Annotated in this window: 36 protein-coding genes (2 of these 36 only partly in view); 7 read left to right on the top strand and 29 right to left on the bottom strand. The window is 67.3% G+C overall.

The window, feature by feature from the left end; all coding sequences use genetic code 11:
• Positions 1 to 1296 carry the 3' portion of a right-handed parallel beta-helix repeat-containing protein gene (locus FHW84_RS17950; protein ID WP_208399856.1) on the top strand. 231 nt of this gene lie to the left of the window's left edge, so 1296 of the gene's 1527 nt are visible here — the last part of the coding sequence; its start codon lies beyond the left edge, outside the window; its stop codon occupies positions 1294 to 1296.
• Between the two features lie 110 nt (positions 1297 to 1406).
• Here the strand turns inward: FHW84_RS17950 and FHW84_RS17945 are convergent, their stop codons facing one another.
• The 13 genes from FHW84_RS17945 to FHW84_RS17885 form a co-directional block, all read right to left on the bottom strand.
• Entirely contained in the window at positions 1407 to 3014 is a 1608-nt protein-coding gene (locus FHW84_RS17945) for an MBL fold metallo-hydrolase (protein WP_167257353.1), read from the bottom strand.
• A gap of 82 nt (positions 3015 to 3096) precedes the next feature.
• On the bottom strand, positions 3097 to 4119 hold the full coding sequence (locus FHW84_RS17940) for an NAD(P)H-quinone oxidoreductase (RefSeq protein WP_208399855.1): 1023 nt from the start codon (positions 4117 to 4119) through the stop codon (positions 3097 to 3099).
• A complete protein-coding gene (locus FHW84_RS17935; RefSeq protein WP_167257352.1) occupies positions 4106 to 4639 on the bottom strand; it encodes a MaoC family dehydratase in 534 nt (177 codons plus the stop codon). Before FHW84_RS17935 ends, FHW84_RS17940 begins: the two co-directional genes overlap by 14 nt.
• A gap of 44 nt (positions 4640 to 4683) precedes the next feature.
• Positions 4684 to 5916: an aminotransferase class I/II-fold pyridoxal phosphate-dependent enzyme gene (locus FHW84_RS17930; protein ID WP_167257351.1), complete on the bottom strand. Its 1233-nt coding sequence runs from the start codon at positions 5914 to 5916 to the stop codon at positions 4684 to 4686.
• Positions 5917 to 5983: 67 nt separating this feature from the next.
• Positions 5984 to 7315, bottom strand: coding sequence for an arginine deiminase family protein (locus FHW84_RS17925; RefSeq protein ID WP_167257350.1), 1332 nt, complete (start codon positions 7313 to 7315; stop codon positions 5984 to 5986).
• Positions 7312 to 8199 carry a CoA ester lyase gene (locus tag FHW84_RS17920; RefSeq protein WP_167257349.1) on the bottom strand — a complete coding sequence of 296 codons (888 nt, stop codon included), beginning with the start codon at positions 8197 to 8199 and terminating at the stop codon, positions 7312 to 7314. The genes FHW84_RS17925 and FHW84_RS17920 overlap by 4 nt, the downstream gene beginning before the upstream one ends.
• A 104-nt stretch (positions 8200 to 8303) precedes the next feature.
• Positions 8304 to 13421: a non-ribosomal peptide synthetase gene (locus FHW84_RS17915; RefSeq protein WP_167257348.1), complete on the bottom strand. Its 5118-nt coding sequence runs from the start codon at positions 13419 to 13421 to the stop codon at positions 8304 to 8306.
• The gene (locus FHW84_RS17910; RefSeq protein ID WP_167257347.1) at positions 13418 to 16588 is read right to left on the bottom strand and encodes a non-ribosomal peptide synthetase; all 3171 of its coding nucleotides are present in this window, start codon (positions 16586 to 16588) and stop codon (positions 13418 to 13420) included. The genes FHW84_RS17915 and FHW84_RS17910 overlap by 4 nt, the downstream gene beginning before the upstream one ends.
• 5 nt (positions 16589 to 16593) lie before the next feature.
• Entirely contained in the window at positions 16594 to 19668 is a 3075-nt protein-coding gene (locus FHW84_RS17905; protein ID WP_167257346.1) for an amino acid adenylation domain-containing protein, read from the bottom strand.
• A gap of 92 nt (positions 19669 to 19760) precedes the next feature.
• On the bottom strand, positions 19761 to 19979 hold the full coding sequence (locus tag FHW84_RS17900) for an MbtH family protein (RefSeq protein WP_167257345.1): 219 nt from the start codon (positions 19977 to 19979) through the stop codon (positions 19761 to 19763).
• 552 nt (positions 19980 to 20531) lie between these two features.
• Positions 20532 to 21722, bottom strand: coding sequence for a GGDEF domain-containing protein (locus FHW84_RS17895; protein ID WP_243868188.1), 1191 nt, complete (start codon positions 21720 to 21722; stop codon positions 20532 to 20534).
• A 162-nt stretch (positions 21723 to 21884) separates the two neighbouring features.
• Positions 21885 to 24314: a DUF4982 domain-containing protein gene (locus FHW84_RS17890; protein ID WP_167257343.1), complete on the bottom strand. Its 2430-nt coding sequence runs from the start codon at positions 24312 to 24314 to the stop codon at positions 21885 to 21887.
• Positions 24315 to 24529: 215 nt separating this feature from the next.
• A complete protein-coding gene (locus tag FHW84_RS17885) occupies positions 24530 to 26761 on the bottom strand; it encodes a LamG-like jellyroll fold domain-containing protein (protein WP_208399854.1) in 2232 nt (743 codons plus the stop codon).
• Between the two features lie 339 nt (positions 26762 to 27100).
• Here FHW84_RS17885 and FHW84_RS17880 point away from each other — a divergent pair, with 339 nt between their 5' ends.
• Positions 27101 to 28630 (top strand): beta-xylosidase, encoded by a 1530-nt coding sequence (locus FHW84_RS17880; protein ID WP_167257342.1) that lies wholly within the window; start codon positions 27101 to 27103, stop codon positions 28628 to 28630.
• 85 nt (positions 28631 to 28715) lie between these two features.
• Here the strand turns inward: FHW84_RS17880 and FHW84_RS17875 are convergent, their stop codons facing one another.
• Positions 28716 to 31100 carry a carbohydrate-binding protein gene (locus FHW84_RS17875; RefSeq protein ID WP_167257341.1) on the bottom strand — a complete coding sequence of 795 codons (2385 nt, stop codon included), beginning with the start codon at positions 31098 to 31100 and terminating at the stop codon, positions 28716 to 28718.
• An 18-nt stretch (positions 31101 to 31118) separates the two neighbouring features.
• The gene (locus tag FHW84_RS17870; protein WP_167257340.1) at positions 31119 to 31349 is read right to left on the bottom strand and encodes a hypothetical protein; all 231 of its coding nucleotides are present in this window, start codon (positions 31347 to 31349) and stop codon (positions 31119 to 31121) included.
• A 262-nt stretch (positions 31350 to 31611) separates the two neighbouring features.
• Between FHW84_RS17870 and FHW84_RS17865 the strand changes: the two genes are divergently transcribed.
• The 3 genes from FHW84_RS17865 (at position 31612) to FHW84_RS17855 (ending at position 40734) form a co-directional block, all read left to right on the top strand.
• Entirely contained in the window at positions 31612 to 34827 is a 3216-nt protein-coding gene (locus FHW84_RS17865; RefSeq protein ID WP_167257339.1) for an autotransporter outer membrane beta-barrel domain-containing protein, read from the top strand.
• Between the two features lie 248 nt (positions 34828 to 35075).
• Entirely contained in the window at positions 35076 to 37334 is a 2259-nt protein-coding gene (locus FHW84_RS17860; protein ID WP_167257338.1) for a LamG-like jellyroll fold domain-containing protein, read from the top strand.
• Positions 37335 to 37410: 76 nt separating this feature from the next.
• Positions 37411 to 40734, top strand: a complete 3324-nt coding sequence (locus tag FHW84_RS17855) for an autotransporter domain-containing protein (RefSeq protein ID WP_167257337.1) — start codon at positions 37411 to 37413, stop codon at positions 40732 to 40734.
• 88 nt (positions 40735 to 40822) lie between these two features.
• Here the strand turns inward: FHW84_RS17855 and FHW84_RS17850 are convergent, their stop codons facing one another.
• From FHW84_RS17850 to FHW84_RS17805, 10 genes are all read right to left on the bottom strand, one after another.
• A complete protein-coding gene (locus tag FHW84_RS17850; RefSeq protein WP_167257336.1) occupies positions 40823 to 42043 on the bottom strand; it encodes a glycerophosphodiester phosphodiesterase family protein in 1221 nt (406 codons plus the stop codon).
• 324 nt (positions 42044 to 42367) lie between these two features.
• Complete coding sequence (locus FHW84_RS17845; protein WP_167257335.1) at positions 42368 to 42613, bottom strand: hypothetical protein; 246 nt, start codon at positions 42611 to 42613, stop codon at positions 42368 to 42370.
• Positions 42614 to 42626: 13 nt separating this feature from the next.
• Positions 42627 to 43793, bottom strand: coding sequence for an ROK family transcriptional regulator (locus FHW84_RS17840; RefSeq protein WP_167257334.1), 1167 nt, complete (start codon positions 43791 to 43793; stop codon positions 42627 to 42629).
• A gap of 4 nt (positions 43794 to 43797) precedes the next feature.
• Positions 43798 to 44619 carry an inositol monophosphatase family protein gene (locus tag FHW84_RS17835; protein ID WP_167257333.1) on the bottom strand — a complete coding sequence of 274 codons (822 nt, stop codon included), beginning with the start codon at positions 44617 to 44619 and terminating at the stop codon, positions 43798 to 43800.
• Entirely contained in the window at positions 44616 to 45698 is a 1083-nt protein-coding gene (locus FHW84_RS17830) for an ATP-binding cassette domain-containing protein (RefSeq protein WP_343203621.1), read from the bottom strand. The genes FHW84_RS17835 and FHW84_RS17830 overlap by 4 nt, the downstream gene beginning before the upstream one ends.
• Positions 45695 to 46585 carry an ABC transporter permease subunit gene (locus FHW84_RS17825; protein ID WP_167257331.1) on the bottom strand — a complete coding sequence of 297 codons (891 nt, stop codon included), beginning with the start codon at positions 46583 to 46585 and terminating at the stop codon, positions 45695 to 45697. The genes FHW84_RS17830 and FHW84_RS17825 overlap by 4 nt, the downstream gene beginning before the upstream one ends.
• Complete coding sequence (locus tag FHW84_RS17820) at positions 46582 to 47475, bottom strand: ABC transporter permease subunit (RefSeq protein ID WP_167257330.1); 894 nt, start codon at positions 47473 to 47475, stop codon at positions 46582 to 46584. Before FHW84_RS17820 ends, FHW84_RS17825 begins: the two co-directional genes overlap by 4 nt.
• On the bottom strand, positions 47472 to 48800 hold the full coding sequence (locus tag FHW84_RS17815) for an extracellular solute-binding protein (protein ID WP_167257329.1): 1329 nt from the start codon (positions 48798 to 48800) through the stop codon (positions 47472 to 47474). Before FHW84_RS17815 ends, FHW84_RS17820 begins: the two co-directional genes overlap by 4 nt.
• Positions 48797 to 49507 (bottom strand): DUF1868 domain-containing protein, encoded by a 711-nt coding sequence (locus tag FHW84_RS17810; protein ID WP_167257328.1) that lies wholly within the window; start codon positions 49505 to 49507, stop codon positions 48797 to 48799. The genes FHW84_RS17815 and FHW84_RS17810 overlap by 4 nt, the downstream gene beginning before the upstream one ends.
• Before the next feature lie 59 nt (positions 49508 to 49566).
• Positions 49567 to 52332, bottom strand: coding sequence for a TonB-dependent receptor (locus FHW84_RS17805; RefSeq protein WP_167257327.1), 2766 nt, complete (start codon positions 52330 to 52332; stop codon positions 49567 to 49569).
• Positions 52333 to 52631: 299 nt separating this feature from the next.
• On the opposite strand from FHW84_RS17805, the gene FHW84_RS17800 reads away from it, so the two are divergent.
• Together FHW84_RS17800 and FHW84_RS17795 are read left to right on the top strand one after the other, a co-directional pair.
• Positions 52632 to 53654 (top strand): levansucrase, encoded by a 1023-nt coding sequence (locus FHW84_RS17800; protein WP_167257326.1) that lies wholly within the window; start codon positions 52632 to 52634, stop codon positions 53652 to 53654.
• A 51-nt stretch (positions 53655 to 53705) separates the two neighbouring features.
• Complete coding sequence (locus tag FHW84_RS17795) at positions 53706 to 54926, top strand: SGNH/GDSL hydrolase family protein (protein ID WP_167257325.1); 1221 nt, start codon at positions 53706 to 53708, stop codon at positions 54924 to 54926.
• A 22-nt stretch (positions 54927 to 54948) separates the two neighbouring features.
• Here FHW84_RS17795 and FHW84_RS17790 read toward each other — a convergent pair whose 3' ends face one another.
• From FHW84_RS17790 to FHW84_RS17775, 4 genes are all read right to left on the bottom strand, one after another.
• On the bottom strand, positions 54949 to 55443 hold the full coding sequence (locus FHW84_RS17790; protein ID WP_167257324.1) for a RidA family protein: 495 nt from the start codon (positions 55441 to 55443) through the stop codon (positions 54949 to 54951).
• Between the two features lie 23 nt (positions 55444 to 55466).
• On the bottom strand, positions 55467 to 55913 hold the full coding sequence (locus FHW84_RS17785) for a cytochrome c (protein ID WP_208399853.1): 447 nt from the start codon (positions 55911 to 55913) through the stop codon (positions 55467 to 55469).
• Complete coding sequence (locus FHW84_RS17780; protein ID WP_167257364.1) at positions 55910 to 57487, bottom strand: flavin monoamine oxidase family protein; 1578 nt, start codon at positions 57485 to 57487, stop codon at positions 55910 to 55912. The genes FHW84_RS17785 and FHW84_RS17780 overlap by 4 nt, the downstream gene beginning before the upstream one ends.
• Before the next feature lie 129 nt (positions 57488 to 57616).
• Positions 57617 to 57671 carry the 3' portion of a TonB-dependent receptor gene (locus tag FHW84_RS17775; RefSeq protein ID WP_243868176.1) on the bottom strand. Its footprint extends 2378 nt past the window's final position, so 55 of the gene's 2433 nt are visible here — the last part of the coding sequence; its start codon lies off the right edge, out of view; the stop codon is at positions 57617 to 57619.

The following is a 57671-nucleotide window of genomic DNA, read 5'->3' as shown; positions in this document are numbered from 1 at the left end:
AATTTCCGCCAGGCCGGAAAGGTCTTCTGGTTTGCTCCTGGAGTCCACAAGCTCGGCACCGGCATTTACAGCCAGATCATTCCCGCCGACAACAGCGTTTTCATCGGTGCGCCGGGGGCGGTCCTGGATGGCCAGCACACCAATCTGTATGCCTTCACCGGCCAGGCCACCGGCGTCACCATCGAACATCTGACCATCCAGAACTTCGGGGCCGCGGACGCGAACAACAACGAAGGCGTCGTCAATCACGATGCCGGCCACGGCTGGACGATCCAGTACAACACCGTGCAAGGCAATGCCGGGGCCGGCGTGTTCGTCGGCAGCTCCAACACCCTGAAATACAATTGCCTGACCGGCAACGGGCAATACGGCTTCAGCGCCTACGAGCCGGACGGCGTCTCGAATGTCGTCATCGATCACAACGAGATTTCATACAACAACACCTATCGCTGGGAGACGGCCAGCCCCGGGTGCGGTTGCACCGGAGGGGGCAAGTTCTGGGCAACGAACAAGGCGGCCATCACCAACAACTGGTTTCACCACAACCATGAAGGCCCGGGGCTGTGGGCGGACACCAACAACAACGACTTCGATATCGAGAACAATGTTTTCAGCGATGAGGAGAACTCGGGCATTATTTACGAGACGTCCTACAACGCACTGATCAAGAACAATACGTTCCTGCGAACCGCCCATACGGCCGGACCGGACAACCCTGGCTTTCCGACGAGCGCCATTTACCTCTCCGAGAGCGGTGGAGACGCCCGTGTTCCGGCCCGCTACCAGACCATCACGATCACGGGCAACACCTTCACCGACAACTGGTCGGGCGTCGTGATCTGGGAGAACGCGGACCGCTTCTGCAATTCGCCCGCCAATACCAGCAGCGGCGACTGCACGCTGGTCAATCCCGCCGTGGTGAATCTGTCGACCTGCGTGGCGGGCACGATCGACAAGGCCCCGTACTATTCGGATTGCCGCTGGAAAAGCCAGAACATCCAGGTGACGGGCAATACCTTCAGCTTCAATCCTTCGAATATCGGCTCGAATTGCACGGCGGATAACGGATGCGGCTGGCAGGGCCTGCTTTCGAACTGGGGAACCTATCCGTCATGGTCGCCGTACCAGGGCGATGTGATTGAGCAAGCCATCACCTTCAACCAGGCCAACGTATTCAGCGGCAACACGTACGTGGGTCCGTGGCAGTTCATGGTGGAGGACCAGGGCCAAAGCCTGACGCCGGCGGAATGGCAGGCTGCGCCTTATAACCAGGATGCCGGCAGCAGCTTTCACTGAGGAGCGCGCCGTCCAGTACCGTGCCCTGGCTTTGGCTCGGAATCGGTGAAGTAAAAGGTTTCGGTGCGAAGAACAGTGTTCCGCGCACCGAAACCTCGCCCCCTCCATGCTCACATCCGCATCGTCCGCGATCCGCACAGCCGTTCCGCCGCCAGTCCGGCTTCGCGGCAGCGGCCGATGAACTTGTCCGACTCGACCATCTGCTTGCTCTGCGGCGTGTATTCCAGTCCAGCCACGAATCGCAGCCATGGCTCCTGTCCCATCGCGTAGACATAAGCCGTCTTGCAGCCGATTTCCTCCACGATCCTCCAGGCGTTCTCGCTGCCAGACCCTGACAAACGCCGCGAATCATCGTCCTTGCGGCTGATCGGCTGGCTCAGGTAAGGACCGTACAGCCAGGTAAGCGGCGCACCATCGCACTCCATGCCGATAAACAAAGTGTCGACCTTACCCAGCCGCTGCACGATGCGCCGGTAAAGCGCCCGATCCTTGCCATCGGAGTCCGCCAGGAACATCAGCGTCCGGCCCTGCAGGTCCACATGCAGGCCGTGCTTGCTGGCGATGCTCAGGTCGGCGTGCTCGCCGTAGAAGGGCAAGGCGGTGAGGTGGCCGCCGGGAATCGCCACGCGCTCCATCGCGTCGAGTACCTGCACGCGCGGCTGGCCGATGGCCTGCAGTGCGAGTTTCATCGACGGATCGGCCAGGCTGTTGGCGTTGTTGCGTGGCACCAGGATCGTGCCGATGCGGCCGCGCAGCTGCAGCAGCGTCTCGACGCTGAAATGGTCCTGATGATTATGGGTAAGGAACACGTAGTCGATGCGGTCCGGCAGGTCGTGGAACGTAAGCCGGCCGTCGTCGCCATCGTCCCAGGCCAGGAACGGATCGATCAGCACCGACACCTCGGCACTCTGCACCAGCACGCAGGCGTGTCCGAAGTAGCGCACGCGCACGCCTTCGCCGGCGAAATTCGGTTCGTTGCGCGGCGGCGGCGTTTGCGCGAAATAGCCGCGCAGCCGCGTGCGCGCGGCATCGTCGGCGACGCCCAGCGCATCGGCGATGGCGCCGAACGGAACCGGCGAGAGCCGGCTTCGGGAGACCAGATCGTACGAGGCGCTGTCGAACGGCAGCGGCACGACGAAGCGATCCTCGCCGTCCAGCCGCGGCGTGTTGATAAAGAAGTTGCGCTGCGCGTCCGGCGTCTTGCAGAAGGCGATTTCCTGCGCCGCGGTGCCGGCCAGTTCGCCCCGGTAGATCAATTCCTCGAACACGCGCAGCGAAGGATGGTGATTGAGGTCGTAGCTGGCCTCCACCAGGCCGGCGAGCGATGCGGGCAGCGCGTCGTAATGGTGGTCCAGGCTGAAACCGGTTTCGCTCTGCTGGAGCTGGCGATCCAGCTTGATCAGGTCTTCGGCGAAGCCGAGCAGGTCCGCGCCGCGCGCCAGGATGTCCTGCTGCAAGGCGCGCACGGCCGGTACGTCTCGCTGGCTCAGCTCCAGAAAAGAACCGCCGAGCATTTTCGGGTTCTTTCTCGCCGCCTCGTGCACCGCCGGATTGGCGATGAACGATTTCAGCATCGGCAGGTGGCGAAACGCCAGCGACAAAGCCAGTTGCACCGGCGCGACCAGATGGCCCCAGGCATACCAGCGGAAGACCAGCGGCTCGAGCTTGGTATCGGGTGCAAGGTAGACCAGGTCGTGGTCGGCAGCGGTGGCGTTCATGCTTTCTCCATGACAGAAATCGGATCGCAGGCAAGGGCGCGGCGAACGGCAGGCCGGGATCGGGTGCAGCGGATGGCGCGGCTCACAGCAGCGATGTTCCTTCCGTATCGCGCACCGCCAGCACGATCTTGCCGATATTGCGGTTCTCTTCCATCTCGTGCTGGGCCAGTGCGAGATCGGCGAGCGGATAGGTGGCGTGGATGACGGGGCTTATCTCGCCCTGCTGCAGGGGCTTGAGCCAGCGCTCGCGGAAGCGCGCGTTCACGCCGCGCTTTTCGGCCATCGGGCGCAGCCGCAGCGACGAACCTTTGATCTGCAGGCGGCGCTCCACCAGCAGCAGCAGGTCGATGTCCGCCGACAGGCCGTCGAGCAGCCCCGCCGAGACCATGCACCCGCCCAGGCGCAGCGCGCGCAGGTTGCGCTCCAGATACGCACCGCCGACGAAATCCAGCACCAGCGCAACACCCGCGCCGCCGGTCAGGCGCAGCACCTCGGCGAGGAAATCCTGTTTCCTGTATTCGATGACGTCCGCGGCGCCGAGCCCGCGCAGCGCCTCGGCCTTGGCCGGGGAGCCGACCGTGCAGATCGGCCGTGCGCCAATGTGCAGGGCCATCCGCAGCGCGGTGGTGCCGATGCCGCTAGCGCCGGCATGGATAAGCACACTGTCGCCCGGCGCCAGTCCGCCGAGTTCGAACAGGGTTTCGTTGCAGGTCAGAAAGGACTCGGCCGTCGCCGCGGCCTCTTCGAAACCGATCCCGTCGGAAATCGGGTTGGCCATAAGGCGGTCCAGCAGGCAGAACTCGGCGCAGCCGCCGCCTTCCACCACGCCGTAGACGCGCTGGCCGTGTGAGAAACCGGACACGTTCTCGCCCCAGGCTTCCACCGTGCCCGCGATTTCCACGCCCGGAATAGTCGATTGCCCGGCAGGTATCTCGTATTCGCCTTCGCGTTGCAGCACGTCGGCCCGGTTGAGGGCGCTGGCATGCACTTTCACCAGCAGCATGTCCGGCGCACACACCGGCATGGGTAGTTCGCGCCGCGCGATCACCTCCGGACCGCCGGCGCCTTCGTAGACCATCGCCAGCATCCGCTCAGTACCCCGCATGGTCTTCGGTCTCCTGGCCGCGCGTCGGCACCAGGAAGCTGCGCTCGAAGGTGAGGAAGACTTCGCCCGTGGACAGCAGCCCCCGCGTCCGGCAGCTGACGATGCCTGCGCCCGGCCGCGTTTCCGAAAGCCGCTTGGCCAGGATCTCGCTCTCCGCATAGATGGTGTCGCCCGCGAAGACGGGGTGGGTGAGGCGCACCTTGTCCCAGCCCAGGTTGGCCAGCGCGCGGCCGCTGGTGCTGCGCACACTCATGCCGCAGACGATGCTGAAAGTGACCAGGCTGGACATCAGCGGCCGTTTCCACGGCGTATGCGCGCAATATTCGGCATCGATGTGCAGCGGCGAAGGATTCATGCTGAACCCGGCCATCAACAGATTGTCCGATTCGGCCAGCGTGCGTCCCGGACGGTGCTCGAATACATCGCCCGGGCGGAAGTCGTCGTAGCAGAAGCCGATGACCTCGCGATAACGGTTCTCGCCGACAGCCCGGTAACCCCACAAACGATCGTCTCGATCCATGTACGGCTGCTCTCCTGATGGCTGCTGTTCTGACGGTATGGCACTCATGCGCTGGCCATCAGCGATTCGACGGCGTCGCAGAAATGATCCAGGCGATCGGCTTCCAGATCGGCGCGCAGCATCACCCGCACGCCGGCCGCACCCCGCGCGACGATCGGGAAGAACACCGCCGAGCAGTAGTAGCCGGCGAGGTAAAGCTGTTCGGACAGGCGCACCGCCAGATCCTCGTCGCCCACGTCGATCAGGCGGATCGGCAGGCCGTTGCCCGCGAAGCGGGTAGGGAAGCGTTGATCGAACACATCGATGTTCCGCTGCAGCTTCGCCTGCAGCTGGCCGAGTTCCGCCGTGCGGTGCAGCTCGGCGCTGGCGAGGCAGGCGCCTACCGCGGCCACGTCCATATTCTGCGACCAGGTCACCGGACCTGCATTGCGATACAGGAACTGGAAATCGCGCTCGCTGCCGAGCATGGCCACGCCGCCCGAGGCGCCGAACGCCTTGGCCAGGGAGCCCACGATCATGGTCAGGGGATTCATGTCCATCCTGGAACGGATATAGCCCTCGCCGCGCGGCCCCTCGATCGACAGCGCATGGGAGTCGTCGAAATAGAGGAACAGCCCGTAGCGGTCCTGCAAATCGAGCAAGCCCTCCAGCGCGGTGCGCCCGCCCATGGAATAGGCGCCGTCGGCGACGTAGGCCACGCGCGGGTATTTCTTGCAGATGTCTTCCAGGTAGTTCAGGTCGTTGTGCGGGCAATTCAGCACCAGGGCTTCGTCGCCGCAGATCGGCTTGATGTAGGCCATCGAGAAGTGGCAGAAGCGGTCGAACACCATCACCCGCGGGCCGCTGCCGCCGCCGATGTGTCCGGAGGCAATCAGCGGCAGGATTCCGGCGGTGAGCACGCTGCAGCTCACGCCGGGCAGCGCGGGCGCGCCGTAGAGATCGCGCAGGCTTTCCTCCAGCTCGACCAGCAGCTTCAGCCGCACGCGCACTTCCGCGATCGACAGGCCCGTGGTCCCGGCCTTGCGCAGCGCGGACACCGCGCCCTCGATGATCTTCGGGTGGTGGTTCAGGCCCAGGTACGAGCAGGAGCACAACAAGGTGAACTCGTGCCCGGTGTCGCGCACGATCAGGCGATCGTTGGACTCGTGGTCGACCTGGATATTGAGCAATCCGCTATCGGCCGCGCGCAGCCACACCCGCTCGCCATGCGCGAGCATGGCTTCGGCATTGCGATAATGATGCGGTCCGACGATGTCGTTCGACTCGCTCTGGTTCATGGCGGTTTCCTGGCTGATGGGGATCGGCGATACGCCGGTGCGAAGGGAAAGGGATGCACGGAGCGGCTCATCCGCGCTCCAGCGGCAAGGTCAGGCAGTGCGGCCCGCCCCACCACGGCCAGAGATCGCGGCCATCGAAGGTCTGCACGTCGACGCCGCGGGCTTGCAGCGCCGCATGGGTGCGCGGCGCATCGGCATACGCGAGCACCCGGCCGGGCGCGGTAGCCACCAGATTCGACGCTTGCTTGTCGTGCTCGGCGAGCACCACACGGAAGAAATGCTCCATGTCGAGAGCGTCCGTGGCGGCGCCGCCGACGAAGTCCACCTGCCAGCCCCAGGTGCGGACCAGGTCGACCAGCTTCATCCCTTCGCAGCTGTCGTCCACATCGCCGCTGCCGGCGCGGTAGCGGCGCACCCATCCGATGCCCGCGAGGCTGGCGATGGCGGCGTCCGTCTGTGCGGCGTCGACGGTGGGCTCCACCAGCAGGCCTTTCAGAAACCGGGTCAGCGGATCGCGATCCGCATATGCAGCTTCGAGGAAATAGGGCAGCGCGACCGCGAGCCGGGTGTCCACGCGCGTGAAGCAGCTGTCCAGGTGCAGGAACATATGCGTCAGAACGCTGCTGTCCGGCTGCCAGCGCACCGTGCTGCTACCGCGCATGCGCACGGCGATCACGTCCATGTCGAGCCGCCTGGCCAGTAGCGGGGCAACGCGCGGATCCGTGCAATGGCCCACGCCTGCCAGCAAGGTCCGCTCGTCGACGACCTGCAGGTCGCCGCCCACCAGGCAAAGCCCCGCTTCGAGGGCGTCGAACAGCACGGGGTATGGGCGCAGCGAGGGCGCGAATTCCGCCGCGAACCGCATGAGCGCCGCCTCGCCCCGCCGCGACGGCGAGATGAAGTTGCCCAGTATCCATCCGCGCGGCGTCATCACCGCCAGGTCGCGGGTGAAGGCAAGCCCGAGGCGATGGTCGACGATATGCCGGTAGATGCCCTCGGCATCGGTCTGGAACTGCACCTGCCCGGCGCGGGCCAGCAGCGTGGCGCCAGTCGCCGAACCGGCCCAGGGCGCGAGGCGGGGCAGGGAGGCGCGCAGCCAGGTCGCGAACTGCCCTTTGCCGCGGGCTTCCTCGATCGCCTCGTCCAGCAGCCGCTCCATCGACAGCACTTCCGCGCCGGAGGCTGCGAGCAGGCGTTCGAGTTGCGCGTGCTGACGCGCGGCCTCCACCGGCGGCGGGTTGTAGTGCAGGAAATTGCCGGTCGCGACCTCAAGGTGATAGTCGGTGGGCGATGGCGCATTGACGATCACGCGCCGCAACGGCGCGATGTCGGAAACCACATACGGCGCCGCGGACGCGGCGGCTTCCTCCAACGGGATCCTGCGCGTCAGGCCATTCATGCCCGGCCCATGTTCGCTGGCTCCGCGTAACGGTCCTTGGCCATCGGCCGCGGCGCGTCGAACTCCTGCAGCAGGCGCCGGGCGGATTCGATGAATGGCGCGCCGACGGCGACCCCGTCGATCAGGCAGATGCCGCTGCCGTCGCTGGCGCTCGCGGCGACCAGGCGCCTTGCACGATCGATGTCGTCCTGGCTCGGGGAGAAAATCTCGTTGATCACCGGCACCTGGCACGGATGCACCGCGGCCATGCCGCCGTAGCCAAGCTCGCGGGCGCGTCTGGCCGCGGTCACCATGCCGTCCGTGTCGCGAACGTCGAACCAGGGCGATTCGAGGGGATGCAGGCCGGCGCCGCGCGTAGCGGTGACCAGGCGCGAGCGCGCGTAGTGCTGCGAGTGCCAATCGATCGACGTGCCGGTGGTGAGCGCGAAATCGGCGGCGCCGAAGATCGTCGCGGTCAGGCGTGCCCGCGTGGATACCGTGGCGGAGATGTTTTCGATGCCCAGTGGCGTCTCGATGATCGCCATCAGTTCGACGCCGCCGCCCAGCAGGCTGCCGGCGATCTCCAGATCGCGCGGCGACTCGACCTTGGGCACCATCACCACGTCGGGCTTGTACGGGCACCCGCACAGTGCCAGCAGATCGAGCAATCCATCGGCGCTGCCCAGATTGTTGATCCTTACCGCGCGACGGCACGCCGTGATCGAGGGCCTGGAGAAGAACGCCACGGCGCGGTTCCTGGCCTCGGCCTTATGGATCGCGGCGACGGAGTCCTCGAGGTCGATCAGGGCGATATCGGCATCCGTCGCATCGGCCTTGACCGATCGCTCGGCCACCAGGGCGGGCGTGAAGAGGATCGATCGGCAATAACGGCTGAACTTTTTCATGTTCACCACCCATCGGCTGACACTCATTCCGGGTTGAAATGCCGGCACCGTGCTGCATGCGCAGAGCCGGGACGCATCCTGCGACCTCCGCCGCCAGGTCGCCGCTACCACAGCATGGAAGTCTCCTGCTCCAGGCGCGCGCCACGCACGGCGGACGGCTGCGGCGCCGTGATGACGAGGGTCGAGGCGACATAGGCCGGAAGCAGCCGGCTCACGCGGCCCCGAAGCTCATCCGCATCCACGGACTGGCCGGGCCCGGTGACGACGTACGACACCAGCTGCTTGCGTCCGGGCTCGTCCTCGCGCAGCACGCTCGACGCGTGCGCGATCGCCGGATGCGCGCACAGCAGGGCGTCGATCCGCTCGATGTCGATGGCGGAATCCGCGCCCGGCGCCGGGCGCCCGGCGGGTGCCTGGAGCACCGGCGTGCCGTCCGCCGACCAATAGGCAAGCTCCCCGGTCCGGTACAGGCGGCGGCCAGCGGCGAACGGATGGGCGATGAAGCGGCAAGCCGTCGCGGCGGGCGAACCGGCGTGATGGCTTTCGATGCCGTCTCCGGCGAGATACAGGGCGCCCGTCACGCCCGCCGGCACCGGCTGCAGCGTGCCGTCGAGGATATAGGCGCGAACCTTCTCCGCGCGCAGGCCCGCCGGCATCGATGCGCCGGGAACCGCGCGCGTGGCGGCCGACCATGCGCCAAGGATGCGAGCAGTTTCCTCGTCGTCGAGCAGGCTGCGCGTCCCCACGGGCGCGTCCGGCGCCTCGGCCATCGTCTTCAGCACCCCGGCATAGCCATCCGCGTAGCGCTGCAGCGTGGCCAGGTCGTAGAGATGGCCATGGCCGGTGACCGTGGCGGTGATTCCGTTTGCGTCGCGCTGGAAATCCATGCCCAGCGGGAAGGCCGAATGTCCCTCGCCGCTGCCTACGTCGAGCTTCTTGCCCAGTTCGTTGAGCTGGTCGTAAACGTGGAAATGGATGTAGTTGAAGATGACGCCGATCCCGTTCTTCAGGCCGCTGTCGCGCAGGATCGTGGGCAGCGGATAGCGCCGATGCGGGAACAGGCGGCTCTCCGCCTCCATCACGTCCCGGATCAGGCCGCGCCAGCTGGTGCTGCCGATGCGCATGCGCAGGAACACCGCATTGAGGAACAGGCCGATCAGCTTTTCGGCATCGACCGCCTCGGGGCGGCCATGGGTGACGATCGCCGTCGCCACGTCGCGGCTGCCGGTCAGCGCGCTCAGCGCGGCCATGTGGGCGGACAGCAAAATCGTCTTCAGCGGAACCTGGCTTTGCTGGGCCAGGTCGACCAGGCCCTCGAAGGTCCGGTTCGATATTTCGATCAAGGCGTAGTGTTCCGGCGGCGCGTGGGACGCGTCTTCCCGCACCGGCAGGACGCTGCGCTGCGCCTCCACCGGCCGATAGCCCGCCAGCATGTCGCGCCAGAAGCGCTGCGTGGTCTCCGCGGCGATCGCCTGGAGCTCCAGCGCGATGTAGTCGCGGTATTTGATGGGCAGAGGCACGGCGGGCACCGTGCGTTTCTCCAGCCTGGCCTGGTAGCGCTGCATGAACTCGGTCACCAGGCTGGCATCGCTCCACCCGTCCAGGACGGCGTGATTGAAGCTGAGGGTGAAGCGGAATTCCGCGTCGGTCATGCGATGCACGAACACACGCAGCAGGGGCGGCTCGTGGACGTCGAAAGGATTGCGCGATTCCTGTCCGCACCACCGGTCGAACGCCGCTTCCCGCTCCGCTTCATCCAGGCCGCGCAAGTCGTCGACGGCCAGCGGCACGCTGGCGGATCGATGCACCAGCTGCAAGGGCACGCTGTAGCGATCGAAGTCGTAGCTGGTGCGCAGCACCTCATGGCGCAGGGCCAGTTCATCGAGCACGCCGCGCATCGCCGCCGCGTCGAAAGGCAGGCGCATCGAGGCGCAGAAGACCACGTGATAGAGCGACGAAGCGGTGTCGTAGCGGTTGTAGAACACCATGCCCGCCTGCACCTGGCTGAGCGGGTAGGCGTCCTCGATGTGTTCGGGGACGAGCTGGCGATCCGCTTCGGCAATGAGTTCGAACGCCTCCACCGGGCGCGCCTGCCCGTCCACCGGGAAAGTGGCGATCGCCGCCAGCCTGGCGACGCTCTGATGATCGAACAGATGCGCCAGATCGAAGGCGACGCCCGCGTTCTGCGCACGCGCCTTCAGCTGTATCGCCAGGATCGAATCACCGCCCAGATCGAAGAAGCTTTCATCCATGCCGACCTGTTCCAGGCCCAGGATGTCGGCGAACAGTCGCGCCAGCAGAACCTCTTGCGCGGTGCGCGGTTCGCGGCGTCCGGCCGGAACGAAATCCGGTGCGGGCAACGACTTGTGATCGAGCTTGCCGTTGTGGGTGAGCGGCAGCGCCTCCAGCAGCACGACCGCCGCCGGCACCATGTACTCGGGCAAGCGCGCGCCGAGCTGGCGGCGCAGCGCGGCAGGATCGGGCGCCTGGCCCGCGGCGGCCACCACATAGCCGACCAGGCGCTTGTGCCCGGGCTGGTCTTCGCGCGCCACGACCACCGCCTGAGCCACTCCGGCCTGCTCGCGCAGCGCCGCCTCGATCTCGCCCGGCTCGATCCGGAAACCACGGATCTTCACCTGCGCATCGATACGGCCGACGAAAACGAACTGGCCATCGGCGCGCCAGCGCACCAGATCGCCGGTGCGGTACAGGCGGCCGCCCGGCGGGCCATAGGGGTCGGCCACGAAGCGCTCGGCGGTCAAGGCGGGACGCCGCAGATAGCCGCGCGCGAGTCCCGAGCCGGCCAGGTAGAGCTCTCCGGGCACGCCGATCGGAACCGGGCGCAGCCGGCGATCCAGCACGTAGGCGCGCGTGTTGTCCATCGGCGCGCCGATGGGCACGCCACCATCGGCCTGCCAGAGCGGCGGCAGCGCATGGCAGGTTGCGAAGGTCGTGGTCTCGGTTGGACCGTAGACGTGCACGATCCTTGCGTGCGGGCAGGCCTTCATCACTTTCTCGAAGGCTTGCGTCGATGCCGCCTCGCCCCCGCTCCATAGCGTGCGTACGCCAGCCAGGCAGTCCGGCATGTCGGCGATAAGGCGAAACAGCGCCGTGGTCAGGAACAGCGCCGTGACCTGTCCGTCCACGATGGTGCGCGCCAAGGCGTCGATATCGGTCTTGCCGGGCGGGGCGACCACGATCTGGCGTCCGCTCAACAGCGGCACCCAGATTTCGTAGGTGGACGCGTCGAAGACCTGCGGCGAGTGCAGCAGCACGCGCTGCTGGCGATCGTCCTGCCAGCGCCGGTCCAGGGCCAGGTCCAGCACGTTGCGATGCGTGACCGCGATGCCCTTGGGCAGGCCGGTCGAGCCGGAGGTGTACATCGCATAGGCCAGATGGGCCGGCTGCAAGGTGTGCATTGGAGCGGTCCGCGGCTGCTGCGCGATCGCTTCGGCTTCTTCCTCCAGCACGACCAGCGCACCCCAGTGCGTGGGCAGCCGGTCGAGCAGATCCGCCTGCGTGACCAGCACCGGCGCCATGCTCTCGCCCAGCATCTGCGTCAGGCGTTCGGCGGGGTAATCCGGATCCAGCGGCAGATAGGCGGCGCCCGCCTTGACGATGGCCAGGGTGGCCGTCAGCAGTTCGGGCGAACGCTCCAGGCACAAACCCACCAGCACATCCGGCCCCACGCCCAGCGATTGCAGGTGGTGCGCGAGACGGTTGGCGTCCGCGTCGAGCTCGCCGTACGTCATCGTCCGATCGCCGGCACGCATCGCGACGGCATCGGGTGTGCGCGTGGCGACGGCGGCAAAGGCATCGGCCAGATTGTCCGCGGGCACGTCGTGCGCCGTCGCGTTCCAGTGCTCCAGCACATGCAGGCGCTCGGATGCCTCGAGCAGGTCGATCCGGTCCAGCGGCAGATCCGGTTGCGCGGTCGCTGCCGACAGCAGACGCAGAAACCGGTCGACCAGGCGTTGCGCGGTATCCGGTTCGTACAGGTCGAGCGCGTATTCCAGGTCGCAGCCCAGCCCCGCGGGCGCGCCATCGGCGTCGAACTCCTCGACGAAGCCGAAGCCCAGGTCGTACTTGGCGACGGCCACGTGCATGAAATCGAGGGTCAACTGCAAGTCCGCGAAAGCGCTCGCCGCGGCGGCATTGTTGTTGAGCACCAGCGCGACCTGGAACAAAGGGTGCGCGCCCTGCGTGCGCTGCGGATTGACCAGCTCGACGACGCGCTCGAAGGGCAGCGCCTGATGGGAAAAGGCGGCGAGATCGACAGCGCGTACGCGGCGGATCAGTTCGCGCAAACCCGGCTGGCCCGAGATGTCCGTGCGCAGCACCAGCAGGTTGACGAACAGGCCGACCATCGCCTCCATCGCTTCGTCGTCGCGGCCGGCGACGGACGTTCCGATCGGCAGATCGTCGCCCGCGCCATGCAAGGACAGCAGCGCCGCCACCGCGGCATGCAGTGCCATGAACAGGCTGGCCTGGGTTTCGCGGGCCAGCTCGCGCAGACGGCGGTGCACCGGCGCGGGGATTTTGAAAACCACGCTCGCCCCGCGGTGGCTGGCATGCGCGGGACGCGGCCGGTCGGCGGCGATCGTCAGCTGTTCCGGCAGGCCGGCCAGCGCCGATGTCCAATAGTCGATCTCGCGCGCCACGCTGCTGGCCGGATCGCGCGCTTCGTTCATCCATTCGCGTTGCCACAGGCTGTAATCCGCGTACTGCACCGGCAGCGGCGCCCAGGCCGGCGCCTGGCCGCGGCAGCGCGCCGCGTAGGCGGCCGCCAGGTCGCCGGTGAGCGGCGCGAGCGAGCTGCCATCGCTGGCGATGTGATGCAACAGCAGCAGCAAAACGTGCTCGTCCGGCCCCAGCCGGAACAAGGTCGCGCGGATGGGGATTTCCGTGGCCAGGTCGAAGACGTGCCCGGCCGCCTCGCATTGCGCGGCTTCCAGCGCGCCGGCATCGACCTCGCGCAGCTCGAACGGAACCCGGGCCTGTGCGGCTTCGCGCACGATCTGCCGGCCCACGCCTTCGACGTCGGCGAAGACGGTGCGCAGGCTTTCATGCCGGCTCGCCACGTCGTCCAGCGCCGCCTGCAGCGCATCCGCGCGCAGCGCGCCGCGCAGCTTCAGCAGCAGCGGCACGTTGAACAAGGTGTTCGGGCCTTGCAGCTGCTGCAGGAACCAGAGCCGTTGCTGGGCGTACGACAAGGGGATCATGAGGGGGATTCCGTGGCGCGCATGGGGCGCAGCGGCGCGCGGGCAGGACGGCGCGCCGTTTCCATGCGCGCGGCGAGCTGGGCGACCGTCGGCGCGTCGAAAATATCGGCCAGCGGGACCTCGGCGCTCATGACGCTGCGGATGCGCGAGATCAGGCGCGCCGCCAGCAGGGAATGGCCGCCCAGTTCGAAGAAGCTGTCGTCCACGCCGACCTGGTGCAGGCCCAGCACTTCGGCGAACAGGCCCGCCAGCGCCTGTTCCTGCGGCGTGCCTGGCGCGCGTGCCTGCGCGCGGTCGAAGTCCGGCGCGGGCAGGGCGCGGTGATCGAGCTTGCCGTTGGCGGTGAGCGGCAGCGCGGGCAGCGGCACGAGCGCAGCCGGCACCATGTAGGCGGGCAGGCGCTCGCCAAGCGCCCGGCGCAGGGCGGCGGTGTCCAGCGTGCGGTCCGGTGCGCCGACGAGGTAGGCCACCAATTGCTTCTGTCCGGGCCGGTCCTCACGCACCACCACCGCCGCCTGCCGCACGCCAGGCTGGGCCAGCAGGGCCGCTTCGATCTCCACCGGTTCGATGCGGAAGCCGCGCAGCTTCACTTGGCGGTCGGCGCGTCCGACGAAATCCAGCGTGCCGTCGGCGCGCCAGCGCACCAGATCGCCGGTGCGGTACAGGCGCTCGCCGGCATGGAACGGATCGGCCACGAAGCGCTCCGCGGTCAGCGCGGGACGCGACAGATAGCCGCGGGCCAGGCCGGACCCGCCGAGGTACAGCTCGCCCACCTGGCCGACCGACGCCAGCTGCAAGGCGCTGTCGAGCACGCAGGCGCGCATGTTGTCGAGCGGCGTGCCGATGGGCAGGCTGCCGGCCGGTTGCGATCCGGCGCGCATGGGGTGCAGGGTGGCGAACGTGGTCGTTTCAGTCGGGCCGTAGGCGTTGCACATGGTCAGCCGCGGACACGCCGCCAGCAGCCTGGCGACGTGCGGCGGCGACAAGACTTCGCCGCCGGAGATGACCCGCCGCAGGCCGGCGAAGGCTGCCACGTCCTCGTCGACCATCAGGTGGAACAGGCCAGCGGTGACCCATAGATCGGTGATCCCGCCCGCCACGACCGCGCGCGCCAGCTCCCGCGCGCCGAGCTTGCCGCGCGGAGCGACGACGATGCGCCAGCCGCGCAGCAGCGGCACCCAGATCTCGAAGGTGGAAGCGTCGAACGCCAGTGGCGCATGCAGCAGCAGGCGCCGCTCGCCGCCGTCCTGCCAGCGGTGATCGAACGCCAGGTCGATCACGTTGCGCTGCGTGACGACGATGCCCTTGGGGGCGCCGGTCGATCCCGAGGTGTAGGTGGCGTAAGCCAGATGCTCGTCCTGCAACCCGTGCGGCGGCGCCAGCTCCGGTTGCGCATCGATCTCCGCCGCTTGCTCGTCCAGGACCAGCATCAAGCCCCAGTGCGCCGGCAGCCGATCGCGCAACGCCGCCTCGGTGAGCACGATGGGCGCCATGCTTTCGTTGAGTATGGCGGCGAGCCGTTCGGCGGGATGCTCCGGGTCCAGCGACAGATAGGCGCCGCCGGCCTTGACGATGGCGAGCATGGCTACCAGCAGGTCCAGCGAACGCTCCATGCACAGCCCCACCAGCACGTCCGGGCCGACACCCAGGCCGCGCAGGTAATGCGCGAGCTGGTTGGCGCGGCGATCGAGCTGGCCGTAGCTGAGCGTGCGTTCGCCGTCGGATGCAACGACGGCGTCGGGATCGCGCGCTGCTTGCGCCGCGAACAGGTCGGGCAGGGTGCCTGGCGGCATCGGCCGGGCGGTGCGGTTCCACTGGTTCAGCAGGCGGTCGCGTTCTTCTTCGCCGAGCAGGTCGACACGGCTCAGGGGCAGGTCCGGCTGCTTCGTCACCGTGGCGATCAGGCGAGCCAGCTTTTCGGCATAGCCCTCGATGGTGGCGCGGTCGTAGAGATCGACCATGTATTCGATGCTGCAGGACAGTCCGTGCGCGCTTCCATCCGCGTCCGACTGCTCGATGAACTCGAACGTCAGGTCGTACTTGGCGGTGCCCAGCGGCAGGAATTCCGTACGCACCGCCAGGTCCGGCATCGCAAGACTGGCGTTGCGGTTGTTCTGCAGCACCATCGCCACCTGGAACAAGGGATGCTGCGACGACTGGCGCAAGGGATTGACCATGTTGACCAGGCGCTCGAACGGCACCTCCTGGTGTGAATAGATCGCCAGGTCCGTTTCGCGCACCCGATCGAGCAGCTGATGGAAGGAGGGATCGCCGGAGGTATCGGTGCGCAATACCAGCAGGTTGACGAAGAAGCCCACCAGGTTGTTCAAGGCCTCGTCATGGCGCCCGGCCACCGAGGTGCCGATGGGCAGATCGGTGCCGCCGCCGAGCCGGGTCAACAGCGCGGCGACCAGCGCGTGCAGCACCATGAACAGGCTGCAGCGGTGCCGGCTCGCCAGTTCGTGCAGGTCGCGCAGCACGGCGGGACCGAAGTCGACCTCGACGCTGTCGCCGGCATGGACGGTCCTGCCCGGGCGCGGGCGATCCGGCACCAGGCCGGTCTGCTCGGGAAGCCCGACCAGCTTGTCTTTCCAGAACGCCAGCTGCCGCGCGATGTCGCTGTCCGGATCGGATTCCTGCGCCATCCACTCCTGCTGCCACAGCGCGTAGTCGGCGTACTGCACCGGCAGCGGCGGCTGATCCGCTGCGGCGCCGCGGCGCCGGGCGGCGTAGGCGATGCTCAGGTCTTCCATCAAGGGCGCCCAGGACCAGCCGTCGCTGGCGATGTGCTGGACCAGCAGCACCAGCGTGTGGCGGCGCGGCGCCACCCGGAACAGCGCGGCGCGCAGCGGGATATCCCGGGTCAGGTCGAAGCGGTATTCGGAGAACGCCCTTGCCGACTGCGCCAGCGTTGCCTCAGTGGCATCGCTCCGCTCGAAGGTCAGTTCGACCGCGGCGGGATCGAGCACGACCTGCTCGCCCACGCCGTTCGCTTCGCGGAAGATGGTGCGCAGGACCTCGTGCCGGACGATCACGTCCCGCACCGCCGCCTGCAAGGCGTCCGCGTCCAGCTCGCCTTCCAGGTGCAAGGCCAGGGGCACGTTGAAGGTGGTGCTGGGGCCTTCGAGCTTGTGCAGGAACCACAGGCGCTGTTGGGCGAGGGACATGGGAATCATTGGGCGGACTCGCTTGGTTGCATGCGGCGCAGGCGCAGGCGGGTGGAATGGCGCGCATGGGCCAGCTGCTCGGCTTGCGCAGACAAGGTGGGGGCCTCGAACAGGGTGCGGATCGGAACGTCCACGTTGAGCGTGTCGCGCATGCGGCTGGCGAGCTGGATCGCCAGCAGCGAATTGCCGCCGAGTTCGAAAAAGTGATCGCCGCGTCCGACCTGCCAGACGCCCAGCAGGTTTTCCCACAGCTCCGCCAGCAGCTGTTCGACACGGCCTTGCGGCGGCTCGTAGGCATGGCGCAGCACGGCGGCGCCGGTCGGCGCGGGCAAGGCCTGGCGATCGAGCTTGCCGTTGGCGGTAAGCGGCAGCTCGGCCAGCACGACGATCGAGGCGGGCAGCATGAAGGCGGGCAGATGTTCGGCGAGGCGCTCGCGTAGCGCCGCCACGTAGCCGCGATGGTCCTGCATGGCGCCGGGGTCGTGGCAGAGCGGCGAACCCGCGGCGATGGCCGGCGCCAGATACAGGCCGTCGAGCGCGGCGCCAGGCGCATCGGATACGGGCAGGAACACGGCATCGAAATGCCGGCCGGTGCGGTCCGGCGACCAGGTGGCGGCCACCTGGTAGCCGAGTTCGGCGCCGAGCGCTTTCAGGTCTTCGGGGTCCAGCGCAGGCGCCGATGCATCTTCGCGCTCACCCCAGACCCGGCGCGAGATGTCGAACTCGCCGGTCAGCCGGGCGTTGACGATGGCGCTCACCCGCAGGCCTTCGGCACCGGCGTCCAGCAGGCGCTGGCGCAACGATGCCATTGTGTCGGCCTCGCGGCCCCACGCCAGCGTGGGCAGCGCGGCGGCGGAACGCAGGCGCGTGCCGCGCTTGTGCAGCACGACGTCGTAGCGATAGCGCGTCATTTCGTTGCGGGCGCGCCCCCGCTTGAGCTGGATGTCGACACCGGCCAGGTCTTCGACGTGTTGCGGCAGCGCCGAGAAATAGCCTGGATCGACCAGCATCTCGTTTTCCAGCCGCATTTCCTCTTCGGCCACGTGGCGAATGGCGCGCGCATCGCCGCCGCTGGCGCGGTGCCAGGCGACGGAGGTGGCGAAGCAGCGCATGAGGCGGAAATCGGGCACGTCGCCGATCAATATGCGTCCGCCGGGAGCCAGCAGCGCCGCGCACTGCCGCAGCACCGCCGTCAGGTAACCCGCGCCGGGAAAGTATTGCAGGACCGAATTGATCACGATGGTGTCGAAACCGCCCTGCGGCAGGCCGCCGATCTCATGCGCAGGCTGGCAGCGCAGATCCACGCGTTCGCGCAGCTGCGGATGGTCCGCCACCCTGGCTTGCAGGGACTCGATGACCGGCAGCGAAAAATCCGTGCCGCAATAAAACGCGCAATGCGGCGCCACTTTCCACAGGATCAGGCCGGTGCCGACGCCGATCTCCAGCAGCCGCCGCGGGCGCAGGTCCAGGATCCTGCCGACGATCGCATCCCGCCATTCGCGCATTTCTTCCAGCGGAATCGGAGCGCCGTCGTAGCTGCTGTTCCAGCCGCCGAAATCCTCGTCGTCCGCCAGCTCCGCGTGCTGGCTGTACAGGCCGTCATGCAGCACCTGCCATTGCTCGACCTGCTGCGCCTCGTAGTCCGCGTCCCGCATCGCCTCCTGCTGCCCATGCCTGGGCACGACGTAGCCGACCAGTTGCCGGTGGCCGGTGCGATCCTCGCGCATCAGCACGGCCGCCTGCGCCACGCTGGCGTCGCGCCTGAGCCAGGTTTCGATCTCGTCGAGTTCGATGCGCAGGCCGTGGAGCTTGACCTGCTGATCGGCGCGCCCGACGAAGCACAGGGAGCCGTCCGCCAGCTGCCGCGCGATATCGCCGGTGCGATACATGCGGCTGCCCGGCGGGCCGAACGGGTCGGGATGAAAGCGGGCCGCGGTCAAGCCAGGGCGATGCAGATAACCGCGCGCCAGGCCCGCGCCGGCCAGATACAGTTCGCCGGCGTGGCCTTCCGGCACGCGCCGCAAGGCGGCGTCCAGAACATAGGCAGCCGCGCCAGCCACGGGATTTCCGATCGGCACGGCGGCCTTCGCTTCGGTGCCGATCGGCGCTGACATCAGTGCATCGACGGTAGCTTCGGTCGGTCCATAAGCATTGACCAGGCGATGCATGCGAGCCCACCGGGCAGCAAGCTCCGCAGGACACGCCTCGCCGCCCACGACCAAGGTCTCCACGCCGGGCAGATCGCCCGGCGCCATCAAGGCCAGCAGGCTCGGCGGCAAGGCCAGGTGGGTGATGCGCTGCCGCTGGCACAGCGCCGCCAGGCTGGCGCCGGGAAGCAGCTCGTCGGACGGAGCCAGCACCAGGCATGCGCCGAGCGCGAGCGCCATGGCGATCTCGGCGAAAGAGGCATCGAAAGACAGCGACGCAAACTGCAATACGCGGCTTTCCGGTCCGATGCGCAGCCGCTCGCGGTAGGTGGCTGCCAGCGCGGCGACGCCGGCATGGGTCACCACCACGCCTTTGGGCTGGCCGGTCGAGCCCGAGGTATAGATCACATAGGCGGCGCGCTGCGCGGCTTCCGCGTCGTGCGCGATCCCGATCCGCGCGGACGCCAGCGCCTCGATCCCGCTGTGGAGGTCCGCATCGTCCAGAAGATGGACGGGCAGTTCAGGCGGAGTCTTCAGGACCGTCTCGCGGAAACAGAGCACGCAAGCCGGAGCCGCCTCCTCGAGCATGTAGATCAGCCGCTGCTCGGGATAATCCGGATCGAGCGGCAGATAAGCCGCGCCGAGCTTGTGCAACGCCAGAATCGCCACGATCGATTCGAACGATCGCGGCAGCGCTATGGCGACGATATCCTCTGGTCGAATGCCTTTTGCGGACAACCATATGGCCAGCTGGTTGGCGCGCGCATCCAGTTCGGCATAGCTCAGCCGGGCATCGCCAAAGACCAGCGCAGTGGCATGCGGAGTCAGGTCGACCTGCCGCTCGAACAGCGCGGCAAAACCGACGTCGGGAAGGCCCGCTTGCGTGGCCTCCGGCACGTCAATGTAAGCGCCATCGAGCGGGAACCCTTCCATGGCCCATGAACCTCTGGTCGCCCTTGAACGGGCAGGTTTGGTTCAATCGGTATGCCGACGCGTCGCTGGTGTCGGCGTCCAGTTGCGTTTGCCTAAGCGGGTGGATGTTCCATCGCCGCGATGAGGCTCCTGGGCCGCATGTCGGTCCAGCTCCGGTCTACATAATCCATGCAGTCTGCTCGCGCTGCCGGCCCGAAAGCCGTCGTCCAGCCCGCCGGAATCGCCGCGAAATCGGGCCAGAGCGAATGCTGGCCTTCGTCGTTGACGAGCACCAGGAAGATGCCCTTGTCGTCATCGAATGGGTTGCTCATGAGAATCCTTCTCCCCGCACCGTTTGCCGCGATCAAATCAAAAACGCTGTAGCCAGCGTGACGAAAATATGAAATCGGTGGGCGCTTCCACAAACCCGGTTGTGCTCGGGTATAGCGATCGAATATCTACCGACAAGATGTGACTGTCAATCGATGCGCCGATTCAGAGAGACCGCTAAATAAAAATCTGTAGATCGCGTCGTACAACCGTCGTCGACTCATCAGTTGACCGCTGCGGGAAACGCGCAGCTCCGCCGATATACATCCGTTTGAAAATGGCGATCAATGTGCTCGCAGCATGTAGCGCAGACGTGAACGCATTAATGGCCATGACGGCTAGTCGTGCGCAGATGAGAAAGCCAGCCGATACCAGCCAGCCATGGACTGGTATCGGCAGGGATATGCCACGACAAATACGCTCAAGGATCGGCATGCGCACTACTAATAGGCATTCGCTTGAAAATAGCGATCCATGCGCGAGCAAGCCGCGCAGGCGGCGGAATCAGCAGCACGGCCAGCCGATTGCAGCAAGCCCGGCGATGCGCAGCAGTCTCAGCCCCTGAATGGCTGGATGGGTGAGTCCTCCATGGCGCGCATGACGCGATTGCGGCCTCCTTGCTTGGCCGCATAGAGCGCCCGATCGGCCGCGACGACCACCGATCGCCAATTCGCCTCGGCGCCCCTGGCGATGCAGTAGCCGATGCTGACCGTGCACTGCAGCGGCTGGTCGTGCAGCAGCGCGATCGCCTGGCTTTCGACGGCGCGCCGCAAGCGTTCCGCGGCTTCCGTCGCCGCCGGTTCCTCGGCCTGATGAAGCAGCACCATGAATTCCTCGCCGCCCACGCGGGCCAGGATGTCCTTCTCGCGGATGTTGCGCCTGAGCGCATCGGCGATGGCGACGAGCACCTGGTCGCCGCCGTCGTGGCCCCAGCGGTCGTTGATCGACTTGAACCGGTCCACGTCGATCATCAGCACGGCGATGGCAGTGTTGCGCTGCTGGGATTGCGCCATGCGCTGCTCGCCTTGTTCCCACATGACGCGCCGGTTGGCCACGCCAGTGAGGGGATCCTGGCTGGCATGACGGATCAATTCCGCGTCGAGCTTGCGCGTCAGCATCCACAGCAGGCAGGGCGTAATGACCCAGGTAAGCACGACCCTGGAGAGCAGGCCGAAGGTCGAGGTGTGGTCGGGGCCGGCGAGGACCTGCGGGTGCGCCATCCACCATGACATCCGCATCAGCAGCATGGCTGCCCACAGGAAATGGAACAGGCCTGCGAGGCGCGCGACCGGACGCTGCGCCGGGTCCTTGCATTGCCAGAACGCCACGCCGGTGGCGACCGTAACGACGCCGGTCAGGGCTCCGCCGAGAATGACCATGTGGCGAAGGTTTTCGCCTTCATGGATCACCAGTCCGGTTTCGATCAGCGCAAGCACCGCCACCGGGGCCAGCACCCACAATGCGCGCCTGGACAAGCCCAGGTAGAAGTTGGCCGCCAGCAGCGCCAGCACCGTGCCCGCATCGATCAGGAGATTGCCGGCCAGGCCCAGGCCAGGAAAATCGAGATGGAAAGCGGGAGCGAAAAGGACCCCGAAACCGGCGGCGAATGCCGCGTAGCTGAGGCTCCATAACAGCACCCCAGGCTCGCGCCCGGCGCCGGGGCGGGCGATGTACAGGGCCAGGAACAGGGCCGAGGACAGCGCGGCCAGCAAGGCATTGACCAGCAGCAGCGTGCCGGCATGCATCAAGCTCGCGATCCATTCCATAACCTCTCCGAACGATGGCGCTTCGGTGGCCGATGGTCCCTCGGCTCGCGCACAACTTATCTCGGATGGTATCGGCCGGCCATGGATGGCCTTGAGGTCCGGGATCCGCGCGACAAGACAAAGCAGGCCGCGCGGCGCGCACTAAGGCGAAACGACGCCGATGCGCACCTCCTGCGCCGGCAGTCCCGGCACCTCCACGTGCACGGTGGCGTCGCCCGCCAGCGCGGATGCCCGCACCGCCGCGACGATGCGGCCATGAAAACTGCGCCGCCGGCCGGACTGGAAGCTGGAGGCATCGTGCGGATCGCCATTGCCCACGCCGGCCAGTGTCGCGGCGCCGCCGACGAGCACGTTCATGGGCCGGTCCTGGTCCGGCGCATAGACCGGCACGCCCTCGGCGTCGATCAATTCCGCCGTGACGTAGGCCAGGTCCTGGCCGTCGGCGCGAAGGCGGGCGCGATCCACCGACAGCCGCAGCGCCGCGGGCTCGGCCGCGGTGCGCAATTCCCAGCGCCCCGCAGCGCGGCCGTCGCGATAGCCGACCGCCACCAGGCGGCCGGGCGCGTAGGGCACCCGGTAGGCCGCCTTGTATTCCGTCTGCACGCCGACCGGCTTGCGCCCCAGGCTTTTGCCGTTGAGGAAAAGTTCGACCTCCGGATACTCGGCATAAACCACCACGTCCAGCGGCTTGCCTTCCTGTCCCGGCCAGCTCCAGCTTGGATGGACGTCGTCCAGCGACCAGTCCAGATGCGGCGGCGTGATCGGAAACAGATGGCGGTCGGGCAGGTCTTCGGTGCCGGGCGGTTGCCTGACGAACGCGGAGATCGGATCGATGCCGGTCTTCCACAGCACTTCCCGGTAATACGCCGCCGGCCGCTTGCGCCCGGTGGCATCGATCTCGCCGCAATAGGCCAGGTGCCAAGGGTAAGGCCCGAGCTTCTGCCAGTCCTGGCTGTAGCCCATCCAGCCGATGCCCGTTTCGCCCAGATAGTCGACGGCGGTCCACACGAAGTCGCCCAGCACCCAGGGCATGGTCTCCACGCTGCGCCAATAGACGAACGCATCGTTCGAGATGGATTCGGAAGTGAACATCACGCGCGCGGGAAAGCGCCGGTGATCGTCGGCGAATTCATGGGCGTGATAGTTGTACCCCGCCACGTCGAGCACGGCGAACTGGCCGTCGCTCTCCGGACCGCCGGTGCTGACGGCCTGGGTAACCGGGCGGGTGGCATCGAGCAAGCGCACGCGGGCCACCATCCGGCGCGCGGTCTCGATGCCCGGTGCCGCGCCCTGTTCGGGAATTTCGTTGCCGATGCTCCAGAACAGCACGCTGGGATGATTGCGGCCGCTCAGCACCAGGCTGTCCAGGTCGGCGGGCCAGTCCTGCGCGAAGAAGCGGGCATAGTCCTGCGCTTTCTTCTGTCGGCTCCAGGCATCGAATGCCTCGTCGACGACCAGCATGCCCAGCTCGTCCGCGGCGTCGAGCGTGGCCTGGCTGGCGGGGTTATGCGCGCTGCGGATGGCGTTGTAGCCCGCGGCCTTCATCAGCGCGACCTTGCGCGCATCCGCGGCGGGCAGGCCGGCCGCGCCAAGCATGTAGTTGTCGTGGTGCATGTTGCCGCCGCGCAGCAGCACCTGCCTGCCATTGATGCGCAGCCCGTGCACCGCGTCGACGGTGATGCTACGGATGCCGAAGCGCGTGCGCCGCACGTCGGAGCCGCCGTCGGCCGTGCGCACGGTCTGCTCCAGCACGTACAGGTTGGGCGAGTCGGGCGACCACAGCGCGGGCTGGCTCAGGTCGAACGCGCTTGCGTCGGCGACCTTCGCGCCCGGTGCAAGCGTCGTCTTGTGATCGTTCCGCGCCACCACGCTTCCATCCGGTGAAAGGATGCGCGTGCTCACCTCGACAGGCTGGCTTCGCCCGGAGCCATTGGCGACCTCCAGGTGCGCCTCCACCCTGGAGGCCGCGGCGCCGACCGACGGCGTGACGACCTGGACGCTGTCCGGTTCGATATGCACCGGTGGCAGCAATTCCAGAGTGGCGGGGCGGATCAGCCCCGAGCCGGCATACCAGCGCGACGAGGGATCGGCATGGTCGACGCGGATCGCCAGCACGTTGTCGCCGGCGTGCAGCTTGCCCGTCAGGTCGATGGTAAACGCGCTGTAGCCGTAGTGATGCTTGCTTACGTGCTGCCCGTTGATCCACACGTCGGCATCCATGTAGATCGCTTCGAAGCGTACCAGCACCGTGCGCGTTGCGTCTTGCGCACTCAAGGACAGATGGCGCCGGTACCAGCCGACGCCGCCGGGCAGATAGCCGGAGTCCTGTCCGCTGACCGCGTCGCGGTCGAACGGCGGGGAGCCGTCGGGCTTGTCCTCGATCGACCAGTCGTGCGGTACCGACACCTGGCGCCAGGAGCGATCGTCATAGGCAGCCACGTCGGCGCCCTTGGCGTCGCCGCGCTGGAAGCGCCAGTCCTGCGACAGGCTGCGTTGCTCGGCCGCCGCATGCGGCGAGAGAACGGAGGCGGCGAGGGCTAAGCAGAAAGCCCATCCATGCTTGGCGGTCATAGGCGGCTCGGGAGTGGCGGGAAGCCGCGGCTGCAGCGCGGCGGCGGCCACGGTGCAGCAGTGCGTGCAGCCAGTCACTGGCGAAATAGCGCAGGCGCGGTTGCGAAATTCGCCGCTGCAATGCGGCATGGCATGCCGCATTGCAGGGGTGCGCGTACGGGGCCGCGGATGCGTGGCGGAAATGCGGCCGTTCAAGCCCGGCCTGGCCGGCCGGATCAGCCGGCCGCCAGTACCGCCACCTCGGCGTCGGAGAGTGCGCCGCGGTAGAGGCGGAAGTCGCTTACCAGGCCATCGAGCGTCACGTCGTTGGCGAACTGCGAGCGGCCGATCCACAGGTTCGCCGCCTCCACCATCTGGCACGGGGGAAAGAACATCGCCTGGTTGCTTCCTACCACGCGGCCATTGACGTAGAGCTTGCCGGTCTGTCCGCCGAGGCTGACCGCCACGTGCACCCATTCGCCAGCGGCCAGCGGCGCCGGCGCGTTGATCACGCACTGGCCATTGTTCTGGTTCGGCGATATCACGAAGCTCAGCGTGCCGCTGCCGCCGTTCGGCGTCAGGAACATGTTCTTGTCGATGCTCGCGCCGAAGTCGAAGATGCGCGCCCAGGTCTGCCCTCCATGCCAGTACACCCAGGCGGCGATGGTGAAATCGCCGACCGTGTCCAGCAGCGAGGCGGGCAGGGCGACATAGGCGCCCTTGCCGTTCAAGGCGACGCCCGGGCGCTTCGTGCTGCCGGCGCTGCCCCAGCCCGCGCCGCCGAGCAGCTTGCCGGCGTGGCCGTGGCCGCTGCTGTCGCTGGCATTGCCGCCGGTGCCGTCGGTGAAAGCCAGATGCGTGTCCAGCAGCGTCCCGGCCACGGCCCAGGCCTCGTTCGAGGCGGCGCTTTCGCCGGTGGCGTTCTGCGCGGTGACTACGTAGTAGTACGTGCCGGCCTGGGCCGGATGGTCGCTCCAGGTCAGCAGGTCCGTGATGCCGTGGGCGACGGCGGTGTACGGGCCGCCCTTCGCCGTTGCGCGCTTGACGGTGTAGCTCTGCGCGTAGGCGCTGCCCCACCACGACAGCACGATGCGGCCGCCCAGCGTGATCGCGGTGAGGCCGCTCGGCGGGCTGCCGGCGGCGATCGGGTCGCGCTGGAAGGTCAGCGTGCCGTAGCCGAACTGGTCCGAGCCGCCGCCGCCCTCCGGTGCCGTGAGCGCGGCGAATTTCTGCGAATACGGCGCGGCGATGCCGCGGCGGTTCACGTAGTGATTGAAGATCATGGCCCACATCGGCCGGTTGTTGCCCTGGCCGCCGGTCGCGAACACCCGGTCGCTGAAGCCGGGGCCGTCGTAGGGCGCGAACGGCATCGCGTAATACGTGCTGCCCGACTGGATCAGATTGCCCTTGGCGACGTATTCGCACGCGGCCAGCACGCGGTTGTTGGCATAGCCGTACAGATCGACGCCCTGGTTCCAGGCCATTTCGCAGATGCTGGTCACCAGCGAGATGCTGAGCGTGTCGTGGCCCTGGTCGCGGCCGGATTCCTGGGTCTGGCCGAGGTAGCCCGGGTGCATGTAGTACACCATCTGCCCGATCGCGCCGTTGCCCAGGCCTTGCTTGAAGTAAGTCACCGCCGCATCGAACATCGCGCGGTTGTCGCACAGCACGCCGATGGCCATCACCGCGGCCGTCGCGCACAGGTCCCAGCTGGAATAGACGCTGAGGCTGCTGGGATGGGCGAGGTCGGCGATGCCGGCGTTCATCGGATAGAAGATCTGGCTCATCATGGACTGGAAACGCGCGAAGTCCGCCGCCTGCCAGCCCGTATACGAGCGCATGATTTCGCCCACGTTGGCAAATTGATAACCCTGGATGCCGGCGACCAGGAAGCCGTCGTAATGGCCGTCGGCCCACCAGATCTGCTTCAGCGTGGACGACCATGCGTTCATGATCCGCACGGCGCAGTCGGCGGCGTGCGTGTCGCCGGAGATCTTCCAGCGCAAGGCATTGAGGTAGGCGGCGCGGACGTCCTCGGTGAACAGCCACGAGTTGTCCTGGTCGCTGCCCCGATAGATCACCGCGCGCGGATTGGGCGTCCAGCTCGAACTTGCCTCCTGCTGCGCCAGGATGTTCAGCCAGGTAGTGCTCCATGGATAGGCCATGCTGCGCAGCTTGGCGCCCATGCGGTTGAAATCGGCCTGCGTGTGCAGCAGGCCGGGATGCACGAACGCCGCGGTTGCCGACGTCGCCGCCAGTGCATGGTCCGCGGCGATGGCGGCCAGCGAAGGCAGGCCGGCCGCGCGCAGCAGTCCGGCGGGCGCGAGCAGCGCCGCGGCGCCGACGCCGCCCAGGCCGCGCATGAAGGCCCGGCGCGACATCGCGGCCGCTTTCATCGGCGCGTCGTCCGCGTTCAGTTCTGTCCCCGGGTTTTGCTCCGGCATGTCCTCATGCGTGTCGATCGTCATCCGATTCTCCTGTTGCAATAAATGAGGGGCGATCCGCACGTATGCCGATGCGCCGAAGACGGAGTGTATGGAGGGCTCTGGTGATTCGATGTGTTGGATGCGCATGCAAATGTGATGCGAAGCGCAGGAACGGTGATCTGGCCCGGATTGACCGGCAACCGCCAGGTGCGGTTTCGTTCTTTGCGAAATTCACCGGCACAAGTTGTGTTTTACGCCAGTCGGCGTGCACGGTTGCCTGCCTCTCTGTGGCGCGCCGATACAATCCGGCGACACGTGATCACGGGGAGATGAGTCGTGCGGGGAAGGATCCATGCTTTGGCAGCAGGCTCGATCACGCTCATGCTGGCACTGCAGGGCGCGGCGCGCGCCGGCGTACCCGACCGCACGATCTCCATCGACGTCGCCGCACCGGCGACGGCGCGCAGCGGCTTCGAAACGTTCTCGGTGGGCTCGGACTATCCAGGCACCTTGCTGCGCGAAGACAGCCTCGCCCAGCTCAGGACGGTTCGTGAGGAACTGGGTTTCCGCTACATCCGCTTCCACGCCATCTTCCACGATGTGCTCGGCACCTATCGCGAGGAGCACGGCAAGCCGGTCTACGACTGGACGAAGATCGATGCGCTGTACGACAGGCTCCTGGGCATGGGCATCCGGCCCTTCGTCGAACTCGGTTTCACGCCGGAGGCGATGAAGAGTTCCGATCAGCGCATTTTCTACTGGAAGGGCAATACCTCGCATCCGGACCTGGCCAAGTGGGCCGCGCTGATCGAGGCCTTCGCGCGCCACCTGGAGCAACGCTACGGCCGCGCGGAAATCCGCCGCTGGTACTACGAGGTCTGGAACGAACCCAATCTCGCCGGCTTCTGGGAGGGCGCGGACCGGGACGCCTACTTCGCGCTGTACGACGTGACCGCGCGCGCGCTGAAACGCGTCGACCCGCAATTGAAGGTCGGCGGCCCCGCCACGGCCGGAGCGGCCTGGGTGCCCGAGTTCATCGCGCATGCGGCGAAAGCGGATGTGCCGCTCGACTTCATCACCACGCACACCTATGGCGTCGATGGCGGCTTTCTCGACGAGAACGGCAAGGAGGACACCAAGCTGTCGGCGTCGCCCGACGCCATCGTCAGCGACGTGCGCAGGGTGCGGCAGCAGATCCAGGCCTCGGCCCGTCCCGGCCTGCCGCTGTACTTCACCGAGTGGAGCACCAGCTACACCCCGCGCGATGCCGTGCACGATGCCTACCTCAGCGCGGCCTACATCCTGGGCAAGCTCAAGGCGGTGGACGGGATGGCGCAGGGCATGAGCTACTGGACCTTCAGCGATCTGTTCGAAGAACCCGGACCGCCGACGGCGCCGTTCCAGGGCGGTTTCGGCCTGCTCAATCCGCAGGGCATCCGCAAGCCCGCCTACTTCGCCTACAAATATCTCAACCAGCTCGGCAAGCAGCAGCTGGCCACCGCGGACGCGGAAAGCATCGCCACCTGGGATGGCCGCGCATTCAAATTGCTAGTCTGGCATTTCCAGCAGCCCCGGCAGGCACAGAGCAACCGCTCCTTCTATACGAAGGTCACCCCCGCGGCGCCGGCGGCCAGCGTGCGGCTCAGCATCAAGGGCCTGCCGGCAGGGCATTACCGGATCACCACGCATCGCACGGGCTACGACGCCAACGATGCGTACACCGCGTATCTGCGGATGGGATCGCCCGCGTCGCTGGATGCGGCCCAGCTGCAGAAGCTGCGCGCGCTTACCGAGGATCAGGCCGTTACGGCCCGGCTGACCGTCGCCAGCTCCGGTGCCGGCGATGCGGTGATCCCCATGCACGACAACGATGTGGTGCTGTTCGAGCTTTCGCCGGAAGGCACACGCTGATCCTGCGTGCGCGGGCAGCCCGGCTTTCAGCCCACCGCAGAGGACGCTCTTCTCCGTCCGTGGCGGAGAAGAGCGTCGCAGCCGATCACTGCTGGGACGTGCCGTAGATGACGCCGCGCGCCTCGTCCGGTCCGAGGTACACCGTGCCGAAGGTGCGCGGATCGCCGATCACGAGGGCGACGCCGCCCCACTGGTGAAGCGCGTCGTTGATCTGCACCCAGGTCGCGCCGGCATTGACGGAGCGGAACAGGCCGGTGACGCCGTTGACGGTGCCGGACAGATAGACCGTGGGGTAGCGCGATCCGCTCACCGCCTTGCCGAAGCCGACCGAGGTCGCCGACGTCACCGCGGAAGCGTCGACGCGCGCCCAGCTGGCACCGTAGTTGGTGCTGCGATACAGGCCCGACGGCGTGGCGATCCAGACGTCGCCCGCCTTGGCTTCACCGGGCACGCCGGTCACGGCGGCGGCCTGGCTTCTGAGCCAGGACGGTACGGAAGGGAGTCCCGTGTTGCTGGACGCATGCCAGCTCACGCCCTTGTCGGTGCTGCTGTAGAAGCTGCCATTGGCGCTATTCCAGGCATAGAACACATTGGTGCTGGCGCCGTCCGAAAGCATCTGCACGCCCACCGGCAGCGAAGCCAGTCCGCTGCCGCTGGCGCGCGTCCAGCTGGCGCCGCCATCGTTCGAAACCACCGGCGCGATATCGCTCGGCGCCCATGCGATGGTCTTGCCGTCGCCGGAAATGGCGACGGTGCCGCCGCCATTGGGGGAGCCGGCCTGGTTGGGGAAGCCGGTCCAGGTGGACCCGCCGTCGCGCGAAATGGAGCCGTACGAGGTGAGGTTGCTGTTGCCGTGCTGGACGATGCGCACGATGGTCGACGGCGAATTCTTGGCGAAGTCCAGCCCGGTGCCGATGCTGTCGCCGCAGGTGGGGTTGTCGGGCTGCGCCAGCGGCGCCGCGGTCAGACTGGTGTGCACGAAGCCGCAGACATCGCCGAGGCCGCTCAGCAGATGCGGACCGGAGGTGGGCGACAGCAGCGTGATCACCGCGGTTTCCTCGATACCGCTGGCGCCGACCGACCAGTGCGTCGGCTTGCCCGCGTCGGCGGCGGTCAGGTCGAAAGTGGTCCACACGATGCCGCCCGTGCCGTACATGGCATGCGCCGGGTTGAAGGGATCGAGCGCCACCTGGCCCCAGTTGCCGAAACCTGCCTGCTTCTGGCCCGGCTCGACCTGCCAGGGCGCTACGCTGGCATCGCGGATCGCATAGGTGCCGGAAGTGGGCGTGCTGCCGTCCCAGGTGGCGCCGCCCACGTCGATCCAGCTGTTGCCGCCGTCGGTGCTGCGGTACATGGTGTCCATCGGCCACCAGTGGTCCATGGTCATCACCACCAGGGTGCCGGGATGCGTGGGATCGACCGACAGGCCGCTGTAGCCGGAGGCGTAGTTGAAGCGGTCGACCGGCGTGATGTTCTTCCACGTGTGCTGCACGGTGTCGTATTTCCACACCGCGCCGGAAGTCATGCCGCCGGGCCCGATCGCATACGTGTAGTTGCCGTTGCTGTCGGTGCCGTTGCCGTAGGTGACGTAGAGATTGCCGTCCGGCCCGATCTGGCCGCGCTGCGGCAGCTGGTTGGCGGGGCCGCCGGAAACGGGATTCCAGGTGGCGCCGGCATCGTTGCTCACGTAGAGCGTGACGCCGCTGCTCGCCGCGGCGCGCGTCGACACGCCGGCGTAGATGGTCCGGGTCGGCGTGCCCGCCGTTTCGCCGGCGGGCGCGAAGGCGATGAACACCACGCCGGCGCCGGTGCCGTCGCTGGTCAGCGCGGTGAAGCCGCTCACCTGCGACCACGTCGCACCCTTGTCCTTGCTGGTCCACAAGCCATTCTGTCCGGCGACCTGCACCGGCACATTGGAGTTGGCGGTGCTGTAGACGGCGTTGGAAGTGCCGTAGAAAAGCACCGAGCCGTCATTCGGGTCGACCTGCAGGCGTTCGCCGGCATTGCGCCCGTCTTCATTGCCGCCGACGCGGAAGCTCAGCGGGTGGGCGGTGAAACTCCTGCCCTGGTCGGTCGATACCAGCACGGCGCCATTGGCGGCCCAGGTCTTGACGTACAGGCCCGCCACCATGAAGAGCATGTTGGGATCGTGCGGATCGACGGCGATGCTCTCGATGCCGGTCCAGGATTGATTGGACGGCGCCGTCGAATCGTTCAGCGCCACCCATTTGCTGGATGTCGCATCCAGGCGATAGGCGCCGCCCACGTCGGTGCGCGCGTAGAACAGGCCCTGTTGTCCAGGGTGCGCGACGATGCCGTCGACATAGCCGCCGGCGACGATGCGCACATTGTTCCAGGTGTAAGGAATCTGTGCGGTCTGCGCGGAAAGCATCGCCGCATGCGACAGCGAAAGCATGGCGGCGCCACAGGTCAGCCCCCGGGCGATGGCTCGGTGTAAGCGCTTGTTCATTACCCCTCCAGATAGGTGTCAGATCAGGCCGCACCGTGCGTCGCAGGTATTTGCCGCCGGCGGATCGAATGCTTGTGCCGGCGCGATCGCGATGAGGATGTTCGGTGCGCGCTCGTTCGAGCGACGAGCAATGTACTTCGAAATGTTTCCGGAACACCGCGTGTCGAAGTCGATCGCGCGATGCGTTCCGGCATTCGTGATGCGCGGCACACAGTGCACTTGCGTGACGCTGACGAGATTTTCGATCACTAGTCATTTGGGGCCAAATTCGCGCTCTGGCTCACCGTTTGAAAAATTCGCGCGCATGCATCGTTGCGCGATCAAGTACTTTTTAATGCACGGAAACACCGCATTTTTCTGCGATGCCTGAAGCGGGCAACCAGCGTGCGGACGACTGATTCCGCAGGGGGAATCGCCACTGCCTACCGCATCGATGCACGCCGCCGATGCGCGCCGCGCGTTGGCTGCCTTGCCTGCGGGAAGGGCACTCCATCTCTCGCAAGGCATACTCATGAAGCATGCAGCAACGCGCATCATCGCCTCGTCCGTGGTCATCGCCAGCCCGTTCGGCTTCATCAATACGGCGCTGGCCAACTGCACCAGTCCCGGCGGATCGAACGCGACGGTGAGCTGCGACAGCACCGCGCCCAATCCCTATACCGCGCAGATCGGCGCCGGCAGCAGCGAAACCACCGTCACCACGGTCGACGTGCAGAATGGCGCCACCATCAATGTGGGCGCCACGCAGAACGCGATCAGCCTGGGCGACGATGCGCTGATCACGCTCCACGGCGGCGCGCTGGTCACCAACAGCCCGAGCGGCGGCAGCGGCAATGGCGGCGGCTACAACCTCGGCTACAACACGGTGGAGTTCCGCAACAACGGCAGCCTGGTCGTCAACGCCAATGCGCAGCTGACCCAGACCGGCAGCGCCGCCGCCAAGGCGGTCAACGCGGTCGGCTACGGCAACACCATCACCAATTACGGCACCATCAGCTCCCAGGGCGCGCCGGCGGTCTGGTTCCAGGACCAGGTGACGCAGGCCGGCGCAGTCAATACCGTGGACAACTACGGCACCATCCAGACCGGCGCGAACGGCGGCAACGCCAGCGCGATCGGCAACGCCGGCAACGGCGACGTGGCCGTGTTCAACCGCAGCGGCGCCGTGGTGACCGGCAATATCGCCTTCGCCGGCGGCAACAACGAGGTGACGCTGTATACCGGATCCAGCGTCACCGGCACGATCGACGGCGGCAGCGGCAGCAGCAGCCTGACCCTGGCGGGTGCGGATACCGGCACGCAGCAAGGCGCGCTGCTCAACTTCAGCACGCTCACCAAGGTGGACGCCGGAACCTGGACACTGGCCGGCGACATGAAGAACACCAGTGCGAATCCCGATGCGCAGCTGGGCATCTATGTGCAGGAGGGCACCCTGGTGCTGGCCTCCGACAACGCGGCGTTCAGCGGTTCGGTCGCGGTGTACGGCGATGCCACCTTGCAGCTCGGCGATGGCGGCGCGGCCGGCGGCATCAACGGCGACATCGCCAATGACGGCACGGTGGCGTTCGATCGCACCGGCACCTATGTATTCGGCGGCAGCATTTCCGGCGCGGGCGGCGTCAACCAGCTCGGCAGCGGCACGGTGATCCTCAACGCCGACAATCCGTACACCGGCAATACCCAGGTGAGCGCCGGCACGCTGGCGGTGGGCGACAGCAGCCATGCGAGTGCCGCATTGAGCGGGGGCGGCGCCATCAGCGTAGCGGCCGGCGCGACGCTCGGCGGCTATGGCAGCGTCAGCGGCAGCGTGACCAGCGCCGGCACCATCGCGGTGGCCGATGCGTTGCCGGCACTGGGCAGCGCCAAGGGCAGCTTCACCGTCAATGGCAGCTTGAACAATAACGGCCTGGCGCAGGTGGGCGGCACCGGCACCGGCAACCGGCTGGTGGCATCGAGCTACGTCGGCGGCGCGGGCAGCGTGGTGGCGCTCAATACCTATCTGGGCGGCGACGGCTCGGCCTCGGATCAACTGGTCATCAATGGCGGCACCGCCACCGGCAGCACCGCCTTGCGCATCGCCAATGCGGGCGGCCCGGGCGCGCTGACCTCGGCCAACGGCATCCAGGTGGTGGATGCGATCAATGGCGGTACGACTGCCGTCAATGCCTTCACGCTGGCGAATTCGGTCGCGGCGGGCCCCTACGAGTATTCGCTTTATCGCGGCAGCACCGATGGCAGCAGTGCGCAGAACTGGTATTTGCGCTCGCAGCTGGATTGTTCGCTGATGCCGCAGGCGCCCGTGTGTGCGGCGCCGGCACCTGCACCGGCACCAGCACCAGCGCCAGCGCCAGCACCAGCGCCTGCACCAGCACCTGCACCTGCACCAGCGCCTGCGCCGGCACCAGCACCAGCACCAGCACCTGCACCAGCGCCTGCGCCGGCACCTGCGCCAGCACCTGCGCCAGCACCTGCACCTGCGCCTGCACCGGCACCAGCACCTGCACCTGCACCAGCACCAGCACCAGCACCAGCACCTGCACCAGCGCCTGCGCCTGCGCCGGCACCAGCACCTGCACCAGCACCTGCACCAGCACCAGCACCAGCACCTGCACCAGCACCTGCACCAGCACCTGCGCCAGCGCCAGCGCCAGCACCAGCGCCTGCACCGGCACCGGCACCTGCGCCAGCACCAGCACCAGCACCAGCGCCTGCGCCGGCACCAGCGCCTGCGCCAGCACCTGCACCAAGCCAGGCAGCCGTTCCGCTCTATCGCCAGGAGGTGTCGCTCTATGCGGCCATTCCGTCGATGGCGCTGTCCTACGACCTGCACCTGGTGGACAACCTGCGGGAACGCGTCGGCCGGGAAGCCACGGCCGACGACGGCGGCGGCTGGACGCGCGTCATCGCGCAGCACGACCATCGCGATGGCGGTACGGCCGGCATCTATGGCAGCAAGGGCCCTCAATACAGCGACGACATGTATGCCCTGCAGGCTGGCATGGATCTGTATCGCGATGAGCAGGGCGGCAGCGGCGACGTTGCCGGCGTCTATGTCGCGCTCGGCCAGATCGCCGGCGACGTCAAGAACTTCACCGGCCTCAGCGCCGGCCGCGACCGCCTGCAGAACTACACGCTCGGCGGTTACTGGACTCATCGGGATCCCTCGGGGTGGTACACCGACGCGGTAGCGCAAGGCAGCAGCTACAAGGTCAAGGCCAGCTCCACCCGCATGGCGCCGCTGAAGACCGAAGGCCGCGGCCTTGCCGCCTCGTTCGAAGGCGGCTACCGGGTGCGGCTGCACGACGGCTGGGTGTTCGAGCCGCAGGCACAGCTGGTCTATCGCCATGCATCCTTCAACGACGCCGACGACGCCGCATCCAGCGTGTACTTCAGGAATGCCCGCGCGCTCGCCGGCCGCGTCGGCAGCGAAGTCGACAAGAGCTGGTCGATCGGCGGCACGCCAGCGCATCCCAGGGCCTTGACCGCGTGGCTGCGCGCCGATCTATGGCGCGAATTCAGCGGCGATACGCAAGTGGCCTTCTCGACACCCGCGGCACCGATGAATTTCCGCACCGACCTGAAGCGCTCGTGGGTGAGTCTGCGCGCCGGCATGAGCGCGCAGCTGACGCGCAACGTCTTCGTGTACGCCAGCGCCGGGCATGACTTCGGCGTCAACGATCACGGCAAGGGTTATAGCGGCAAGGCGGGGCTGCGCATCGACTGGTGACGACTTCGGCACGGCATGGATTTGCGCTGGCATCGATATCGATTTGGATATCTGCGAATGCCGATTCCGCATAGCTCTTCGGCCCGGTCGGCGACAGAGCGCAAAGAAAGCGCATGCCGTTTCTCAAAAACTACCATTTGCCCCTGAATGACATGGCGCTGTCCGGGCAGCTGGTGCACAACTGTTGCCGATTACTTCCCCCATCGTGCCGCTGACTGCATGTCCGACGGCGATCAAGGTGAAAACCCATGAAGCAAACCAACCATCCCGAGCCCACTCCCCAGCTCGGTGCCGATACGCACGACCTCATCGATGACAGCTCTCGCCGCCGCTTCATCGGCGGCCTGGGTGCCGGCGCCTTGCTGCTCGGATTCGGATTCGGCGTGGGCGAAAGCCGCGCCCGCAGCCTTCCGCCATCGGGTTCCGCACCCGCGGGCAGCCCGCTGATCACCGGGCGCTTCAAGCATCCGGGCCTGCTGGCCGACGAAGACGATTTCGCGCGCATCAGGAACAAGATCAAGAACGGCGAGCAGCCGTGGACCAAGTGGTGGCAGAAACTGTGCGCCTCCGGCGACACCTCATTGACGGCCAAGCCCAATCCCCAGCCGGCGTGCTATCGCCAGGATGGAACGAAGTGGGCCCTGTACAGGGATACCCAGCGGGCATTCTGCCTTGCCTTGCGCTGGAAGATTTCCGGTGAGGAGGCTTACGCCAAGTCGGCCGTGGAAACGCTCGATGCGTGGTCATCGACCTTGAAGATCATCGGGACCGTTCCGCCAGGTTCCACCGCGCACGACGACCACACGTTCTACCTGATGTGCGGCATGCAAGGCCGCCAGTTTGCCAACGCCGCGGAAATCATGCGCACCTACTCGGGCTGGTCGGCGGCGGGCGTGGCGCGCTTCCAGGACATGCTGCGCAACGTATTCGTGGGCCCGATTTCCAAGGGACTGCACGGGCACCTGACCGACGGCGGCCTGTGGAGCTTCGCCAACTGGGACTATGCCGCGCTCGTCGGCACGCTGGCCATCGGCGTGTTCTGCGACGACATCGACCTGTACCGGCAGGCGATCGACTACTACACCGGCAACAATCACGGTGACGTGCACACGCAGTTCGGCAATGGCATGGCCATGCACAGCGTGTATTTCGTGCATCCGGGCCACCTCGGCCAGTGGCAGGAAAGCGGGCGCGATCAGGGCCATTCCACGCTCGGCATGTCGCTGGGCGGCGATTTTCTCGAAATGGCGTGGAAGCAGGGCGACGACCTGTATTCCGCCTTCAACAACCGCTTCCTGGCCGGCGCGGAATACGTGGCAAAGTCCAATGTGCTGGACAAGAACGGCAAGCAATACGTAATGCCGTTCGCGCGCCAGTCCAGTCCCACCGGCCTGTTCACCGCCGCGGCCAACCAGTCCGGCCCTTCGTTGCGTGGTTGCTGGGAAACCATCTACAACCATTACGTCAACCGCATGGGCATCGACGCGCCTTACATCGCGCAGATGACGCACGACACCGAGTTCAGAAACCCCGATGGCGGCAGCGACGACATGCCGTACACCACGCTGTGGAGCCGGCTGGACGACTACGCCGGATCGCTGCGCGCGCCGTTCGGCGTGTCGGGTTTCTGCAGCGAAGGCAAGGTGACGCTTTCGTGGTGGGGCGGCAAGGGTACGTTGTCCTATCTGGTCCAGCGCGGCAGCAGCGCGAACGGGCCGTTCAGCGTGATCGGCTCGGTCCCTGGGGATGCAACGCGCACCTTCAGCGACACGCCTGCACCAGGCGTGTGGTACTACCGGATCCAGGCCAGCAACGGCCTCAATCTCGTATCGCGTGCGGTACGCGTCGCGGTTCCCGGTGAGTTGCGCTGCTCGATCGAGCTTACCGACGGCAGCGGCAACACGGCCATGGGCTGGATCACCTCGCCCGATGGCGAGCGGCTGCGCGGCGACGGCACGCTGATGAACGGTGCGAGCTGGGGCGCGGGCCGCCTGCCGGGCAGTGCTTCGCTGCTGTTCGACGGCAAGCAGTCGTACGTGCAGCTTCCGGCTGGAATGATGACGGACGTCGCCGATTTCACGCTGTCGATGTGGACCTTCGCCAATGCGCCGCTGCATTGGGATACCTGCCTGCTGTTCATGGGACTGGATGGCGGCGCCTGCATGTTTCTTGCGCCGCTGTCGGGCCGCAACGGCGGCAGGTTGCGCTTTGGCATCACCGCCTCGGGCGTCAACGGGACTCAGGCGGTCGAAGCCGATCAGGCCTTGCCATTCCGCCGCTGGGTGCACGTTGCGGTGACCTTGCGTGGCGGCACGGCCAAGATCTATATCGATGGCCGGCTTGCTGGCCGTGACGATTCCTTCGAGTTGTCGCCGCGCCAGCTGATCGATCAGAAAAGGCTGCTCGGCTGGGATGGGGGACATGCGTCCTTCGATGGACGCATCGAGGATTTCCGTTTCTATTCCATGGCCTTGAGCGACGCCCAGATCGCGGCGCTGGCCAAGTAACCGCACGCAACAGGCACAGGCGATCCCTGGGATCGCCTCTCCGCCCGGCAACGCGCCGGGCGGAGCAGGGGAGAGCATGAGCAAGTTGAAACATTCACCGATCTGGTGCGCCCTGGCGTGCCTGTTCGGACACGGCCACGCAGCGGCATCGGATATTCCGCTGGACCTCGTCCAGCAGCCTGGCGGCGGCACCGCGCCGGCCTATCGCCTGGGCATCCAGGTCGGGCTCAATGGCGGCGCGCCGCGGGAATACCTGTTCGACACGGGCTCCGATTCGTTCAATATCGCCGTCGGTCACGATGGCGGCGCGGTGTCATGGTTCCCCGGCTGGAAGGCGTCCGCGAGCAACTCGCCCTACGTCTTCAGCTATGGCGACGGCACCACCGGCTATTGGCAGCAGAACACCACGGCGGCAAGCGTCCAGTTCTACAACCCGGGCACGGGAAAGCAGGTGTTCGGTGCGGCGCCGCCACAGGGATTGCCGGTGGCGGCGGTGCTCGATGCGGTGATGACCTCCGACCACTTCGCGCCGAACGTGCCCGGCGGTGACACCCAGGGCGTGCCCATCGCCACCGGCATGAACGCATCGGGCCAGCCGGTGACGATGTACCAGGACCTGACCTGGCAGCAGCAACTCGACCGGGACGCGGCACCGGAACAAGGACGCTTCCACGGCAGGTTCGGCGCGGGCGACTTCCTGTATGCGGGAGACAACGGCGGCGTGCCGGGCATGCTCACCACCACGGGCTACATCGTCGAGGCCAACGGTAAACCCGGCGCGCCCGGCGGCTGCGGGCAGGCATGCTTCGTGGTCGGCCTCACGCCCGCCTTGCGTGCGCAGTTCCTGAGCGTGGTGCCATGGGTGCCGGGGACGCAGCAGGGCACCTATCAGGAAACCTTCGGCGTCTCCGGTGCGCACGCGGCGCAGCAGTTCGATACCTATTTCACCTACAGCTTGAACCATGGCGCCTACACCGCGAAGTTGCAGACGGTGCTCGATACCGGCACATCGGGGATCTATCTCAACGATAGCGGGCTGATCGCGAGTGAAACCGCGGCAGGACATATCAATGCCAATGGCAACGAGGTCGCCGGTTTGTCGCTCAGTGCGGCCGGCGCGGCGCCAGGCGCAAAGACGGTAGCAGTCACCACCGCGGATGATGGCAAAGGCAATCCACTCCATGTCGTGGGCACGGGCAACGCGGGTGCGCTGATTCCGTCCGGCACGGCGCTGTATGGCGTGTCGTTCTTCATGGACAACGCCGTGATGTACGACCTGGAGAACCAGGCCACGGCCTATACGCCGTTCTATGTGACGGATGCGCCGCTCTCGACCGGGCTGACGGTGACGCAGGCCATGGGGCCGCTCGGACTCGCCGGCGTGATCTCCGGCGCCGGCGCGCTTACGGTAGCCAATGGCGGCATCGCCAACCTGAGCGGCGCCAATACCTACACCGGCAACACGGTGATCGAGCAGGGCGGATGGCTGGGGCTGGCCGGGCCCGTGAGCATCGCCGCGTCGGCGGGCGTGCAGGCCGATGGCGCGTTCGACGTGTCGCGCGCCGCCGGCAGCGTCAATGTCCGATCGCTCTCCGGCAACGGCACCGTCTATCTGGGCGGCAATACGCTGGTACTGACCCAGGCCGGCGGCACGTTCGGTGGCCAACTCGCGGATGGCGGCCTCGGCGGCGGCACGGGAGCGGCGCTGAGCATTGTGAGCGGCGAGGAAGTGCTGGCCGGCGACAATCTCTACAGCGGCCCCACCAGCATCGGGCCGCAGGCCTTGCTCCATCTGCAGGGCGCCGTCAGCGGCTCGGTGCTCGATGCGGGCACGCTGATCGGCCATGGCCTGGTGCGCGGCGACCTGCGGGTCTCCGGCACGGTGGCGCCGGGCAACGCCGGCGGGACGTACCAATTGCTGACGGTCGGCGGCGCTTACACGCAGGCAGCAGGGGCCACCTATGTCGCGCAGTGGAACATGGCGCAGGATGGCGTATCCAGCCAGCTGCGCATCGGCGGCAGCGCGCTGCTGCAGCCCGGCGCGGTGCTCAGCCTGGTGCCTTCGGCGACATCGGTCGCGGCGTTTCAGGGCGTCAGGCGCTATACCTTGCTGACGGCCAATGGCGGCTTGAGCGGCACCTATACGGTTGTGGGCAATGCCGGCCTGAGCGCGAATCTGAAAGTGGTGCCGGTCTATGACGGCGAGCACGTCTATCTGGATGTGTCGTACGCGGATGCCGCTGCACCGGCTCCCGCTCCTGCGCCCGCACCGCCACCGCCACCGCCCGCCTTCGCCGCGGCGGCGCATACACCCAATCAGGCGGCCGTGCTGGCGGCCATCCAGGACATGCCGACCGGCAGTGCGCCGTTCATGGCGCTGAGCAGCCTGCAGGGCGATGCGCCGTTGCGCATGGCCGCGGACCGGCTCTCCGGCGAGATCTACGCCAGCGCGCAAAGCGCCTATCTGGACGACACGCGCATCGTGCGCGATGCCGTGAGCCATCGGCTTGGCCAGGCCGATCCGGACGCCGATGTCGCAGGCGCCGTTTCCGGCCAGCGGGTCAGAACCCAATCGAATGGCCTGGCCTGGTGGGGGCAATCCGTTGGCTCGTGGGGGCGCATGGACGGGACGGCCAACAGCGCGCCGATGTCGCGCACGACCGGCGGTCTCCTTGTCGGCGCGGACATGCCGCTGGGCGAGGGCGGTCGCTTGGGAATCGTCGGCGGCCGTACGCGAACCGCGCTCGGCGTGCCGCAGCGCGGCTCCTCGCTGTCCAGCAATGACGACTACGCCGGTCTTTACGCGGGCGGCTCGGTCGGCGCGCTGGCCTTGGGCGCCGGCGCCGATTACACGCGGCACTGCGCGGACACCACCCGTCGCGTGGCGGTAGCCGATGCCGGCGGCAGCCTGTACAGCAGGGCGGCAGCGCATACCGCGGAGTTCTATGGCAACGCCGCTTATCGGATAGCCGTGAACGACACGGTCGTCGAGCCGTTCGCCCAGGCGGCCTATGTCAAGCTGGCCACGGATTCGTTCCGGGAGCGCGGCGGCTCCGTGGCGCTGGCGGTCAGGAGCAACCAGCGCGCGGTGGTCTATACCACGCTGGGTACGCGCGCGGCCACGCACTTCGTGTTCCAGGGCGATGCGTTCAACGCCTATGCCAGTGCCGGATGGCGCCATGTCTCCGGTGACCTGAAGGCGCGCAGCTCGCTGGCTTTTGCCGATACCGGTGCGTTTGCCGTGTATGGATTGCCGATCGCGCGCAACGCTCTTGCGCTGAGCGCAGGCGTCGACGTGGCGGTAAACAGGAGCGTCAGGCTTGGCGTTTCGTACGATGCGCAGCTCGCCTCGCCTACGAAGGATGCGTCGCTCAGGGCACAGTTGAGCTGGCGATTCTAGAGCCGGCGCGCAGCCGCGGCACACCGAGGAGCCGCGGAGCGCGGACGAAGCCCGCACTCCGCGGCCTGGTCAGTCAGGCCGGGTCAGATCAGTTGCACAGATCGCGCTGGAAATCCGAGAGCGAACTGCTCCACTGCGAGTGGTTCATGTCGCCCATGATGTCGATGATGACGTAGTCGGGATTGGCGCTGTTGACGAAGTTCTGCTTGGCCTGGCGTGCGTTGAAGTTGAATCCGGCAGCGCGCGGATCGGTGGACTGCCAGGTGTAGTACTTGCAGGAGCCGCCCTCGCGCCGGCCCGCATCGGGGTTCGGCACGATGGACATGGTCTGGCGGCCGTTGTGCCGCGCCCAGTTGATCGCTTCCCACGCGGCCTTGGTGGCGTTGGAGTCGTTCCACGGCACGCTGGCGCTGACGATCGGCATCTGGGCGGCGTTGTCGTTGTGCTGCGCCTGGGCGCCGGCCCAGCAGCCCAGGAAGTCCGGGATGCTCAGCCAGGTCTGGAACGCGGCGATACCGCGGTCGTCGTTTTCGGCCTCGGGGTCGTTCGAGTAGGCGGTCAGCTCGCCATCGTTGATCTGCGGAATGATCTTCAGCCCGTTCAGATGGTTATGCCAGGCGTATTGGTAGCAGGTGTCCGCGCCGTTATAACGAGTGTCGTTGAACAGCGCCTTGCTGGCGAAGAACTTCAGGTAGACCGAATTCCTGGCGCCGCGGGATGCCCAGTTCTGGACGATCTGGCCGGCCTTTTGCAGGATGTTCGGGTCCTGGATGTCGAGGATGATCATGAAGTCCCTGCTGCGCAGGATGTCGCCTCGATTGGCATTCAAGTAGCCCAGCAGGCCGTCCAGCGTCTGCATGTACGAGCTGAAGTCGCCGTCCGCGCCCCAGTTCACGATCTGGCCGTTCTTGCCGTAGACCTTGAGCTTGGTGTTCTGCCAATGATGCGCGTTGTCCTTGTCCACCCAGTGGGCGCCCGGCGGCCTGCCGCTCAGCGCGCCGTCGATCGGGTTGTAGTTGCCGCCGGCGAAATCGTCGCGGGTGGTGCGATTGGCGATCTGGTCGTGCGTCACCATGACCTGGCCATCGGAGGAAAGCCGCAGATCGAGCTCGACGCCCTTGAGCCCCATGTCGTAGGCGCGCTGAATGGCGAAAAAGGAGTTTTCCGGCAGATTCCAGCGATCGGTGGCGTCGTGAAAGATGCCGCGATGGGCCACCAGATGCGAGGCCGAGGCCAGGCTGGGCGCGAGCAGCGCCGTGGCAACGGCGGCCATCAGGCATTTGCTGAACTTATTGAGCGAAAGCTTCATAAACGAACGAACTCCAGTCGGTGGATAACGGTTGAAGGTTGGTTTTCGGTCGGGCATCGGTAAAACCAGGCACGCGGACGCCCGCAACGGCGCGAAGCGTCGAAGTTCGATTTCGATAAGCGGGTGGACATCCTTGTCCTAATGTTTTGTGGCGGCCGTCATGCCCGTTCGGGCCGCTTTGCGGTACTCGATTTACGTGAGGCGGCTAGAAGCCTCGCGATTAATTCGGGTGGCGATTCCTTTAAATGTGACGAGCTTTACTGCGCAGCTATTGAGCGTTTGGAAGGTGGCCTAATTACGCGGCCGGCGACATGTCCAATCAGGTCAATATCTGCTTTGAAGCGGAAATTGCGGAGGGATGCTCAAGCGCTGTTTCTGGTCCGCGCCGTCGCTGGAAAATGTCATAATCGCGCCGCGTTGAATTCCTGGTGCAATGTCTTCTTTCGAGCCATCAATGGCCTGATGGAATATCGGTAAAACAAAAAACCTCAAGCCCGTCATTCCGGCCTGCGCCGGAATGACGCCTTGTAGCAAGTGGCCGGCCACCGCGCCATGCGCGATGGCAGCCATCGGCTCTACGTATTCACTCGAACAGCCGCTCCTTCAGCGGCACCAGCGCGGCACCGATCGCCGACGCATCGCCATTGGTTTCGGCCAGCACCAGCCTGGGGCGGTCGGGCCCCATGCCATAGCGATGGATCTCCAGGAAACAGGCACGCTCGATCAGCATGCGGCCCAGCGGCAATGGCAACTGGCCGCCGAACACGATGGCTTCCGGATCGAACAGGCCGGCCAGCGCATTGATGGTGCGGTTGAGCGCGGGCAGGCTGCGCTGGATCCAGCGCTCCACGCCGGGCCAGGTGGGATCGAAGCGCTGGCGCAGATCCTCCACCGAATCCACCATCACGCCGTGGGCCCGCAGCTCGTCCATCAGCGAGCGCAGGGTAGGGCGGTGCATGGCTTCCTCGGTGGTGAACAAGGTGAGTTCGCCGGCATTGCCATGCGTGCCGAACAGGGGCTTGCCGTCAAGCACGATGCCCGCGCCGAAACCGTAGTTGAAGGCGAGGTAGGCGAAGTTGCGCGCCCACAAGCCGGCACCCAGCAGGCTTTCACCGATGGCGGCGGTGGTGGCGTTGTTTTCCAGCCATACCGGCAGGCGCAAGGCCTCTTCCAGGATCGGCGCCAGCTCGATCAGCGACCAGTCCTGCAGCGGCTCGGAGGCATTGACCTGGCTGCGGCCGGCGATAAAGAAACCGGCGATCGCCACACCGGCGCCGATCAGGCGCTCGCGCGCCACGCCGTTGCGCGCCAGCATGCGCTCCAGCGCATCGACGATGGCGGCCAGCGAGGCCTTGCGATGCGTGGGCGGCGTGCGGATATGCACCTCTTCCAGCACGCGGCAGCCCAGGTCGGCCAGGCACAGCGTGATCGAATCGGTATTGATCGAAATGCCCACGCTGCAGGCCGCCTCGCGCACCAGTTCGATGCGCGGGCTGGGCTGGCCGCGCCCGTTGGGGATGGCGGCGCCGGCGCGCAGCAGGCCGCGCTCGATCAGCTGTTCCACCAGGCGATGCACCGATTGCTGGGCCAGATCGGTCTCGGCGGCGATGGCCGCGCGCGCGATCGCGTCATGGCGGCGCACGATGTTCAGGATCATGCGTTCGCTCGGCGACAGCGCCAGTTCGCCCGGAGGTTTCGCGCGCGGCGCTTTCGCCGCGGTGCCTGCCGATTTTTTCCTGGTGGTGCTCATGGCCTCAACCGACCTCCGGATGCGATAAACGTGGCGCGCCCTGGGCATGGCCGCCGGCCAGCAGGATAGACCAGCAGGGCATGGCTGCCTGCATCAAGGCCGGCGTGCCCGCGGCGACACTCACCGTGCCCGCCTCGGCGGAAACGGTGGATTCGACCAGCAGCCCGGCTTCGCGGCACAGCGCCATGCCGGCGGCGATGTCCCAGGTGTGGGTGCGATCCTCGAAGTAGCCGTCGATATAGCCGAGCGCCGCGAAGCCCAGGCCCACGCTGGCGCAGCGATAGCGGGCGCAGGTCCACTGGTGCTGCCGCAGATGCGCCTCGAGCGCCGCCGTCTGCGCGACATCCCAGCGCGCATTGCCGCCGATCGCCGCCACGCGCACCTCGGGAAACGGCACCGAGCGCCTGGCCGGCTTGCCGCCGACGAACAGGCCCAGGCCCGCGGCGGCGGCCAGGCTCATGCCCAGCGCGGGATAGCAGATGGCGCCGACGACGGGTTCGCCATCGCGCACATACGCCACGGCCACGCCCCACAGCGGCGAGCCGCGCAGGAAATGGCTGGTGCCGTCGATGGGGTCCAGCACCCAGCCGCAGGCAGCCGCCTCGCCGCCAAGCTCCTCGCCGACGATGGCTTCGCCGGAGACGTGCAGGGCCAGCTCGTCGCGCAACCGGCGCTCCACCGCCGTGTCCGCCTCGCTGGCGAAATCCATGCGTCCCTTGCTGCTGGCGGCCAGCTGTTCGCGCGCGCCGAAATAGCGGTGGGCGAGCTGGCCGCCGCTTTCGGCCACGCGCATGGCGAGGGTCAGGCGAGCCGGCAGGCCGATCATGCGGCGGTCTCCGCGCCATCGCCGGGGAGGCGTTCGCCGGTAGCCGGATCGAAGCGGCGGATCGCGGCCGGCGGGAAGCCCAGGCACAGCATCTCGCCGGGTCGATACGGGCGCCGGCTGCCGTCGATGGCGAGGACGCGCTGGCCGCCGACGCGCGCGTAGACCACCCGATGGCTGCCGAGATCTTCCACCGCTTCCAGCGTGGCGGCGATGCCGCCCGGCACGTCCAGCACGATCGCCTCCGGGCGGATGCCGAGCACCACCGGCATCGCCTGGCCGGCGTGCTGGCGCATGCGCAGCCGGCCGCCGTGCTCGATGACGGCGTGATCGCCTTCGTGCCACGCGTCCAGCATGTTCATCGGCGGCGTGCCGATAAAGCCGGCGACATACGCCGTGCGCGGCTGGTGATAGAGCGCCATCGGCGTATCGGCCTGCTCGACGCGCCCCTGATTCAGCAGTACCACGCGGTCGGCCAGGGTCATCGCTTCCACCTGATCGTGCGTGACGAAGATCGTGGTAGCGCCGATCTCGTCGTGCAGCCGGCGCAGTTCCACGCGCATGTCGTGGCGCAGCTTGGCATCGAGATTGGACAGCGGCTCGTCGAACAGCAGCACGCGCTGGCGGCGCGCGATGGCGCGGCCGATGGCGACGCGCTGGCGCTGGCCGCCGGACAGCTGCGCCGGCTTGCGCTCGAGCAGGTCGCGCAGACCCAGCAGCTGCGCCGCCTCGCCGATGCGCCGCTCCCGCTCCGCGCGTTCGAGGCCGGCCAGCTTGAGCGCGTAGCCGATGTTGTCGCGCACGCTCATATGCGGATAGAGCGCGTAATTCTGGAAAACCATGGCGCAACCGCGGTCCTGCGGCGCCATCCGCGTCACGTCGGCGCCGCCGATGCTCACCGTGCCGTGCTCGGCTTCTTCCAGGCCGGCAATCACCCGCAGCAGGGTCGACTTGCCGCAGCCGGACGCGCCGAGCACCACGGTAAACGCCCCTGCGGCAAATTCGAGATCGAGCCGGTCGATGACCGCGCGCTGGCCGTAGCGCTTGCACAGGCCGCGCACCTGGATGGCCGCGCCGCTCACTTGCCCGCTCCGGTCACGCCGCGCACGAACCAGCGCTGGGTCAGGCCGATCACCAGCAGCGGCGGCGCCAGCGCGATCAGCGCGGCCGCCATCACCAGGTTCCATTCCGGCGGCTGGCCCGTTTCGGTGGGCAGGAAGCTGGCGATGCCAAGCGCGATGGTGCGCATCTCAGGGCGGCTGGTGGCGACGAGAGGCCACATGTAGTCCTTCCAGGTAGTGAGAAACACGATGGTGCCGAGCGCGGCGAAATTCGCCTTCGACAGGGGCAGCAGGATGTCGACGAAGAAGCGCCATGCGCCGGCGCCGTCCATGCGCGCCGCCTCGGCGAGCTCCGCCGGCACGGTGAGGTAGAACTGGCGGAACAGAAAGGTGCCGGTGGCCGAAGCCATCAGCGGCAGCGACAGGCCGGCGTAGCTGTCGAGCAGGTTCAGCGACACGCGCAGGTGCAGTCCGGTGCAGGCCGCGAGCACCGCGCGCAGCGGTTCGAGCAGATCGGAGGCCACGGCGTAAGTGGGCACGATGCGCACTTCCAGCGGCAGCAGCAGCGTGGCGAAGATGCCCCAGAACACCACGTGGCGCATGCGCGAGCGGAAGTACACCACCGCGAATGCGCTGGTCGAAGCCAGCGCCAGTTTGCCGGCCACCACGATCAGCGCCACCACCAGGCTGTTCAGCAGCATGTGCCCGATATCGGCGCGATGCAGCACCGCGGCGAGGTTCTCCAGCAGATGCCCGCCCGGCGCCAGCGCCAGGCCGTGCAGCAGGATCTGCCGGCTGGTCACCGAGGCCGAGCACAGCGCCAGGTAGAGCGGCCCCAGCGCGAACACCAGGCTCAGCATCAGCAGCAGCAAGGTGAGCAGCTTCAGTACGGGATGGCGTTCGATCATCGGAAGTCCTCCCGCCGCGCGCGGCGTTCCATGGCCGCGAACTGCGCCGCGATGGCGGCAAGCAGCAGGAGCATCAACAGCATCGACAGCGCCGAGGAGCCGGACAGGTCCAGCCCGACGAAGCCGTCGCGATAGGCCCGGTAGGCCAGGATGCCGGTGGCGCCGCCCGGGCCGCCCTGCGTCATGGTGTCGACGATGGCGAAACTGTTGGTGATGGAGTCGACCAGGTTCATGGTCGCGACGAAGAACAGCTGCGGGCGGATCATCGGGATCTGGATATCGAGCAGCCGGCGCAGCGGCCCGGCGCCGTCGATCGCCGCCGCGGCCAGGTAGTCGGCGGGAATCGAACGCAGCGCCGCCACCAGCACGATGAAGTCGAACGGAATCTGCGTCCAGGCAAAGGCGGCCACCACCAGGGCCATGGCCTGCGCGCCATCCAGATGCGGCTGCCAGACATGCGGCCACAGCCGGTTGAGGTAAGCCATCGGCCCGATGCCCGGGCTGGCGGCGGCGCGCAGGATCACGCCCAGCACGGAGCCGGCGACGGCGTACGGCCAGATCAGCAGATAGCGGAACAGCTTGCCGCTGCGGCGATGGAATTCCACCATCCATGCCAGCGCCAGCGCGGCCGCCACCGACAAGGCGACACCGCACAGCGAAAACACGGCGGTGCTGAGCAGCGATGCGTAGAGGCTGGCGTCGCCCAGTTCACGCCGGTAGTTGTCCAGGCCGACGAAGCGCGTGCAATGGCCGAACGGGCACTCCAGGTGCAAGGACCACCACAGCCCCTTCCAGCTCGGCCAATAGAAGAACCACGCGATCAGCACCAGCTGGGGCAGGCCGAGCGCCAAGGGCATCCAGCGGCCGTGGAAGCGCGCGCTGGTCTTCATGGCTGGCTCCGTGCCGCTCCGGCATAGGTGGCCTGGAAGCGCGCGAGCAGCAGATTGCCGCGCGCCTGCGCATGCGCAAGGGCGTCGTCCATGCTCTGCCGCCCGGCCAGGGCGCGCTGCACTTCCTCCTGCCAGATCAGGCGGAACAGCGACATGAAGCCCAGCCGCGCGCCGGCGCTGTAGGCATTGCCGGGCAGGGCCATCGAGGCCAGGCCGACGCGGATGGCGGCCGGCTCGCCCAGCGGCGAGGCTTCCAGCTGCCGCTGCGCCTCGCGCGTGAGCGGCAGATAGCCGGTGCGCGCGGAGAACAGCCGTTGCTGCCGCGGCTCGCGCAGATACGCCAGAAACCGCGCCGCCGCCGGATAGACAGCGGCAGGCTTGCCCTTGAATACCCATAGCGACGAGCCGCCGATGGTATTGCCGTAGCGGGCGGCGCCGGCATACGCCGGCAAGGGCCCGACCTCGGCGTCGACGATGCCGGCCTTGAGCACGATGGCATACGAGCCGGTGGAGTCGAGCGACAGCGCGCATTCGCCATCGGCAAAGGCCAGGGGCTGATCGCCGGCATGCGTCAGCACGGCGGGCAGCAGCAGCCCTTGCGCATGCCAGCGCGCCACGTCGCGCATGTAGCGGCGGTGGATGCCGTCGGCAAACGCATAGCGCGCGGCAAGACCGTCGCGCCCATTGCCGGCGCTGGCGATCGGCGCACCGGCCGCGGCATTGACCTGGTCCAGCATCTTCCATGGCGTGAAGTCGGCGACGGCGGGGCAGCTTTCGCCATGCGCCTTGAGCGCCCGCAGGGCCTGCTCGAACGCTTCCCAGGTCCGCGGCAGCCCGGGAATGCCGGCTGCCGCGAGCTTGCCGCGGTTGCCGTACAGCACCAGGGTGGAGGTGCCGAACGGCTGCGAGAACAGGCGGCCGTCCGCGGCGGCATAGTAGCGGCGGATGCCGTCCAGGTAATCGGCGTCATCGACGGCCTGGCCGTTGTCCTTCATCAGCGCATCCACCGGGTAGATGGCTTCGCTGTGCAGCATGTCGGCGGTGCCGATGTCGTAGATCTCCACCAGCGCGGGGGGCTGGCCGGCGCGATAGGCCGCCACTGCCTTGCGCAGGGTCTGCTCGTAGGTGCCTTGCGACAGGCAATGCACGTGGTCCTGCGGGTGGGTCGCGTTGAAACCGTCGCAGAGCTCGTCGATGGCCTGCGCGTACAGGCCGCCATGCGCATACCAGAATTCGACCTCCGCGGACCGGCCGGCCAGCGGCGCCGCGGCGGCGAGCGCCCACAGCGCGCAGGCAAGCCAGCGTGCGGCCGCGCGGCCGATCATGCGCCGTGCTCCTGCCGCCGCAGCAGGAAACGATTGTCGAAAGCCAGCATGTCGTTGAACGTGCAGAACTCCGGGGCGCCAAGCGCGATGACGCCGAGCGGCGCCACCAGCTCGCTGTACAGCTGGCTATGCACCGCCAGGGCCTGCTTCACCGCATCCAGGCTCAGCAGCTTGATGAGATAGGAGTGCGTGATGTGGAACGCATAGCTGTCGTGCCACGGCGTGCGCATGCCCAGGTGCTGCGCCAGGCGATCGCGCAGCCCGCGCAGCTTGTGCGCTTCCGCGGCATCGGCCGGCACCAGGCGCATCGCGCCGATCATCAGCTGCTGGCCGGGTTCGTCAAGCTTCATGCGCAGGGGCAGCTCGCAGCCCAGGTCGAACGCGCGCAGCTTGCCGTCCATATGGCGCGTGCATTGGGCCATCGTCGCATTGAGCGGCAGCGCCGCCGGCCAGCGCTCGCGGGTGCGGGCAAGATCGTTGGCACCCTCGAATACCGTCATGTGGTAGCTCTCCGGCGGCAGCGTCGCCAGGGCGTCGGCATGGGGAGCGGCGCCGATCCGGTCGCGCACGGCGGTCAGCGCATCCGACAGCGGCGTGAACAGCGGCACGTGGCAGAGCAGCGTGTTGCCCGGAAAGCGCAGCACATGGCCGTGCGCATCGAACTTCTGGTCCAGGTGGGTAAGCGGCTGGTGGTACTTGCTGAGCATGATGAGTGTCTGCCGGGGTGGCTGGAGAAGCCGATGGCTTCAGGCGGCGCGGAGCGCGTTCACAGCGAATGCGGGGTGTACTTCACGCCCACCCAGTAGGTACGGCCGATCGAGAAGCTGTCCTTCAGCAGGTCGTGCGCCGGCCCGGTGACGCTGGTCACCGGCGAGCGGGTGAGGTTGGCGATCTCGAAGAAGGTCTGCACATCGCTGCCGACGTTGCGGTACAGGCGCAGGTCGATCTCCTTGCGTGCCTTCCAGTACACGTCCTGGCTGGGCAGGGTGCTGTCGACCAGGCGCAGGCTGCGCGAGGTCCAGTGATAGCCCAGGTCCACGCCGGTACCGCCGCGGTGGTAGAACACGCTGAAGTTGCGGATCTGGCCGGGCTGGTTCACCAGGCCGTCGATGACGCGCGTGGCGCCCGACGAGGTGACGGCGTCCAGGCGCCCGCGCAGGAAGGTCGCGTTGCCGCTGTAGCCGGCGCCGGCCAGCCAGGGCGCGAGCCACTCCAGGCTGCCGTTGGCGAAGTTGAGTTCCGCGCCATTGAGCTGCGAGCGCGAGGCATTCATCGGCTGCGCAATGGCGGCGATGCGGTCGGCGCCGCCGAAGAACACGCTGCCGACGCTGTTGAGGGTGTAGATCTCGTCGCTGATCCGCTTGTGGAACAGCGCCGCCGACAACAGGCTGTCGTGCGGCAGGAACCATTCCGCCGAGCTGTCCAGGTTGAGCGACTGGCGCGGCTTGATCGCCGGATTGCCGCGCGTCACGCCGATGCTGCCGTCGGTGTTCTGGCTATAGGTGGTGTTGGGCGCGTAGGCGTCGTAGGTCGGCCGGCCGATGGTCTTGCTGGCGGCAAGCTTCAGGCGCACGGCGTCGGTGGCGTTGAAGACCAGCGAGGCGGCGGGCAGGGTGAAGCGGTACTGCGAGCGCAGGGTCTGCGGCTGCCATTGCGTCGCGCCGCCCACGATCTGCCGCACGTTGCCGGTGGTCGACAGCCAGGTGTCGTCCTGGCGCAGTCCGGCCAGCACGCTCAGGCGTTCGGTCTTGTAGCTGCCCATGAGGTACGCGGCGGCGGTGTCCTCGGCATGGGAGTAATTGCCCTGCAGGCTGTTGGCGGCATTGCTGGCGTAAGCGGCGGCATGCGTGCTGGCCGCCAGCTGCGCCCAGGACTGGCGCGGGTCGATCTGCAGGAAGGGCAGGTTGCTGCCGGGCAGCGTCCCGCCGATGCTGCCGGCGCCGGCCAGCGTGTCGCCGGGCGACGCGGCGACGAACTGCTGGTAGAACTCGTTGTAGCGATGTTGCAGCCGGCGCGCATCGACGCCGGCGGCGTAACCGAAGCCGCGGGCGTCGCCGTCCAGGTTCTGGCGGAAATCCAGCTTCAGGTCGCCGACGCTGTCGTCGATGCTGATGGTGTCGTGGCGCCAGTACACCGCATTGAAGTTGTTGAGGTCGGCGAAGCCGGCCGGGTTGGCCAGGCTGACGCCGGGCAGGAAACCCGAGGTGTCGTAGCTCATGGCCAGGCCGGGCGTGCCGGTGATCGCCACGCCGCCGGCGCCGTTGTACTTGAACGCGCCGTAGGCGTACTTGCTCAGGGCGACGGGATTGCGGTCGCTCGCGGAGGAATACGAGGCGCGCGCGGACAGCAGCTTGTCTTCGCCGATATGCCAGTCGAAACCGCTCTGGGCGAAGCGGTCCTCGCGCTTGAGCGTGCCCTGCATCCGGCCGACCTCCGCTTCGCCGCGCGCGAAGGCGCCGGTGCTGGCGGTCTGGCCGAGCACGGGATTGGGGCCGGTGGAGCGGCTGTCGTCCAGGAACACTTCGTTGCGAGAGGAATGGACTGCCTCGGCGTTGGCGCCGAACGACAGGAAGCCGTACAGGTCCGGCGCGAACTGCGCCTCCAGCTTGCCGTCCAGGCCCTTGCGCTGCAGGTTCTCCGGAAAGCGCCAGTACTTGAACTGCTGCGGCACCGGGATGCCATTGCCGAAGGCGGGGCCGCCGGTGGCCGGATTGTTGGCGTTGGCGCCGTTGGCGCCGTAGTAGTTGTAGAAGATGTTGTCGCTGGTCATGCGGCCCAGCGAATACAGATTGCGGTTTTCGACGTTGGCCGCGAGCACCAGGCCCAGCCTGTGGTCCGGGCCGAACGTGGCGCTGAATACCGCATCGCCTTTCCGCCCCAGGCCCTGGTTCGCCGACAAGGCCTTGCCGGTGCCGGTCGCGTGGCCGAGTGCCGCCGTCACGCTGGCATAGGTGCGCCCCTGATGGTCGAACGCGCTGCGCGTGACGATATTGATCGAGCCGCCGACGGCGTTCGGGTCCTGGTCCGGCTGCCAGGTCTTGTACACGTCCACTTCCTGCACCAGCGAGGCCGGCAGCAGATCGGTCCGCACGCCGCGGCTGACCCGGTCGGTGGTCGCCATGGGCGCGCCATCGAAGCTGATGTTGTTGTAGCTGGCGTCGAGGCCGCGGATGGCGATCTGCTGCGCCTCGTCGCGGCCGTTGACGTTGTCGGAGTTGAAGCTGGCCGAGACGCCCGCCACGCGCTGCACGGCCTGCGGGATATTCAGGCTGGGCAGCGCCTGGATCTGTTCGCTGGTGGCCGCGTCCATGACGCGGTCCTGGGTCTGCTTGGCGGCGATGGCGATGCCGATCGGCGCCAGTTCGCCGCTGACCCGCACATCGGCGAGCGTCTTGGCCTTCGACTGTTCGGGCGCGGTGCCGGGCGCGGCGCCGGTTTCGCCCGCCATGTTCACGCCCGGCAGGGCCGCCAGAATCGCCATGGCCAGCAGGGACAGCCGGCGGCCATGCGGTCGTTCGGTGCGCTTGAGCATAAGGTTCCCGTGCTTCGGATAAGGGGCGCGGCGGTGAGGTCGCCAGCGCGGACCGGGGAACAATATCACTCACCATGTGTCATATTATTTACAATCCTGGCGGACAAGGAAAAGTCCCGCTTCACCCGCGCCGAGGCCTGAAAAGACCTTGAAAAATAGCTTTGTCGATGGTGTGCGCAGAGCCGCCTCAGAGCGGAGTGTCGCCATCGGGCGACCGATCGCATCGCGGCCCGGGTAATTAAGTAACTTTATGAGTAATATTGCGCCGCGCAATGTCGCGCACTTCCGGGCAGGCAAGCATGGCGTTTCGCCTCGACGATCGTTGGGTATGGGATTTCTGGTTTGCGCAGGACGGCGGGCGTACGCACCTGTTCTTCCTGCAGGCGCCCAAGTCGCTTGGCGATGCGAACAAGCGCCACTGGCACGTGTCGATCGGGCACGCCGTCTCGGACGACCTGGTGAACTGGGCGGAGCAGGAAACCGCGCTGCGGCCGGCGGCATCCGCCGCATGGGACGACTACACCACCTGGACCGGCACCGTGCTGCGGGCGCCGCAAGGGCACTGGCTGATGTTCTACACGGGGACCTCCCGCGCAGAACAAGGCCTGATCCAGCGCATCGGCCTGGCCACCTCGCCGGATCTGCGGCGCTGGGAGCGCTCACCGCGCAACCCCGTCCTGCAATTGCCCGACAACCGGCTTTACGAAACGCTGGACCGGGACACCTGGTACGAACAGGCCTGCCGCGACCCGTGGATCTTCCCCGACCCGGACGGCCGCGGCTGGCACATGGTCTTCACCGCGCGCGAGCCGGACGGCCCGAGCATCGGCCGCGGCGTCATCGGCCACGCCACCTCCGACGACCTGGAACAATGGACGCTGCAGCCGCCACTGTTCCGTTCGCGCGTGTTCGCGCAGATGGAAGTGCCGCAGATCTTCTGCTGGCAGGGGCGCTGGTATTGCCTGTTCTGCACGGCCGCGAACCTGATCGACAGCGATTACGCCCGCGGCGCGATGTCCCGGCCGATGACCGGCACGCACTACCTGATGGCGGACCATCCGCTCGGCGAGTGGCGCCTGGTGCCGGGAGATTTCCTGGTGGGCGATCCGGCCGGCAGCCTGTATGCGGGACGGGTGCTGCCGGCGCGCGATGGCGGCCTGCGTTTCATGGCCTTTCGCAAGAACGGCGCAAACGGTGCGTTCATTGGGGAGCTGTGCGATCCCATGCCGGTGACGGTCCGCGCGGACGGAACCTTGCAGGTGGATACGGCGGCCGTTCCCGCCGCTGATAGATTTTGTAATGCCGATCCGCAAATAAGTTAATCGGCTCCTTTGCTATATATCGCCGCTTTCCGGACTGGCGGGAGAGGCGGCATGCGTCATCGGTTTCTGACATGGACTTTGGGCGCTTCGCTATGCGCGTGCACGGCCGGTGCGCTGGCCGCCGGTTCGAACCATCGCGGCTGGGTCGACGCCTGGTCCGCCGTCCCCGACACCGCCGGCCCCGCGCTGAACGACCAGACCGTGCGCCAGATCGTGCGGATCAGCGCCGGCGGCTCGGAGTTGCGCATCCGGCTGTCCAATCTGCTCGGCAATGCACCCGTTACGCTGGGCCCGGCGCATGTCGCGCTGCATGCAAGCGGCGCGGATACCGTGCCCGGCAGCGACCGGTCGCTGCTGTTTCAGGGCCAGCCCACGGTGACGATCGCCAAGGGCGAAAGCGTCTTGAGCGATCCGGTCAAGCTGGATGTGCGGGCCCTGCAGGAACTGGCGGTAAGCCTCTATGTGCCGGCCGCCGAGCAATATCGCGCTTCGACCGCGCACAATGCCGGCCAGGCCACCGCCTACATCACCGAAAGCGGCGACGCCGGTGCGGCAGCGGCATACCCAAGAGAAGAGGTGAGCGGCATGCGCTTCTTCCTCACCGACGTGGAGGTGTCCGGGCCTGCCGCCAAGTCCACGATCGTCACCTTCGGCGACTCGATCACCGACGGCGCCGGCTCCACCCAGGACGCCAACACGCGCTGGCCGGATGCCCTGGCGGAGCGCCTGCAAGCCGAGCCCAGGCTTGCATCCATCGCCGTGGCGAATGCCGGCATCGGCGGCAACCGCATCCTGCATGACGGCTACGGACCCAGCGCGCCGTCGCGCTTCGATCGCGATGCGCTGGACAAGCCGGGCGTGCGCTGGATCATCCTGCTGGAAGGCATCAACGATATCGGCGGCTCCGGCTATGCATGGGACGCCAAGGACAAGGTCTCGGCGCAGCAGCTGATCGACGGCATGCAAGCCCTGATCGACCGCGCGCACGCCCGGCACGTGAAGATCTATGGCGCCACCCTCACGCCGTATGGCGGCAACGGCTGGCCTTACCACAGCGTTGCCGGCGAGAAGACCCGCCAGGCGGTGAACGAGTGGATCCGCCACGCCGGCGCCTTCGACGGCGTGGTGGATTTCGACCAGGCCATTCGCGATCCGGCGGCTCCGGAAAAAATGCTGCCCGCCTATGACAGCGGCGATCACCTGCATCCCAGCAGCGCGGGCTACAAGGCGATGGCGCAGGCGGTGGACCTGCGCTGGTTCGGCACGCCCTAGCGGCCAGGGCGTTCGCCGCGGCTCAAGGCCGCACGGCAATCACCTCGATCTCGACCCGGTAGCCCGGATTGCCCAGCGCCGCGATCTGGAACGCCGAGCGCGCCGGCAGCTTCGGCTGCTGCGGCGTGCCGAAGAACTGGCGGTAGCCGGCCATGAAGCCGGCGAAATCCATGTGTCCGCCATGGGCTTCGTCGCCCACCAGGAACACCTGCATCTTCACCACGTCGCCCAGCCCCAGGCCCATGCCCTTGAGCTGCTTCTCGATCGCGGTGAGCACGCCCACGGTCTGGGTCTTGGTGTCGCCATAGGCGGCCGCCGCATCCTTGGGCGCCTTCGGATCGACCACCGGCGGCACGTTGCCGCTCACGTACACGGTGGCCTTGCCGGCGGGCACTTCGACCGCGGCCGAAATGGGGAAGTCGCTGTCGGGAATCTTGTAGCGCTTCACTTCCTGCGCGGACGCCGCCGTGGCGGCGAGCAGGAGGAGGGGCAGGGTGCAGCGGATGATCTGACGCATGGGGTGCTCCTTGGGGAATGGGGTCAGCGATGCAGCGCGGCGACATCGTCGGCGCTGATGCTGTCGGTGTACCGGTTGCCGAAATGGGTGCGGATGTAATTGATCACGCCGGCGATCTGCGCATCGCTCAAGCCCGCGCCGCGCAGGAAACGCTCCTCGCCTTCCGGCGGCGGCTTGAACGAGGGCATGTCGCGCCGGCCATGCAGGATCACCGCGGCCATGTATTGCGGCGAGACCAGCCGCGGATTGCCGGTAAGCGCCGGATAGCTGCCGGCACCCCGCGCGCCCTTGGCGTCGGGCATGTGGCAGCCCTGGCAGATGCCGCGGAACACGGCCTCGCCGTCGGCGGCGGCGAGACGTCCGTCCGCATGTCCGGCGTTATCGGAAGACTGTCCGCGCGCCGCGCCCGCGGCGAGCAGCACGGCGGCGCCGGCCAGCGCCATCAATCGATGCCTGGTATGTCGCTTCATCCGCTGGCTCCCGTTGCGCGCGCATGGATGCGTCCGATGGCATCCAGCGCGGAAGTGACCGCCCCCTCCTGCCACGCCGGCAGGTACGAGGCATGTTCGCCGGCCAGCACGATGCGCCCGTCCAGCTGGCACAGGTTGTCGTAATGGCGTTCGCGCGCCTCGTCGGACCACACGCCGAAGCAGCCCAGGGTGAACGGCGAGCGATGCCAGCCCACGGCGACGCCGTGCTCGAATTCATCGCGGTATTGCGGATGGATCCGGCTGCCGTAATCGACCGCCTTGCGCACCCGTTCTTCGGGCGGCATCGCGGTGAACTGATAGGCGTCCACGCCCCACATGTACGCCCCCAGCAGCACGCCCTTGCCGCCGCTGTGAAAGCCGGTGCTCGGATAGCTGATGTTGGCGATCGGCAGGTCGGTGTAGGTGATGCCGCCGTAAATCTGCTCGTCTTCTTCCCAGAAGCGCCGCTTGAACTGCAGGCCCACTTTCACCGAGGCCGCATAAGGCACCGCGGCGATCGCCTCGGCCATGGCGGCGCCGACCTTGAGCGGCAACTGGCCCAGGATCGACAGCGGGATGGTGCACACGCACCAGTCCGCGCTTGCCGTATGCGTGGCGCCGGGGGCTTCGGCGTCTTCGTAAGCCACGGTGACGCCGCGTTCGTCCTGCTCGATGGCGGTGACCTTGGCGCCGTAGCGGATCACGCTTTTCAGTTCGCGGCCGAACGCCTCGCCGATGCGGCCCATGCCGCCGACCGGCTGGAACAAGGTGGTCTGGAATTCGTAGATCTCGCCGGCCACCAGGTGCTGCCACAGGCGCGAGCCGAGCACGTCCTTCAGTTGCAGCGGCGTGGACGGCTGCGGCCTGGCGGACAGGCCGCCGCCGGCATCGCGGTCGTAGCCGCGCCGGTTGCTGCTGGCTTCGCCGCGCGCGTAGGCGAACTGCTTGTCCAGCGCGCCCCATGCGCGCAGCGATTCCAGCAGGCGTTCCTGGTCCTCCTTGCTCACGCGCTGGTCCAGCTGTCCCTGCTGCGTGCTCTTGGCCAGCAGTTCGGCCACGTGGCCGCGGTAGTCGGCGTTGATCTCGCGATAGCGCCGCGGCTTGCCGCCGAACGCATCCGCGCCGTGCAGATAGGCGTTGTGATTGACCTGGACGAACGGCTCCAATGCCACGCCGAGTTTTTTGCAATACGAGAGGATGCCGTGGTGGTGATAAGGCAGGCGCCATGGCCCGGGATTGATATACAGGCCGTCCTCGAACTGGCAGTGCTGGGTAAAGCCGCCCAGTTCGGTGAAGCGGTCGCCGCCGCGCAGCGACCAGTTGCGGCCGCCGGGACGGCGGTTGTACTCCAGCACCTGCACGCGGTAGCCGGCCTGGCGCAGCTCGTAGGCCGCCACCATGCCGGCGATGCCGGCGCCAAGCACCAGCACGGATGCGCCGCGCGGGGCGCCTTCCAGCCGCGGCGGGCCGCGGTAGGGCGATTCGGCCGCGAGGCCGAGGCTGCTCATCGCCTGGTACATCGCCGCACCGCCGGCGGCGGCGCCGATCATGCGCAGCAGGTCGCGCCGCCTCATCGAGCGCGGGCGCTCGCCGGCGGCGGAAAGATCATCTTGCATGGATCACCTCTGACGTGGATGGGGACATGCCGCGCGCACGCGGTGCGTCTCGCCCCTCCGCGCCGGCCGGGCGCGGAGGGAGTGCCGTCAGAAGCGATAGGCGACCTTGCCGTACCAGTAGCGGCCGTTGAAGCCGAACGGC

Source organism: Dyella sp. SG562, assembly GCF_011759495.1.
Classification (GTDB): Bacteria; Pseudomonadota; Gammaproteobacteria; order Xanthomonadales; family Rhodanobacteraceae; genus Dyella_D; species Dyella_D marensis.
Note: the sequence above shows the minus strand (reverse complement) of the source record. Positions and strands in the feature narration are given on the sequence as shown.

Bases quoted from the DNA above. Each gene is read 5' to 3' on its own strand.
- FHW84_RS17810 (WP_167257328.1), bottom strand. From the start codon at position 49,507: ATGCTCAGCAAGTACCACCAGCCGCTTACCCACCTGGACCAGAAGTTC.
- FHW84_RS17940 (WP_208399855.1), bottom strand. From the start codon at position 4,119: ATGCGGGGTACTGAGCGGATGCTGGCGATGGTCTACGAAGGCGCCGGC.
- FHW84_RS17855 (WP_167257337.1), top strand. From the start codon at position 37,411: ATGAGCAAGTTGAAACATTCACCGATCTGGTGCGCCCTGGCGTGCCTG.
- FHW84_RS17930 (WP_167257351.1), bottom strand. From the start codon at position 5,916: ATGAACCAGAGCGAGTCGAACGACATCGTCGGACCGCATCATTATCGC.
- FHW84_RS17780 (WP_167257364.1), bottom strand. From the start codon at position 57,487: ATGAGGCGGCGCGACCTGCTGCGCATGATCGGCGCCGCCGCCGGCGGT.
- FHW84_RS17915 (WP_167257348.1), bottom strand. From the start codon at position 13,421: ATGATCCCCTTGTCGTACGCCCAGCAACGGCTCTGGTTCCTGCAGCAG.
- FHW84_RS17850 (WP_167257336.1), bottom strand. From the start codon at position 42,043: ATGAAGCTTTCGCTCAATAAGTTCAGCAAATGCCTGATGGCCGCCGTT.
- FHW84_RS17815 (WP_167257329.1), bottom strand. From the start codon at position 48,800: ATGATCGGCCGCGCGGCCGCACGCTGGCTTGCCTGCGCGCTGTGGGCG.
- FHW84_RS17880 (WP_167257342.1), top strand. From the start codon at position 27,101: ATGCTGGCACTGCAGGGCGCGGCGCGCGCCGGCGTACCCGACCGCACG.
- FHW84_RS17890 (WP_167257343.1), bottom strand. From the start codon at position 24,314: ATGACCGCCAAGCATGGATGGGCTTTCTGCTTAGCCCTCGCCGCCTCC.
- FHW84_RS17900 (WP_167257345.1), bottom strand. From the start codon at position 19,979: ATGAGCAACCCATTCGATGACGACAAGGGCATCTTCCTGGTGCTCGTC.
- FHW84_RS17835 (WP_167257333.1), bottom strand. From the start codon at position 44,619: ATGATCGGCCTGCCGGCTCGCCTGACCCTCGCCATGCGCGTGGCCGAA.
- FHW84_RS17910 (WP_167257347.1), bottom strand. From the start codon at position 16,588: ATGTCCCTCGCCCAACAGCGCCTGTGGTTCCTGCACAAGCTCGAAGGC.
- FHW84_RS17920 (WP_167257349.1), bottom strand. From the start codon at position 8,199: ATGAAAAAGTTCAGCCGTTATTGCCGATCGATCCTCTTCACGCCCGCC.
- FHW84_RS17825 (WP_167257331.1), bottom strand. From the start codon at position 46,585: ATGATCGAACGCCATCCCGTACTGAAGCTGCTCACCTTGCTGCTGCTG.
- FHW84_RS17895 (WP_243868188.1), bottom strand. From the start codon at position 21,722: ATGCATGCCGGCACGCTGCTGCTGGTCAATGCCTTGCTGGCCGCGCTG.
- FHW84_RS17945 (WP_167257353.1), bottom strand. From the start codon at position 3,014: ATGAACGCCACCGCTGCCGACCACGACCTGGTCTACCTTGCACCCGAT.
- FHW84_RS17840 (WP_167257334.1), bottom strand. From the start codon at position 43,793: ATGAGCACCACCAGGAAAAAATCGGCAGGCACCGCGGCGAAAGCGCCG.
- FHW84_RS17885 (WP_208399854.1), bottom strand. From the start codon at position 26,761: ATGACGATCGACACGCATGAGGACATGCCGGAGCAAAACCCGGGGACA.
- FHW84_RS17865 (WP_167257339.1), top strand. From the start codon at position 31,612: ATGAAGCATGCAGCAACGCGCATCATCGCCTCGTCCGTGGTCATCGCC.
- FHW84_RS17935 (WP_167257352.1), bottom strand. From the start codon at position 4,639: ATGGATCGAGACGATCGTTTGTGGGGTTACCGGGCTGTCGGCGAGAAC.
- FHW84_RS17820 (WP_167257330.1), bottom strand. From the start codon at position 47,475: ATGAAGACCAGCGCGCGCTTCCACGGCCGCTGGATGCCCTTGGCGCTC.
- FHW84_RS17800 (WP_167257326.1), top strand. From the start codon at position 52,632: ATGGCGTTTCGCCTCGACGATCGTTGGGTATGGGATTTCTGGTTTGCG.
- FHW84_RS17795 (WP_167257325.1), top strand. From the start codon at position 53,706: ATGCGTCATCGGTTTCTGACATGGACTTTGGGCGCTTCGCTATGCGCG.
- FHW84_RS17925 (WP_167257350.1), bottom strand. From the start codon at position 7,315: ATGAATGGCCTGACGCGCAGGATCCCGTTGGAGGAAGCCGCCGCGTCC.
- FHW84_RS17845 (WP_167257335.1), bottom strand. From the start codon at position 42,613: ATGGCTGCCATCGCGCATGGCGCGGTGGCCGGCCACTTGCTACAAGGC.
- FHW84_RS17805 (WP_167257327.1), bottom strand. From the start codon at position 52,332: ATGCTCAAGCGCACCGAACGACCGCATGGCCGCCGGCTGTCCCTGCTG.
- FHW84_RS17785 (WP_208399853.1), bottom strand. From the start codon at position 55,913: ATGAAGCGACATACCAGGCATCGATTGATGGCGCTGGCCGGCGCCGCC.
- FHW84_RS17860 (WP_167257338.1), top strand. From the start codon at position 35,076: ATGAAGCAAACCAACCATCCCGAGCCCACTCCCCAGCTCGGTGCCGAT.
- FHW84_RS17875 (WP_167257341.1), bottom strand. From the start codon at position 31,100: ATGAACAAGCGCTTACACCGAGCCATCGCCCGGGGGCTGACCTGTGGC.
- FHW84_RS17905 (WP_167257346.1), bottom strand. From the start codon at position 19,668: ATGGAAGGGTTCCCGCTCGATGGCGCTTACATTGACGTGCCGGAGGCC.
- FHW84_RS17790 (WP_167257324.1), bottom strand. From the start codon at position 55,443: ATGCGTCAGATCATCCGCTGCACCCTGCCCCTCCTCCTGCTCGCCGCC.